The sequence below is a fragment of the Teichococcus aestuarii genome (assembly GCF_042651065.1).
In the GTDB taxonomy this organism is placed as follows: domain Bacteria; phylum Pseudomonadota; class Alphaproteobacteria; order Acetobacterales; family Acetobacteraceae; genus Pseudoroseomonas; species Pseudoroseomonas aestuarii.
Genome location: NZ_JBHSCH010000032.1, coordinates 1 through 47,542, shown reverse-complemented (window position 1 = coordinate 47,542; position 47,542 = coordinate 1). Strand labels below are relative to the sequence as shown.

Sequence of the window (47,542 nt, the reverse complement as noted above, 5' to 3'; positions counted from 1 at the left end):
CCGGTTTGTGCTGCTTCCTCGCCATCTCAACCTCCTCCCCTCCGCGTCCCGCTAATCTCACATCAGCGGCGGTACACTTTTAAGGGGGCAGGTCAACCAGACAAGGGGCTGGATGATCCGCTGGAGCCGCCTAGTTCGTGATTACGAAGGTCGCTGCGACGTCTCCGAAGCCATGACCCGCATCGGTATGGGCGTGCTCCTCCTCAGGCGCATCGCCCATCGACGACTATTCTCAAGCGGGCGTTTGGACGGCCAAAATCGAACTCATGCCTTGGCCGTATCCAGTGACGGTTGGAGAGCCACGCCGCGCTCGATGGCTTGGCCAAGTAGATCGATCCCTCGGCTGATGTTCAGCGCGTATGAAAAGTATAACGCACGAGAGGCAAGTTCGATTTCTTCCTGGAGCGACGAATTTTTGGTGTACTCGCACATCATCTCTGCACAGGCTTCTACGCTTTGTAGCTTATGGGCCTCGTGCTGCACGGGCAGACCGATGAAGGCATCGACCGTACCAATGACAGGCCGACCGTAAGACAGCGCCTCCACTGTCTTGATCTTCAGGCCTGTACCACCAAGCATTGGGTTGATGACGCATTGCACGTCGTTGTAAAAATCTTTTAGCTCTTTCACGAAGCCAAAGCGGTATGGCGAGGTCTTCAGCGTCAGAGGCTGCTTGAGGATACTGCCTGCCAGCATCCAGTCCATGGCTGGACCCGATGCAAGAGCATCGTCTAATGCCTGGATCGATCGGATGTTCCATGGATTGCCGCTCCCGAGATAGCCGAATGTAAAGCGGGGCGGCTTGTGGCTTGGCTCCATCAGAAAGCGCGGCGGCATCAGGTGCCCAATCACCATCGCCGGTACGTCAACACGCGACGCGATTTCTGCTGTCTCCCGGTCTTGGATGCCAAGCAGGAGATCGGCTCGGTTGAAGCCGCGGTCTTCCTCGGAAAGGCTGGTAAAGTACCAACGCGGCTCCATTCCTTCACGGATCGCAATCTTGTGGCGATCTCCGAACAGATCGTGCGTATCGATAATCTTGAGTGTGTTGTCCAGCCCGACCAGGACTTTCGACATCCACACATAGTTCACCAGCACGGCGTCGTAGTGCTTGCGCGCGTGCAATTCGGCCACCGCGGCGCAGAGGGCGTCCGGGCACCAATCATCCAGGCCCCAATGGCGAGCGAATTTGGGCTCCGGCAGCGGTAAGGAGGGAAGAAAATGAAACTCGTTCCAGAACCTCTCCATCTCCTCGCGAGACTGCGCGGTAAGACCTTCCATGCCATAATAAAAAAAGTCGAGCTTCAGGCCCCGCTCGCCCAACTGCGTGGCAAGAGAAAGGATGCGCGCTGCATTGCCTTGATCGGATGGGAAGCTAGGAACCGGCGAGACAACGAGGATATTCTTGCTCATGGTCTCCTCACGCGCTGAGTTCGATACGGTCGACACAGGCAAAAAGCCTTGTCACCTTATCATCGGCCATTTTACTTTCACGCACCCATATTCCTAGCACAAGCGGATCTGACAGGTCGGGCGGAAGGTCTATGGAAAGTGCACCAGATGTGTCCGACCAGATTTCAGCGCGGGGTTTCACGACCTCGCCGTTGAGGAGGAGTCTAGCCTGCTGCAAATTGGTCACCGATATCGTATTGGGCAGGATGACGCGCAGCCGGCGATAGCGGTGGCTGACCGGGCCGAGCAATATGCGCAACTGGTTGCGGCCTGTGCCCCAAAGCCAGGAATAGCTGGCATCTCCCTCTACCGTGCCTTCGCCATCATGCACCAAGCTGAGCGCCGAGACCGACGCGTTTGACCAGGCAGCGTAATCGTCTGCCAGATAGATTATGATGGTGTCGTTCTCAGCGCCATGCAGGCTTGCGGCACTTTTAAGATCCACCGACACGGATTTTCCAGCGATCTCGAAGGCTCTGGACAGTTGGCCCGTATCCATGATCGGGCTGACGAAACAGAAGCTCTCTTCGTAAGATCCTTGCACGAACTTGACCACGCAATGCCCCTTGTAGCCCACCGCATAGAGTGGTGGCTGGCTGTCGCAGAGCCGGTCGGCTGCCAACAGCAGCAGGGCAGGTTGTACAGAGCACTGGCCGAGTGCAGAGGCAGCTGATGCGCTGTTGTCCGCATGCATCGCCACGAGCAGCGGACGGCCATCACTCAAAGCCGCGCGCCGAGCTGCGGGAAGGGCTTCGGCAAATGGCAGGATACTGCGCCGCCCGCCATATTGGCGGAACCCTGCATAGAACTCAGCTCCTTTTTCGGGGATATTCTCCGGAAACAGGCCTAGCTCGCCCTTCCCACCCGAGAGGAGAAAGAGAGACAGCGGATAAAGCGTATCAAGCAGATAAGAATTGGGTGCTACCGTATCGACTAGCTCCAGGGTGAGTGCGGCGAAACGCGGCGCAACCGAAAGATCAGCAGAAAGGCCTGGAGCGAGGGGCAAACTGGCGGGGGTCATCATTCGAACATTCCCTGCAGAACAAGATCCACTCCGGTCTGTAGGCCCACCTCGTCGGGCAGCTGCTCAGCCTCTACGGCAACGTTGTGAAGTTGCCAGCCACTGGGCAAGATCTCCTGCAGCAGATTCGGGCGCTGCAGACTGATCGCGGCAATCTCTTTGGGCGAGGCCGCATTGAGCCTGATGATCATGCTGCCGCGCAATCCCCGCAGCCGCTCAGCGATATCGTCGCGCAGCGTTGGTGCGGTCAACGGAAAAGAAAAATTCCGCACGCCGGTCTGCGGTGGCGTGGTAGCCGCTGGCCGGTGTTCGGTGCTGGCGGCTATGATGTCGAGATAGCTTCGGGCAATGGTTTCTGGCGCCCATTCATTGCGTGCCCACCGCAACGCCTTTTCGCCCAGAGAAGCCCGCAGATCAGGATTCCTGATGAGGTTGGACAGGCCGTCCGCCAGTGCGGGCACGGCGTTGGAAATGGGAATGTGCATCACCGCGTCGGGTGGCAGCTCCGCATAAGCTGCTGTACGGTTCACCACGCAGCAGCGTCCTGCAGCAATGGCCCGGGCCAGCGTACCGGAACTCTCACCAACCGAGGGAAAACGCAAATTCACCAGAATATCGCAGGCAGAAACCCATGAATTGAGCTGCTGCTCAGTGAGATAGCCGCTGATCCAGGTCCGGGCTTTGACCTCAGGGTAGCGGTCGATCATACCTGAGAGGTCATATTCCTCAGGCCGTTCTTTGCCGGCATGCACCCAGAAAAAATCCACACCAGCGGCCACCATTAAGTCGAGTGCCTGTACAAGCCAGTCGAACCGCTTGGCTGCGGTGGCAAAGCCAGAGGTCAGGATGAGCGGCACGCCGGCAGGGATCTTCAAGGCAAGGCGCGGGTCTTCGTGCTCATCCTTCTCGGGCGTCAGCGCCAGGTGCGGCACCACATGCACGTGCTCGGCGAGTTCCGCGCCATAGAGCAGGCGTATGCGGTTCTTGGCAAAACGCGAATGCACGATGACGGCCGAGCTCAGTGTCAGCACTTCATGCAGCATGTCGAAGAGAGCGTAGTTGGCGAGGGTCTTGATGTTCTCCTTAAACCAGTGGCGGACGAACACCGACCCGAGCTTCTCGTTTCCAGCGAGCATGTTATTGGACAGGACTGACCTGGACGACTGAGCGCTCTCGTAGAGATAATGCAGGTTCTGGTCGTGCAGCGTCGTCACGCCACCCCATTTGCGCAATGCATCCAAGACGAAAATATGGCCTGGATTGTTGCCGATCTGGTGCAGGACGGGGTCGCCCGACCGGATGTGACGGAAAGCTTGGGCTGGATCGCGGATCACCGCGCCAGCAGGCAGAATGCCGTCGGGTTGATGCGCATAGACGGCGCAGGGCTTCAGCGGCTGCAGCGCCGAGATCAAATGGTAGCTGTAATCCGCAATGCCGTTCTGTTCAGGGGGTATCGGCGTAAAGATTGCCAGCGCGCGCTCGCTCATTGCGCGCCGGCTCCGTCCTGCCGGTAGTAAAATTTGGCCTTGGTCGCCGCTATCGCGAGAATGCGGGTGTCATTGGTCCCCTCCGAGGTTGCCGGGCTGCCGGCATGGAAGCTTTCGAGCCGGACAGACTGCCCGAAAACCGCACTCGAGTTCTGCGGAGGTACCCAGGACACGTTGAAGGCCTGATCTGTCCTGCTGGTGGTAATGGCGGTGAATTCGACATCATCCACCACCGCACGCACCAGCGGTTCCTCAGCGCCGTAGGCGCGTGTAATCACGAGATCGACTTTGGCCAGGGGCAGGTGCGGATAAGGGTTGTTCAGCAAGCCCGTCTGGCTCATCCAGCGGAAGGGACCCTTGTCGTTTTGCTCGACGTCATACCAGCCGAAGGCAAAGTTCTCCGAATCCACATCGATCTCGACTTCATCAATAGCCTTGACGGCGACTTTAGCCGCGGTCGGGCCGAGCGTGTTGGCCCGGGCCTCGCTCAAGGCCAACAGGAAGCTTGCTGGGTCGCTCTTCTGCTCGAAGGCATTGGCCACGTTGTCGAGGAGGATCGAGGTGGCGTACTCGATGAAGGCATCCACCCTCTCCTGTTGCAGAGCCAGGCGGCGCTGGAAACTGCCGCTCAGCATCTCGGTCTGAATTGAAATCTTCTTCTGCGCCTGCCTCAGCTCCTCCTCGAGCTTCAGCAGCCGAGAGGCCTCTGCCGAAGGATCGACACGCGCATAGGTGAAATTGGCCAGCGGATGATCGATACCGCTGACATGAAGATCGACAGAGAGGCCGCTCTCTACGAAATCCGACGGGCGGATGGGTACCGCGAAGCGGCAATAAGCGCCGCCCGTATCCTTGCCGACGGGCGGCTCCACCACGACAGAGCGGATAACCACACCGTTGGTGCGTATAAATGCATTGGGGACGGAAACAGCATTACCGTTCAGATGAAGCGTGCCGCGCAACAGGCCTGCCTCCAGAGACAGGTCTCGCGCCTCGATCTCACCCTGCCCGACCAGCGCCATTACATCCTCAGAAGACTTGATCAGTAGAGGTGCTGCGATTTCTTCCTCTCCCACACAAATGCACAAATTCACCGGAAGCTGTACATTGGGAAAGCTGTTCACCGGAAGATCGAGGAATTGTCCCGGCTCAAAACTCTGCTCCACCTTAAGCGAACTGATCGGGATTCCTCGGGCAAGCACCTCAATATCTCCTGCGATACTGCAGGCCTCACCAAAGGTGAGGCGCAGGAAGCGTGGCAAGGCAGTGACACGCTGCAGGCTGGGATGAGGAAGCGTGGGGCTGGAAGGTGCTGTCATTCTGGTGCGCCAAAACCATCCTTGGGGGCAAGATCGCCTCGAGAGGCAATATTGCCGGAGGGAGATAAAGTCGGAGTGGGGCAGGGCCTTGCCACAGCTTGGATGGCTGTTTGCCGGAGCTGATTCGCAGGGAGCATTCCCAACATCACGCCGCATTGTTCGGTGAAGCATAAGCTAGCGTCAGCATTGCGGCAATAACAATCTCAGGCTTGGTCTTCTTAAATAAACACTGAACGTATTTCAGAATTAAGGCTGCTTATAATAAACATTCGAAGACGATAAAAATTCGAAAGCATGCTTGACAGCTACAGTTCCGCCATAGTAAAATTCTTTACATTGCCCTGCACCGAGCCGGATGGATTGGATCAGCAGCTTGAGTCATATCGTCATCGTTGGTAATTGTCAGGCCCAGTTCCTCGAGGGAATTTTTGCCATCGCTGGCACGGTCCCTGTGGAGAAACTTGCTCCCAACTTCACGTTGACGGACGCAGACCGCGACCATGTGCTCGAGAAGTTGGATGCGGCTTCATTCATTTTCTTCCAGCGCACAGCCGATGAATTCAAGCAGGAATGGCTGCGCAGCCGGTGGATCACCGAGCGTTACGCCGGAAAATCTTTGATTTGGCCGAATGTGTATTTCGATGGTTACTTTCCCGGGACGCGTTATATTTATAACTCGAGCGGCAAGCTGCAAAGCCCGCTGGACGAGTATCATCTCGCTCCTGTTCTGCAGGCTTGGAAAGAAGGCCAGGACGAGGCCCAGGCGCTAAAGCGCCTGCACGAGGACACGTGTGGCACGCCCGATCCATTTGCGGCGTCCCTGCAGAACCTGCGTGACCGGGAACGAGATTGCTCGATTCCCATGTCTGATTTCATCGAACGTGAAATCTACAAGACAAAGTGCTTCTACACGCCGAACCATCCCCATACATATGTTCTGGTTGAGCTGGCGAAACGCCTCGCTGAAGCCGCCAATGTTCCCTTGAATGTCGAAAAGGCTCTTACTTGGCCTTATCATCTCGATAGAATAGATCTGCCCGTATTCCATTGGATTGAACAGAAATACAAGCTCAGCTTCTCAGGGCGCGGCCTCTACAAGGGTGTGAGCATAGACGCCATCGAGGGGGCGCGCGTTACAGTGGGTGCTCCCTGCATCTATGATCCACAAACGCTCGTGCAGAAGTTCTACAGTATCTATCGAGCGGCGCTTTAGCCCGAGCTTGACCGGCAGGCGGCGTGGCGGACAGCCGAGGTGAGGTAAGGGCGCGTCGGTGCGCATCGCTGCGGGCGGCCGAATGGCCATGGGTGGGGATGATCGCCGCCATCGGGTTCGGCCAGACCTCTCCGGGAGCTTGCCCGGCCAACGGCCGGCCTTCTGGCGTCGCCTCCGGGAGTACGGCCGGCCATCCTTTGGCTCCATCCGCCACAGCCTGGCAGTCTCCATGCCCTGGATGGTGTTCGGCGGCGGCTGGCGTGGCATAAGCGCGCCTGAACCGCTTTCAGCCCTGGGCCCCATGATCCGTCTAGACAACATCAGCAAGCAGAACGGCCAGCAGCTTCTCTTCATCGAGGCCTCCGCGGCCCTCCAGAAGGGTGAGAAGATCGGCCTCGTGGGCCCCAACGGCGCGGGCAAGACCACCCTTTTCCGCATGATCACGGGGCAGGAGCCGCCGGATGAGGGGCTGGTGCTGGTCGAGCGCGGCGTCAGCATTGGCTTCTTCAGCCAGGATGTGGGGGAGATGTCCGGCCGCAGCGCGGTGTCCGAGGTGATGGACGGCGCCGGCGACGTCAGCGCCGTGGCCGCCGAGCTGGCGGCGCTGGAAGCCGCCATGGCCGACCCCGCGCAGATGGACGCGCTGGACGCCATCATCGAGCGCTTCGGCGAGGTGCAGGCGCGCTTCGAGAGCCTGGGCGGCTATGCGCTGGAGGGCCAGGCGCGCGAGGTGCTGGCCGGCCTCAGCTTCAGCCAGGCCATGATGGATGGCGATGTGGGGGCGCTCTCCGGCGGCTGGAAGATGCGCGTGGCGCTGGCCCGAATCCTGCTCATGCGCCCCGACGTCATGCTGCTGGACGAGCCGAGCAACCACCTCGACCTGGAGAGCCTGATCTGGCTGGAGCAGTTCCTCGCCGGCTACGAGGGCGCGCTGCTGATGACCTCGCACGACCGCGCCTTCATGAACCGCATCGTCAACAAGGTCATCGAGATCGATGGCGGCGCCCTGACCTCCTATTCCGGCAGCTACGAGTTCTACGAGCAGCAGCGGGCGCTGAACGAGAAGCAGCAGCAGGCACAGTTCGAGCGCCAGCAGGCCATGCTGGCCAAGGAGATCAAGTTCATCGAGCGCTTCAAGGCGCGCGCCTCGCACGCCGCCCAGGTGCAGAGCCGCGTCAAGAAGCTGGAGAAGATCGACCGCGTCGAGCCGCCGAAGCGCCGGCAGACGGTGGCCTTCGACTTCATGCCCGCGCCCCGCAGCGGCGACGACGTGGTCAACCTGCGCGGCGTGCACAAGCGCTACGGCGACAGGGTGATCTATGAGGGGCTGGACTTCCTGGTGCGCCGCAAGGAACGCTGCTGCGTGCTCGGCACCAACGGCGCCGGCAAGTCCACGCTGCTGAAGCTGGTGGCCGGCACGACCGAGCCGGATGCGGGAACCGTGGCGCTCGGCGGCAGCGTGAAGATGGGCTATTTCGCGCAGCACGCCATGGAGCTGCTGGATGGCGACCGCTCCGTGTTCCAGGCGCTGGAGGATGCCTTCCCGCTGGCGGCGCAAAGCTCATTGCGCGCCCTGGCCGGCTGCTTCGGCTTCCCGGGGGACGAGGTGGAGAAGAAGTGCCGCGTTCTCTCAGGCGGCGAGAAGGCGCGGCTGGTGATGGCCCGGATGCTCTACGACCCGCCGAACTTCCTGGTGCTCGACGAGCCGACCAACCATCTCGACATGGCGACCAAGGAAATGCTCATCGCAGCCCTCGCGCAGTACGAGGGCACCATGCTGTTCGTCTCCCACGACCGGCACTTCCTCGCGGCGCTGTCCAACCGGGTGCTGGAGCTGACGCCGGAGGGCATCCACCAGTATGGCGGCGGCTACACGGAATACGTGGCCCGGACCGGCCAGGAGGCGCCGGGGCTGCGGCACTGAGCCGCGCCCGGCGTGGCGGGCAGCCCCGGCCCGGTCTCAATCCGCCGCCGACAGGGGCATCGCCGCGGGGGTCAGCGTTCTGACCGCTCCGGCCGGCGCTTCCGCCTTGCGGAACCATTCCAGCGTCGCGCGCAACCCGTCGGCCAGGGGTGTTTTGGGGCCCCAGCCCAGCACCTCCCGCGCCCGGCTGATGTCCGGCTTGCGGCGGCGCGGGTCGTCCTGCGGCAGCGGGTGGTAGGTGACGGCCGAGCGGTGCCCGGTCAGCGCCAGGACATCCTCCACCAGCTTGTGCACCGTCTGCTCGTTGGGGTTGCCGAGGTTGACCGGGCCGGGCTGCGGCCCGTCATGCGCCATCAGCCGCACCAGCCCGTCCACCAGGTCATCGACATAGCAGAAGGAGCGGGTCTGGCTGCCGTCGCCGTAGATGGTGATGTCGGCGCCGGCCAGCGCCTGGGTGATGACGTTGGAGACGATGCGGCCGTCATCGGGCAGCATGCGCGGGCCATAGGTGTTGAAGATGCGCACCAGCCGCACCTCCGCCCGGCGGGCGCGGTCGAAGTCGAAGCACAGCGCCTCGGCGGCGCGCTTGCCCTCGTCGTAGCAGGCGCGGGGGCCGGTGCAGTTGACGTTGCCGGAATAGGTCTCGACCTGCGGGTGCACCTCCGGGTCGCCATAGACCTCGCTGGTCGAGGCCTGCAGGAAGCGGGCGCCGTGCCGCTCGGCCAGGCGCAGCAGGTTCCGCGTGCCCAGCACGTTGGTCATCATGGTGTGCTCGGGGTCCGCCTGGTAGTGCGGCGGCGAGGCGGCGCAGGCCAGGTTGAACACGCGGTCCAGCCGGCGCGGCAGCGCCGAGGCCGGCAGCTCGTCGATGATGTCGGCCTCGATGAAGGTGAAGCGGGGCGAACGCCGGAGGTGACGCAGATTGCCCCCCGAGCTGGTGAGCAGGTTGTCCACGCAGAACACATGCGCGCCCTGGGCGATCAGCGCATCGCACAGATGCGAGCCGAGGAAGCCGGCCCCGCCGGCAACCAGGACATTCCGTGGCTTGGATGCACTCATGCGCTTTCTCTTTCATCGGCCTGGTGGCGGGTCGTCCTGTCTCGCCTCGCACCGCGCAGCAGGGCCTCGAGCTGCGCGGCGCGGTGCTCCGCCGTATGGGCGGCGAGAATCCTGCGGCGCGCGGCCTCGGCCTGGCGGTCGCGCGCCGTGTCGTCAGGGTCGAGCAGGACCGGCAGGACATCCTCCGCGCCATCGGCGAGCAGGATCTCGGTGCCGGGGGAGAGCACGTCCTCGATGCCGCTCCAGCGGTCGGAGATCACCGGGCTGCCGCAGGCGGCGGCCTCGAACAGCCGCACGCTGGGGCTGAAGCCGGCCCGCACCATGTCGGCGCGGGTGACGTTCAGCGTGTAGCGGCTGGCACTGTAGAAGGCGGGGTGCGCGCTGGGCGGCACGTGTTCCAGCCGCTCCACATTGGCCGGCCAGTCGATGCCGGCCGGGTATTGCGGCCCGGCCACGGCGAAGCGCAGATGCGGCGCGCGGCGGGCCGGCTCCAGCAGCAGCCGCTCCAGCACCGGCTGGCGGTCGGGGCTGTAGGTGCCGAGATAGCTGAGGTCCCAGCGCCGCGGCGTCTCCACCGGACGGTAGGCCGCCGCATCCACCGAGCAGTACAGCGCCCGCGCCATCGGCGAGTCGTAGCGCCGCATCAGCAGCTCCAGCGTCGGGCCGCCGGTGAAGGAGCAATACAGGTCGTAGCCGGGGATCAGCGCGGGCGAGAGGTATTCCTCGTCGCCCTTCTCCAGCTTGGCCAGGGTGACGGGCGTGTCGATGTCGTAGAAGGCGCAGACGCCGTCCTTCATCCCCTGGGCCATCTCCTGCGCCATGCGGCCGACCGCGACGCCGTCCGGCACGTAGGAGCCGACCATCACCGCGTCGGCGGCCGCGATCTCGCCCTGCCAGCGGCGCAGATCGTCCAGCTCCTGGTAGAGTTCGAGGCGGCAGAAATCCGGCGCCGGCATGTCGCGGTGCGCGGCGTACCAGGGCTTGTCGCGCTCCAGGAACAGCACCGCGTGGCCGCGCTGCGCGAAGGCGCGCAGCAGGGCGCGGAAGGTGGTCGCGTGCCCGTTGCCCCAGGAGGAGGACAGGGTCAGCCCCAGCACCACCAGCCTCATGCGGCGTCCTTCCGCGCGAGCGCCGCGCGCAACAGCGCATCGACCTCGGCGCCGCGGCGCGCATAGGTGTGGGATTCGAGGACACGGCGCCGCGCCGCCGCGCCGATGGCCTGGCTGCGCTCCGGCGTCAGGGCCGCGACATGGTCGGCGACATCCTGGCCGTCGCGCGCCACCAGCACCTCCTCGCCCTCCTTCAGGAACATGTCGAGCCCGACCCAGGCGTCGGTGATGAGGCAGGCGCCGGCGCCGGTGGCCTCGAAGACGCGGGTGGCGGGCGACCAGCCGGTCTGCGCCATGCTGTCGCGGGCGATGTTCAGCACCGCCAGGGGCGAGGTGTTGAAGGCGTTGTGCTCGCGCGTGTAGACATGGCCGAGATGGCGCACATTGCCGCTCATCGGCTTGCTCTCCCAGCCATTGCCGCCGATCAGGAAGGCGCGCTCCGGCAGCAGCGCGGCGGGGCGCAGGAAGAACTCCTCCACCCGCGTCTCGCGGTCCGGCAAACGGTTGCCGAGGAAGGAGAGGTCCGCCCTGAAGCGCGGCTCGGCCGGCACCGGGTGGTGCGTGGCGGGATCGACCGCGTTGTAGACCGGCACGCAGCGCCGCGCGCCGAGCCCCTCATAGGCCGCGACCACCGGCGGGCCGCCGCCATAGGTCAGCACGAAATCCAGCTTCGGCAGGGTGCGGCGCAGCGGGTGGTCCGGCTGCGGCGTGATCTCGGCCAGGGTCGCCGGCGCGTCCACGTCCCAGAAGATGCGGATGGCGCCGGGGCGGGCGGCTTCCATGACGCCCTCGATCAGCTCGTTGTCGAACACGCCGACGCCGCTGGCCTTGACCACCACATCGGCCTGCCGCGCCTCGGCCACCACGCCGCGCAGCGCATCCTCCGTCGCCGGATAGACCACGACGCGCGCCCAGTCCGGCGGCTCGATGTCGCGGTGCTGCTGCCGGTCGAAGGCGTCGGGCTCGTAGAAGGTGATGTCGTGGCCATAGTGGGACAGCTCGTGCAGCATGCCGCGGTAGTAGGTGGCCGCGCCGTTCCAGTAGGAGGACAGCAGGCTGGAGCCGTAGAAGGCGATCCTCATGCGGCGTTTCCCATCATCTTGGGCCCCCTCGTCTCGGGTGAGGTCATCAATGTGTCGGCGATGGCCAGCAGTTCGCGCATGCGGTGCTCGCAGCCATGCCGGGCGCGCACGGTCTCGAGCCCGTGCGCCACGAGGGATTCGCGCAGCGCCGCATCCTCCCGGATCGCCGCCATGTGGCGCCGCATCTCCGCGCCGTCGCGGGCGACGAGGTAGTCCGTGCCGGGGCGGAACAGCGTCTCGCTGTCCTCCCAGGGCGCGCTCAGCAGCGGGATGCCGCAGGCCAGCGCCTCGAAGACACGGATGGTGGGGATGCCGGGGAGCAGCCGCGTGTAGTAGCGCCGCGGCACATGCACGGTGGCGAGGTGGCGCGCGAACACCTCCGGCGCGCGGGCATTCGGCACCCAGCCACGGTAGCGGGCGCCATGTTCCGCGAGCCTCGCCCGCGCCGCCTCCGGGTAGCGCACGCCGTGGATGTCGAGAGGCAGGCGCGCCTCGCGCGCCGGGCGCAGCAGGAAGTCCTCGATCTCGGCGCTGCGCTCGCCATCGCCCCAGTTGCCGATCCACACCAGGCCCTCGCGCCGCTCCTCGGCGGCGGGTGGATGGAAGTGGCGCAAATCGGCCGCCTCGTGCCAGACCCAGACGCGGTCGCCCCAGCCCCAGCGGCGATAGACGGCCGCCAGCGTCTCGCCGAAGGCCAGCACGCCGTCATAGCCGGAGAGGTCGAAGGCGCGGATCGCCTCAGGGTCGCTGACCGCGCGGTGATGCGTGTCGTGGAACAGCAGGCGGAAGCGGCCGCCCCGCGCGCGCAGCCGGCCGATGCGCGCCACCACCGCCGGATCGTTCCATTCATGGACGATGATCAGACCGGCCTCGCCCAGCGCGTCCTCGATCTCCGCCGCGTCCCCGTAGCTCTGCGAGGCGAGCTCCGGATAGGCGGCGCGGAATGCGTCGAGCCCCGCCTCGCCGGCATCGCGGCGCAGGTTCTCCAGGCTCCAATTGCCCTTCGGCTCGAAGACGGAGACCTCGTGGCCATGCAGCACCAGCTCGCGCAGCACGCCGCGCAGGAAATGCGCGTTGCCATGGTTCCAGCAGGACAGCAGGGAATGGGTCAGATAGGCGATCTTCATGCCGGCGCCTCCATGGCCTGGGATGCGGGGACGAGCGCGCGGTAGAGGCCCAGCGTCGCCGCGACCATGGCCTCCGCGGTGTAGCGGGCGGCGCGCAGCCGGGCGGCCTCCGCCCGCGCGCGGCGCAGCCGGGGCGAGGCGGCGAGACGCCGCAACGCCGCCGCGAAGCCCGCCGCGTCGCCGGGCGGCACATAGTCGGCGGCGCCGCCCCAGATCTCGCGGAAGGTCGGGATGTCGGAGAGCACCAGCGGGCAGCCCGCCTGGGCCGCTTCCAGCACCGCCAGGCCGAAGGGCTCGTAGCGCGCCGCCGAGGCGAAGAGAGGGCGCTGCGCCAGGATGCCCTGCATCGCCGCGCGGTCGAGGCTGCCCCGGCCCTGCAGGTGGCGCAGCGCGACACGGGCACCGCCCGGCCCTGCCACCGGCCCGGCCGCGAGGAGGGGGAAGGGGAGCTCCGCCGCTGCCGCATCCAGCGTGGCGACGTCCTTGCCCTCGTCCCACAGCCGCCCTGCGGTGAAGGCGAAGGGCAGGGCGGCGGGGGCGTGCGGCACCGCCCAGGGGGGAATGCCGTTATGGACCAGCCGCGGCCGCTCCGGCAGGCCGTAGAGCGCCTGGGTCGCCGTGGCGAAGGCCGCGCTGGGGGCCGCCAGGAGGTCCGCCGCGTGGTAGCCCTGCGCCAGCAGGTCGCGGTGCCAGGCGTAGGCGGCCGGCAGCGGCCCGGGCTTCACCGCCGCCCACCAGCTCGCCAGGCAGGAATGGCAGAAGGCCAGCACCGGCACGGGGAAGCGGTTGCCGGCCGCGAGGGCTGGGCTGTTGAGGTGCAGCAGGTCCGCGCCGCTCTCCCGCACCAGCGCCGCGAGCCGCCGCCCGCTTTCCTGCACCGCCGCGGCGTCGGGCGCCATCCAGTCGAGCGGCAGCCCGGTCTCGAGCAGGCGCAGCCCGGGGAGGGCCGCCGCTTCCAGCCGCTGCGCGGCGCCGGGCGCGGGGCCCAGCACCGCCAGCGTCACCTGCATCCGGCGCGCCAGCAGGCCGCGGCACAGAGCCATGGCGTAGGACCAGACCCCGCCCACGGCATCCGCGGTCACCAGGATGTGGAGGGGCCGGGCAGCCAGCCTCACGGCGCGGCGCCCACCACGTCCAGCGCCGTGCTGCCCTGCCGGCTGTCCAGCCAGCGCGCCAGGGCGGCGATGCCGCGCTGCCAGGGCGTTGGCTCGCCCAGCGCCAGCTGCTCCCGCACCCGCCGCGTGTCGGACACGTAGTAGCGCTGGTCGCCGGCGCGCCAGTCGCCATAGACGGTCTCCACCGGATGGCCGATCTCCGCCTCGATGGCGGCGATCACCTGCCGCAGGCTGACCGCGTTGCCGGGGCCGCCGCCCAGGTTGAAGGCCTGGCCCTGCACCTGGCCGATCCGCCGCCAGGCAGCGATGTAGGCGTCCACCGCATCCTGCACCTGCAGCAGGTCGCGCACCTGGCAGCCATCGCCGAAGATGGTGATCGGCTCCCGCCGCAGGGCGCGGATCAGGAAATGCGCCACCCAGCCCTGGTCCTCCGTGCCCATCTGCCGCTCGCCATAGATGCAGCTCATGCGCAGCACGGCGGTGGGCAGGCCGAAGGAGCGAGCATAGTCCAGCACATACTGCTCCGCCGCGCCCTTGGAGCAGCCATAGGGCGTGTGGAAGTCGAGCGGGCGCTGCTCGCCAATGCCGGTGGCGCGGATCGCCGGATCGGCCGGCACATACGCGTCGCCGCTGCGCTCCAGCGCGATGTCGGGCAGGTTGCCGTATACCTTGTTGGTGCTGGCGAAGACCAGCGGCACCGCCTCGCCGCGCCGGCGCAGCGCCTCCAGCAGGGTGAAGGTGCCGCGCAGGTTGACGTCGAAATCCTCGCGCGGGTCGGCGAGGCTGGTGGTCACCGCCACCTGCGCGGCGAGGTGGAACACCGCCTGCGCGTCCTGCGCCGCCGCCTGCACGGCGGCGTCGTCGCGCAGGTCAGCGATCACCGGGATCATCCGCGCGCCATGCTGCTGTCGCAGCCATTCCAGGTTGGCCGCGACGCCGGGCCGGGCCAGCGCATCGAACACCAGCACCTCATGCCCGTCGCGCAGCAGGCGGTCGGCCAGGTTGGAGCCGATGAAGCCGGCGCCGCCGGTGACCAGCACCGGCTTCCTCCGCTCCCCTGGCCGCAGCGCCGGCGCGGCGAGCGGACCCGGCCCGCTCACGCCACCAGCCCCCGGGTCTCGAGCTCGCTGCGCGCCTGCTGCACCCGGTCCTCCGCCTGCTGCCGCGCCACCCACTCGGCGAGTTCCGCGAGGTCGGCCTGGAAGTCACGGTCCACGCCGAACCCCAGCTCCCTCTGGATCTTGCCGATGTCGGCGATGTTGTGGCGGATGTCGCCGCTGCGCGTCTTGCCGGTGATCTCGGGCGCCAGATGCGGCTTGCCCATCGCCGCCGCCAGCGCCTGCGCCACCTCCGTCACGGTGCGGTCATGCCCGCTCGCGACGTTGTAGACCTGGTTGGCGGCTTCCGGCCGCTCCAGCGCCAAGTGGAAGGCGCGCGCCACATCCTCGACATGCACGAAGTCGCGCCGCTGCAGGCCATCCTCGAAGATCACCGGCGGCTGGCCGTTGTGCAGGCGGGAGGCGAAGATCGCCAGAACGCCGGTATAGGGGTTGGAGAGCGCCTGGCCCGGGCCGTAGGCGTTCCACAGCCGCAGCGCCACGCCTTCCATGCCGTAGGCCGGCGCCAGCGTCAGGGTCAGGCATTCCTGCGTGTGCTTGGAGATGGCGTAGACCGAGGCCAGCGCCGGGCGCTTGCTTTCCGGCGTCGGCACCGGCCGCAGCGGGCGGCCCTGCGCGTCCAGCGGGTCCCAAGGGGCGTCGGGGCCGCGGCGCGGCGTGCGCCGCACATCCTCGTGCAGCACGCCGTCGGCGTCCTCATACAGCCCCTCGCCATAGATGCTCATGGAGGAGGCGACCACCACGCGCTTCACCGGCGCGTCGATCAGCTGCTGGAACAGCACCGCGGTGCCGAAATCGTTCACCGAGACGTAGCGGTCCACCGCATACATGCTCTGGCCGACGCCGACCTCGGCCGCGAGATGCACCACGCGGTCCGCGCCGCGCAGAGCCCGCCGCACCGCGTCCGGATCGCGCACGTCGCCGTGCTGGAACTCGGCGTCCGGCTCCAGCAGGTCGGGCCGGCTGCGCTCGCCGTGCACCTGCTCGATCAGGCTATCCAGCACCCGCACATGATAGCCTTGCCGCAGCAGCCGCCGCGCCAGATGGCAGCCGATGAAACCACCCCCGCCGGTGATCAGAACAGTCTCTTGCACTCTGGCAATCCCCCTGCGTCGAGGCCACGAAGCGTTCCGCGCATCCGCAGGAACAAAGAAGATGATGTAGAAGCTGAACCGCCCCGCTACGGCCAGGTTCCCGATTCCGCCGCCGCCATGATGAGGCTTGGAATGCCCTGACTGGAGGCCCAAACCCTTCTATCCACAAGGGTTGCAGCGCGCCTCCGTCCTGCGCCGCAGGATCACAAAGATGTCATGCAGACGAAGGAACAAAGAAGCTGGTGCGGAGTTGTGGCCACCATGCGCTGTGACGTTCTAGCCTGAGCGGCGTGGCCGGACGCCTGCCCGGAGCATCTCCGGAAGCGGGTGGCATCGTTGAAGCAAGGAGGATTCGTGTCGGCATCCAGGTCTCTTCGTGTCGGCATCGTCGGTGTCGGCAACTGCGCCTCCTCTTTCGTGCAGGGGCTCTCCTACTACCGCGACGCCGATGTGAACGAGCCGATCCCCGGGCTGATGCATGCCGATCTGGGCGGCTACCATGTGCGCGACGTGGAGGTGAGCTGCGCCTTCGACGTCAACGCCGCCAAGGTGGGCCGCGATGTCGCCGATGCGGTGCTGGCCGCCCCCAACAACACGCGCCTCTTTTCCAGGCCCGTCCCCACCGGGGTGAAGGTGGAGCGCGGCCCGACCCTGGACGGCCTCGGCCGCTACGTGCGCGGCTCCTTCGAGGAATCGCAGGCGCCGGCCGCCGATGTCACCGACATCATCCGCCGCAGCGGCACGCAAGTTCTCGTGTCCTACCTGCCGGTCGGCTCGCAGCAGGCGAGCGAATGGTACGCGGAGCGCGCGCTGGAGGCGGGCTGCGCCTTCGTCAACTGCATCCCCGTCTTCATCGCCTCGGATGCGCGCTGGCAGAAGCGCTTCGAGGAGCGCGGCCTGCCGATCATCGGCGACGACATCAAGAGCCAGGTCGGCGCCACCATCGTGCACCGCGTGCTCGCCAACCTGTTCCGCGAGCGCGGCGTGCGGCTCGACCGCACCTACCAGTTGAATTTCGGCGGCAATTCCGACTTCCAGAACATGCTCGAGCGGGAGCGGCTGGAATCGAAGAAGATCTCCAAGACCCAGGCCGTCACCAGCCAGTTCGACGTGCCGCTGCCGGCCAATGACGTGCATGTCGGCCCCAGCGACTACGTGCCATGGCTGGAGGACCGCAAATGGGCGCATATCCGGCTCGAGGGCACTGCCTTCGGCGGCGTGCCGCTGAGCCTGGAGTTGAAGTTGGAGGTGTGGGATTCGCCCAACTCCGCCGGCATCGTGATCGACGCGGTGCGTTGCGCGCGTATCGCGCTGGACCGCGGCCTGTCCGGCGCGCTGACGGCGCCTTCCAGCTATTTCATGAAGTCGCCGCCCAAGCAGTACACCGACCATGAGGCGCGCGAGCGCACGCTGCGCTTCATCCAGGGGCTGGACTGACCGCGCGGCATGGCGCTGACGCTGTTCCTGCTGCGCCACGCTGCGCATGACCGCGTGGCGGACACGCTGTGCGGGCGCATGCCGGGGGTCGCGCTGGGCGCCACCGGGCGGGCGCAGGCCGCGGCCCTGGCGGCGCGGTTGCGCGGCGAGGCGATCGTGGCGCTGCACACCAGCCCCGTCCAGCGCTGCCGCGAGACCGCCGCGCCGGTCGGCGCGGCGCTGGGCCTGTGCCCGCAGGCCGAGGAGGCACTGGCCGAGATCGATTTCGGCGACTGGACGGGCCGCCGCTTCGACGCGTTGCAGGACGACCCGCGCTGGCATCACTGGAACAGCGCGCGCGACGCGGCGGCGGCGCCGGGCGGCGAGTCCATGCAAGCGGTGCAGCGCCGCATGCTGGGCTGGATCGGCGCCGCGCGGCAGCGCCAGCCGGAGGGCCGCATCGCCCTCGTCAGCCATGGCGACGTCATCAAGGCGGCGCTGTGCCATTTCCTCGGGCTGCCGTTGCAGGGCTATGAGCGCTTCGACATCGCGCCCGCCTCGGTCAGCACGCTGGCTGTCTGGGAGGGTGGCGGCAAGGTGCTGGGCCTGAACGAGCAGCCCTTTCCCCGAACGGAGGCGGCATGACCCCTGACAGGATCCGCGAAGAGGCCGCGAAGCTCGGCCCCTGGTTCCACAACCTCACCCTGCACGGCGTGCAGACCGCGCCGGAGCATGCCCTCGGCGACTATCCTGCATCCGTCTGGCAGTATTTCGGCCACGCCCTGCCGCAGGATCTCAGCGGCAAGTCGGTGCTCGACATCGGCTGCAACGCCGGCTTCTTCTCCATCGAGATGAAGCGGCGCGGCGCCGCGCGCGTGCTCGGCGTCGATTCCGATCCGCGCTACCTGGACCAGGCGCGCTTCGCGGCACGCGTGCTCGGCCTCGACATCGAATACCGCGAGTTGTCGGTCTACGATGTCGGCGCGCTGGGCGAGCGTTTCGACGTGGTGCTGTTCATGGGCGTGCTCTACCACCTGCGGCACCCGCTGCTGGCGCTGGACCTGCTGCGCGAGCACGTGGTGGGCGACCTGCTGGTGTTCCAGAGCATGCAGCGCGGCCCGCGCGAGGTGGAGCCGGCGCAGGAGGACTATCCCTTCGCGGCGGAGGAGCAGTTCGCCCGCCCCGGCTGGCCCAGGCTGCACTTCATCGAGCACCGCTATGCCGGCGATGTCACCAACTGGTGGATCCCCAACCGCGCCGGCGCCGAGGCCATGCTGCGCAACGCCGGGTTCGAGATCCTGCAAAATCCGGACCGTGAGATCTATCTCTGTCGGCCCGCCGCGCTGCCCTACGGCTCGGCCGCCGTCTACCCCGCAAGAGGCGTGCGCTGATGCTTGAATCCGTGATGATCTGGAACGAGCCCAACAACAAGTCCCACTGGGACCCGGAGCTCGACCCGGATTGGGTGATGTTCGCCGAGACGGCGCGGCTCGCCGGCCAGGCCATCCGCGCCGAGCATTCCTCGCTGCCGCGCGTGCTGGGCGGCATGTCGCCGATCGACCCGGTGTTCATCATGAAGATGCAGCAGCGCGGCGTGCTGGACGAGGTGGAGGCGGTCGCGGTGCACGGCTTCCCGCTCGACTGGAACAACTGGCTGATCCATGAGTGGCCGGCGAAGCTGAAGGAGATCCAGGCGGTCACGCACCTGCCCGTGTGGGTGTCGGAGGTCGGCGTCTCCACCTTCGGGGCGGAGGAGGTGCAGCTCTGGGGCCTGCAGCGCACGGCGGACCTGCTGATCGGGCAGGCGCCGCGCATCCACTGGTACAGCCTGTACGATCTGCCGACGCACTGGGAAGCGACGACGCGCCACCGCGAGGCCGAGGGCTCCTCCTACTACCGGCATTTCCACATGGGCCTGCTGCGCGAGGACGGCACGCCGAAGCTGGCGATGGAGGAGTTCGAGAAGCACACGCCGCATCTCGGCATCTGCCAGTGGTTCCACTACCAGGATCACCGGCTGGACGATGCGGTCACCTGGCTGAAGCGCCTGGGCGTGACGCATCTGCGCACCGGACTGTCCTGGGCCGACAGCTTCCGCCCCGACGCGCTGGCCTGGTTCGACCAGCAGATGGAGGCGCTGCGCGACTTCCAGGTGACCGCCACCTTCTGCTTCACGCCGGAGCATCGCGGCATCGCGCCGCACCACACCAGCCCGCCGCAGGTGAAGGAGGAGTTCGCCGAGTTCTGCGCCAGCATGGTGCGGCGCTACGCCGGCTGAGCGCCGGCTCGGGGCCGGGGGCTGGCTGCCCCCGGCCTTCCTCCCCTACCGCTCGTAGATGCCGTCCAGCACCCGCGCAACGTCGGTGATCCGCTCCACCGCCGGATCGTAACGCTCCCCCGCGGCCAGGCGGCGCGCCCAGTCCGCCGCGGCGCGGCCGCCCCATGCGTCGGGCGGCGCGGCCAGCACCTCGCGCGCCGTGCCGCGGTAGCGCTCGGCGGTGAAGTCGTAGAAGGAGCCATTGACGTTGCGCAGCGCCGCGCCGCCCTCGGTGCCGTAGAAGGCCGCCGAGATCATCGCGTCGCAGCCGGCCTGCAGCCGCCAGGAGCAGGCCAGGCGCAGCGCCGTGCCGTCCCGCAGGTCGATCTGCGCCGTGGCGTAGTCCTCGACCCGGCCGGGCCGCGCGCCGAGCCGCTCGCCGCCCGCGAACAGCGTGCCCGACACCGCCCCGACCGCCGGGAAGTCCAGCGTCCACAGCGCCAGGTCCACCAGATGCACGCCCAGGTCCATGACGCAGCCGCCGCCCGACTGGGCGGGGTCGTAGAACCAGGGCTTGTCCGGGCCATAGGCGTTGTGGAACACCAGATCGACGGCGTGGATGCGGCCGAGCTCGCCGGATTGCACCAGTTCGCGGATGCGCCGCATCCCCTCGGTGAAGCGGTAGGACAGGTCCACCGCCAGCAGCCGGTCGGCGGCCCTGGCGGCGTCCACCACCGCCTGCACCTCGGGCGCGGTGCGGCCGAGCGGCTTCTGGCAGAACACCGCCACGCCGCGCCGCAGGGCCTGGGCCGATTGCTCGGCGTGCAGGGCGCTGGGGGTGGCGATCACCAGCCCGTCGAGCTCCTGCGCCAGGAGTTCCTCCAGCCCGCCGGCGCGGCGGGCGCCGGGGGCCAGCCGCGTGGCCTCCTCCAGCATGGCGGGGCTGGGGTCGGCGATGGCGGCGATCTCGGCCAAGCCGGTCTCCGCGATGGCCTGCATGCGGTGCCGGCCGATCCAGCCGATGCCGAGGAAGCCGATGCGCGGGCGGCTCATGGCGCCGTTCCCTCCGGCATGGTCACCACGGCCTTGAGGAAGCCGTCCGGCCTGTCCCGCGTGGCGTCCAGCGCCTCGGCCAGGCGGTCGAGCGGGAAGCGGTGGGTGTAGAGCGGCGCCGGGTCCAGCCGGCCCGATGCCACCGCCTCCAGCGCCTCCCGCATGCCCGCCATGTAGATCTCGGGGTCCCGCTCATGCGCGTTGATCACGTCGATGCCGCGCCAGTTCCACAGCCACATGTTGACCTGCCGCGGCCCGTCCTGGTGGTAGCCGGCGACGACCAGCCGGCCGCGCTCGGCCGTCAGCTCGCCGGCCAGGTCCAGCGGCCACTGCTTGCCGACGGCCTCGATCACCCGCTCGCAGAAGCGGCCCTCCGTCAGCGCCTTCACCTGCGCGATGATGCCGTGGTGGTCCTCCAGCGGGATGGTCTCGGCCGCGCCCATGCGCCGCGCCAGGTCCAGCGAGTAGGCGCGGCGCGAGATGGCGATGACCCGTGCCCCCGCCTGCGTCGCCAGCCGTGTCAGGATGGCGCCCAGGAAGCCGATGCCGATGATGGCGACGGTCTGCCCCGCCTCGATGCCGGCGCGGCGGAAGATGTTCATGGCGCAGCCCAGCGGCTCGCCGAGGAAGGGCTGGCCCGCCAGGGCCTCCGGCAGCGGCAGCACGTGGCGCGCCTCGGCCAGGTCGTACTCGGCGTAGCTGCGGAAGGACAGGGCGGCGACGCGCTGGCCGGGGGCGAGGCCGCCTACCCCCTCTCCCACCGCGTCGATCACGCCCCAGCCCTCATGGCCCAGCCCGCCCGGGTCGCCGGGGAACTGCATCCATTCGGGGCCGGACCAGGGCGTCAGGTTGGAGGCGCAGACGCCGCAGCCCTCCAGCCGCAGCCGCACCTGGCCGGGGCCCGGCTCGGGGCGGGGCACCGCGCGGATCTCCATCCGGCCGGGGCCGGTCTGCACGGCGGCCCGCATGGTCGGGGCGGCGGGCGCTTCCCTCATCACGGTGTCTCCTGCGGGCGCGGGGAGGGAAGGGACGGCCGGACGCGGCATTCGGTTCGCAAGAGGACACTCCGCTCGATGGGGAAAGGGCCGCGGCGGCACCGGCCGCGCCCTTCCTGCCGGGAAACCAAGCCGGGCGCCGAGGGGCAGCCCGGCCGCCGTGGCAGCGCCCGCCGCACCCGGCCATGACGGCACGGGGCAGGGGGGCTTTCCAGCGGCCAAGCTTCAACAACCGGGAAGAAGCCGGGGCGGCGGCATCACAATCCCGGGAATCCGGGGCGGCCCGTCCGGCGGGGACCATCCCCCGCCGCCGCGTCAGGACAGGCGGGGCGCGGGCGGCTGGTTGCGCCGGGCGAGGCGCTGCCCGGCGATGTAGCCCCAGGCCATGTTCGGGCCGATCGTCGTGCCGGTGCCGACATTGCGCGTGCCGATCGGGTTGGCCATCGCCACCCCCGCGGCGAAGAGGCCGGGGATGACGCTGCCATCCGGCCGCAGCACCTCGGCATGGGCATTGGTGCGGGCGCCGCCCTTGGTGCCGAGGATCGAGCGGCTGAAGGGCATGGCCAGGAAGGGCGCGCGCAGGATCGGCTTGATGCCCGCCCCCCGCCTCTTGTCACCGGCCGAGGCGGCGTCGGCCCGCGCCGGGCGGCCGAATTCCTGGTCCTCGCCCGCCTCGGCGGCGGCGTTGAAGCGGGCCACGCTGGCCTCCAGCGCCTCCGGCGGCACGCCGATCAGCCGGGCCAGGGCGCCGATGCTCTCGGCCTGCCGCAGCCAGGAGGGGTCCGCCTTCGCCGCCCAGCGCACCGGCGGCACCTCCTCCGGCATCCGCGCATCGGTGATCACCCAGGCGGGCAGGTGGACGGGCTCGCCGGTCGCCGGGTCGCGCCGGTCCAGCACCTCGCCGATGTTGAAGGTCAGCTCGTTGACGAAGCGCACGCCGTGGCGGTTGACCAGCATGGCGTAGGGCTCGGTGTGGAAGGGCACCGGCTGGGCCAGCAGCCGCCCCTCGTAGCGCACCGGCACGGAGGGGGTGATGGTCGCCTGGTCCATATGCGCCAGCGCCGCCCCGGCGGCCCCGGCCATGCGCTGCCCGTCTCCGTCATGCGCGCCGGGGCTGCCGCGATAGTCGAGCGGGCCGGGGAAGTGGCGCGCCATCAGCCCCGCATCCCACTCGAAGCCGCCGGTGGCGATCACCACGCCGGCCCGCGCCGTCCATGGCTCTTGCCGGCCGCCGCGTTCCACCACCGCGCCGGTCACGGCGCCCATCTCGTCCAGTGTCAGCTCCACCGCGCGGGCGTTTAGCGCCACCCGCACCCCGGCATCCAGGCAGCCGCGCAGCAGCCCTGTCACCAGCGCCGTGCCCTTGCCGCGCGTGTTGGTCAGCAGCCGCCACAGCAGCCGCGGCCACAGTTCCAGCGCGGTGCGGTAGGGCTTGTGGTAGAGGTCGGTCGTCACCGCCTCGTGGTAGGTGAAGATCTCCGGGATGGTGGAGCGGCGGATCCGGAAGGCGAAGCGCCCCGCCCGCCAGCGGCTGAGCGGCAGGGGCGACATCATCCGCCCCCGCGCCTTCGCGCCCGGCAGGGTGCGCAGCGGGTCCGGCTCCGGCGTCAGGGCGAAGCGCAGCGGCGTGTGCGCCTCGACGAAGCGCAGCATCTCCGGCGCGGCATCGACGAAGGCGCGCCACAGCGGCTCCTCCGTCTCCGCCCAGCCTTCCGGCGCGGCGGCGCGGATATAGGCCAGGGCCTCCTCGGCGCTGTCCTCGATGCCGGCGGCGGCGGCGTGGTGGCTGGCGGGAATCCAGGTGCCGGCGCCCGACATCGCCGTGGTTCCGCCCAGCCGGCCTGTCTTCTCCAGCACGGTGACGGAAAGCCCCCGCCGTGCCGCGGTGAGGGCCGCCGTCAGCCCCGCAGAGCCCGAGCCCAGCACCAGCACATCCGTCGAATAGCCCGCCATCGCCCCGCCGCCGCTCGTGATCCCCCGATGCTCTTGGCACCGGTGCCGGATTCGCGCCAGCCCGGCGCCCCGCGCCCGGCCTTGACGCTCCTGCGGCGCACGCGGAGACAGGATTGCCCGCCGCCGCGCGGCGGCGGGGGAAGGAGACGCACCCATGAGCGTGAAGGCCACGCCCGCCACCCGCGCCGCCGAGGCCGCCGGGCTGCGCGCCCGCCTGCTGGAATACGAATACGACCCCGCCGCCGAGGCGATCGGGCTGCATGCGGCGGCCGCGCTCGGCCTTTCGCCGGCGGCCGTGTTCAAGACACTGGTGGCGGTGCTGGACACGGGCGAGCTGGTCTGCGCCGCCATCCCCTCCGATGCGCGCCTCAGCCTGAAGGCGCTGGCCACGGCGCTCGGCGCCAAGCGCGCCGAGATGGCCGAGCCGGCCCGGGCCGAGCGCGCCACCGGCTATGTGGTGGGCGGCATCAGCCCGCTCGGCCAGAAGAAGCGTCTGCGCACGGTGTTCGACGCCAGCGCGCTGGAGCAGGCCGAGATCGTGGTGAATGGCGGCCGGCGCGGCCTGCAACTGGCCTGCGCGCCGGCGGCGCTGATCGCGGCGCTGGGGGCGAAGGCGGCGCCGCTGCGGGCCGGCTGAGGCTCAGCCCTCCTCCAGCCGGTAGCCCACCCCCGGCTCGGTGCGCAGCAGCCCCGCCGCCGCGCCGAGCTTCTGCCGCAGGTGCCCGACATAGACGCGCAGATACTGCGCGTCCTCGGCATGTGCCGGGCCCCAGACGGCGTCGAGCAGCTGGCGCTGCGTCATCACCCGCCCGCGCGCCCGCGCCAGGGCCACGAGCAGCTCCCATTCGCGCGGCGTCAGGTGCAGCGGCGGGTCCTCGCCCAGCCGGGCGAGGCGGCGCTCCAGATCGATGGCCAGCGGGCCGATCTCGATGCGCGCCGCCGCCGGGGCCGGCGCCGCGCCCGCCGCCTCGGCCCGGCGCAGCGCCACGCGGATGCGCGCCAGCAGCTCGGCCAGGGAGAAGGGCTTCTCCACATAGTCCTCGGCGCCGGCGTCGAGCGCCGCCACCTTCTCCGTCTCCTGCCCGCGCGCCGAGACCACCAGGATGGGGGCGGGGCAGAAGGCGCGCAGGCGCGGGATCAGCGCCTGCCCGTCCATGTCCGGCAGGCCGAGGTCGAGCAGCAGCAGGGCGGGGGCGGCGGTGGCGGCCAGGCGCAGCGCCTCCTGCGCCGTCTCCGCCCGCAGCGGCGCGTAGCCGGCGGCGCCCAGCGCGGGGCCGAGGAAGCGGTGGATCTGCTTCTCGTCATCCACCACCAGGATGCGCGGCGGCTGGCTCATAGCGGCAGGTGGACCGACATGCGGGTTCCCGGGTTCTCTCCTGGTGCCTCCCGCGCCGGGCTCTGCGCGGTGATGCGCCCGCCCATGGCATGCACCAGCCCGCGGCAGATGGCGAGGCCCAGCCCGGTGCCGGCCGGCGCCGAATCGCCACGGCGGATGCGGAAGAAGGGGTCGAAGACCTGCCCGAGCTGGTCGGCCGGAATGCCGCTTCCCGCATCCTCCACGCTGAGCACCAGCTCGGGCCCCGCGCGCCGCGCCGCCACCCGCACCGGGCTGCCGGGGGGCGAGAACTTCAGGGCGTTGTCCAGCAGGTTGGCCAGCACCTGGTCGAGCAGCACGGCATCCAGCCGCGGCTCGGGCAGGCCCGGCGGCACGCTGAGCGCGATCTCCCGCCCGCTGGCGCGGGCGGCGCGGGCGGTGGCGGTGCGCAGCGCGTCGTCGAGATCCACCGGCGCGCGCCGGGGCTGGAGCTGGCCGCTCTCCAGCCGCACCAGGTCGATGATGTTGGCGAGGTAGCGGTTGAGCCGCACCGTCTCCGCCTCCGCCGTCTCCAGCAGGTCCGCCCGCACCGCGGCGGAGAGGGCGGCGCCGGAGAGGCGCAGCGTCTCCAGCGCGCCGCGTATGGCGGTGAGCGGCGTGCGCAGGTCATGCCCGATCGAGGCCAGCAGGGCGGAGCGCAGCGCCTCCGTCTCGGCCTGCGCGGCGAGGCGCGCCTGGTCCTGTGTCAGCCGGTCGCGCTCCAGGGCGATGGCGGCCTGGTCGGCCAGCGAGTCCAGCGCGCGGTCGCGCTCGTCGTCGAGGGGCGGCAGGCCGGGCAGGTCCATCCGCAGCCCGATCAGCCCGAGCGCGCCCTCCCGCGTGCGCAGCGGGCGGAACTGCCAGGCGGCGGCGGGCAGCGCGTCGGTGCCGGCGCCGGCGCGGCGGTCATGCGCCAGCGCCCAGCGCGCGGCGGCCATCGAATCCGCGTCCGGCCCGGCGTCCAGCGGGCGGGCGGCGCGCGGCACCGGCTCGCCCTCCAGCCCCAGCAGCACGCAGGCGGGGCGGCGGGCCAGCCGCTCCGCCTCCTGCGCCACCACCTCCAGCAGATCGGCGGGCGAGGCGGCGGCGGCCAGCCGGCGGGAGAGCTCCACCAGCCGCCGCATGCCGAACAGCCGCGCCCGCGCCCGCGCCGCCGAGCGGCCCAGCCCGCCCGTGGTGCCGGCCAGCAGCAGCGCCACGCAGACGAAGATGGCCGCCCCCGTCACCTCCTGCACGCCGGAGAGGGAGAGGGTGAGGCGCGGCTCCAGGAACAGGAAATCCCAGGCCAGGAAGGCCAGCAGCGCGCCCGCCGCCGCCGGCAGCGGCCCGAAGCCCGCCGCCAGCGCCACCACGGCGGCGAGGTAGATCATGCCGGTGCCGCCCTCCGGCACGCTGGCATCGGCCCAGAGGCCGAGCAGCGTGGCGAGCCCCACCAGCCCCGGCACCGCCACCCTGGTGGCGCGCAGCGGCACGCCGGGCAGGGCGCGGGGCGGCGGGGCGGCGGCCGGGGCCAGGGCCAGGGCGGGGGCGGGAGCGGGCACCAGGTGCAGCGCGAAATCCCCGCCCGGGCGGCCCAGCGCCGCCGCCAGGCTGCGGCCGGTCAGCCGCCGCCAGAGGGCGGGGCGGCCGCGGCCCATCACCAGATGCGTCACGTTGCGGGCGCGGGCATGGGCCAGCACGGCGGCGGGCAGGTCGCGCGCCACCGTGCTCTCCACCCCGGCGCCGAGGCGTGCGGCGAGGCGCAGCGCCGGGTCGGGGTCCAGATCGGCGCCTGAGAGGCCGGCGCCGGAGGGCGTCTCCACATGCAGCGCCAGCAGCGGCGCGCGCAGCGCGTCGGCCAGGCGGCGGGCCTGCCGCACCACCGCCTCCGCCGCGCCGTCGCCCCCCACCAGCGCCAGCACCCTCTCGCCCGCCGGCCAGGGGCCGGCGATGGCGTTGGCGCGCATGTAGCCGGTCACGTCGGCATCGACGCGCTCGGCGGTGCGGCGCAGCGCCATCTGCCGCAGCGCCGCCAGATTGCCTTCGCGGAAGAAGCCGCGCAGCGCCCGCGCCGCCTGCTCGGGGGCATAGACCTTGCCCTGGCGCAGCCGCTCCAGCAGCTCGGCGGGGGGCAGGTCGATCAGCTCCACCGCGTCGGCGCCGGCCAGCACGTGGTCGGGCACCGTCTCCTGCACACGGATGCCGGTGATGCGCGCCACGTCGTCCGCGAGGCTCTCCAGGTGCTGGACGTTCATCGTCGTCCAGACCTCGATGCCGGCGTCGCGCAACTCCTCCACATCCTGCCAGCGCCGGGGGTGGCGGCTGCCGGGGGCGTTGCCGTGCGCCAGCTCGTCCAGCAGCAGCACGCCGGGCGGGCGGGCGGAGGGGTGGGCGAGGGCGGCGTCGAGGTCGAACTCCTCCAGCGCCTGGCCCCGGTAGGTGATGCGCCGGCGCGGCAGCAGCGCCAGCGGGCCGATCTGCGCCGCCGTCTCGGCCCGGCCATGCGTCTCGACCAGCCCCACCAGCACCGCGCCGCCCGCCGCGTGCAGCCGGCGCGCCGCGGCCAGCATCGCGTAGGTCTTGCCGACGCCGGGGGCGGCGCCGAGGAACACCTTCAGCCGGCCGCGCCCCGCACGCGCGGCGAGCGCCAGCAGCGCATCGGGGTCGGGGCGGGAGGAGGCTTCGGCCATGCCGGCCGAGACTAGCGCGCCCATCCTGCCCGCAGCGAGCGGGGATGTTGATTTTTATGGATTTTTTATGCGCGGACCGGGAATTCCACATCGCCTCTTTGCGGCGGCCGGGCCTATCGGGGGTGGTGCCGGCGGCGGCCTCCGCCCGCCGCCTTCCTTTCGCGGAACACCCCCATGACCGACCTCCTGCTGCTGGCGCTGGGCCTCGGCTTCTTCGGCCTGATGGCGGCCTACGCCGCCGCCTGCGACCGGATCTGACCGCCATGCCCGGCCTGCTGGACCTGATGCTGGGCGGCGCCGTCAGCCTCGGCCTGCTCGGCTACCTGCTGTGGGCGCTGCTGCGCCCCGAGGATCTGTGACGCCATGACCCTCCTCGGATGGGCGCAGATCGCCCTGACCCTGGCGCTGGCGGCGCTCGCCGCCGTGCCGCTCGGCCAATACGCCGCCGCCATCGCCGAGGGGCGGGTGCGCTGGCTGCGCCCGCTGGAGGCGCTGCTCTACCGCGCCGGCGGCATCGACCCCACGGCCGGGCAGGGCTGGCGCGGCTATGTGCTGGCCATGCTGGCGGTGAACCTCGCCGGTTTCCTGCTGCTCTACGCCCTCCTGCGGCTGCAGGGCGCGCTGCCGCTCAACCCGCGCGGCCTGCCCGGCCTCTCGCCCTGGCTGGCCTTCAACACCGCCGTCAGCTTCGTCACCAACACCAACTGGCAGGCCTATTCCGGCGAGGCGGCGATGTCCTACCTCGCGCAGATGGCCGGGCTCACGGTGCAGAACTTCCTCTCCGCCGCCACCGGCATCGCGCTGGCCCTCGCCTTCTGCCGCGCGCTGGCGGCGGGCGGCGTCGCGCGGCTCGGCAATTTCTGGGCCGACCTCACCCGCGTCACCCTCTACCTGCTGCTGCCGCTCGCGCTGCTGCTCGGCCTGGCGCTGGTGGCCTGCGGCGTGCCGCAGACCCTGGCCGACTATGCCGAGGCGCGCACGCTGGAGGGCGGCACGCAGCTCATCGCGCTCGGGCCGGCGGCGTTCCAGGTGGCCATCAAGCAACTCGGCACCAATGGCGGCGGCTTCTTCGGCGTCAACTCCGCGCACCCGCTGGAGAACCCGAACGCGCTCTCCAACCTGCTGCAATGCTGGGCCATCCTGGTCATCCCCTTCGCGCTCTGCATCACCTTCGGCCGGCTGGTGGGCGATGCGCGGCAGGGGCGCGCCCTGCTGGCGGTGATGCTGGGCTTCGTGCTGGCCGGAACCGCCGCCATCTACGCCGCCGAGGCCGCGGGCAACCCGCTGCACTTGGCCGCCGGGCTGGACCCGGCGCCGGGCAACATGGAGGGCAAGGAGGTGCGCTTCGGCACCGCGCTCTCCGCGCTCTGGGCGGCGGCCACCACCGGCGCCTCGAGCGGCAGCGTCAACGCCATGCATGACAGCTTCACGCCGCTCGGCGGCATGGTGCCGCTGTTCCTGATCCAGCTCGGCGAGGTGCTGCCGGGCGGCGTCGGCTCCGGCCTCTACGGCATGCTGGTCTTCGCGCTGCTCGCCGTGTTCATCGCCGGGCTGATGGTGGGGCGCACGCCGGAATATCTCGGCAAGAAGGTGCAGGCGCGCGAGATCAAGCTGGCCATGCTGGCGGTGCTGGTGCTGCCGGCCGCCATCCTGGGCCTCACCGCCGTCTCGCTGGTGCTGCCCTCGGCCACCGCATCCCTCGCCAATGCCGGGCCGCACGGCCTGTCGGAGATGCTCTACGCCTACAGCTCGGCCGCCGGCAACAACGGCTCGGCCTTCGGCGGGCTGGCGGCGGACACGCCCTGGTTCAACACCACGCTGGGCCTGGCCATGCTGCTCGGCCGCTACGCCTACCTCGTGCCGGTGATGGCGATCGCCGGCAGCCTGGCGGCCAAGCCGCGCGCCCCCGAGGGCGCCGGAACCCTGCCGACGCACGGGCCCCTTTTCGCCGGGCTGCTGGCGGGGGTGATCCTGATCCTGGGCGGGCTGCAATTCCTGCCCTCCCTCGCCCTCGGCCCGCTCGCCGAGCATTTCTCCCTGCTGGCCGGCAAGACCTTCTGAGGCACACGCATCATGGACACGCACATGCCCGCGCCGATGCCCGCGCCGGCCACCGCCGCGCGCCGGGACCCATCCGCCCCCGCGCTGCTCGACGGCCCCCTGCTGCGCCGCGCCGCGCTGGACGCGCTCCGCAAGCTCAACCCGGCGCAGCTGCTGCGCAACCCGGTGATCTTCGCCACCGAGGTGGTCTCCATCCTGGTGACGCTGCTGGCGCTGCGCGCGGCGCTCTCGGGCGGCGCCTGGGGCTTCTCCGCCGGCATCGCGCTGTGGCTCTGGGCCACGGTGCTGTTCGCCACCTTCGCCGAGGCGGTGGCGGAGGGGCGCGGCCGGGCGCGCGCCGAGAGCCTGCGCCGCGGCCGCGGCGAGACGCGCGCCAGGCTGCTGCTGCGCGCCGGCGACCGCAGCCTGTGGCAGCCCCGCGCCGCCACCGAGCTGCGCGTGGGCGACCTGGTGCTGGTCGAGGCCGGCGAGCTGATCCCCTCCGATGGCGAGGTGGTGGAGGGCATCGCCTCGGTGAACGAGGCGGCCATCACCGGCGAGAGCGCCCCCGTCATCCGGGAATCGGGCGGCGACCGCAGCGCCGTGACGGGCGGCACCACCGTCGTCTCCGACTGGCTGGTGGTGCGCATCACCGCCGCGCAGGGCGGCACCTTCCTCGACCGGATGATTGGACTGGTGGAGGGCGCCTCCCGCCAGAAGACGCCGAATGAGATCGCGCTCGACATCCTGCTGGCGGGGATGACCATCGTCTTCCTCATCGCCGTCGTCACGCTGGTCGGGCTGGCTTCGTGGAACGGCGCGCCGCCCGCCGTGCCGGTGCTGGCGGCGCTGCTCATCACCCTGATCCCGACGACGATCGGCGGCCTGCTCTCGGCCATCGGCATCGCGGGGATGGACCGGCTGCTGCGCTTCAACGTGCTGGCCACCTCCGGCCGCGCGGTGGAGGCGGCGGGCGACGTGGACGTGCTGCTGCTGGACAAGACCGGCACCATCACCCTCGGCAACCGCCAGGCGGCGGCCTTCATCCCGGCGCCGGGCGTGGCCGGGAAGGATCTGGCGCGCGCCGCCCTGCTCGCCTCGCTGGCCGACGAGACGCCGGAGGGCCGCTCCATCCTGGCCTTCGCGCGGGAGCGGCACGGGCTCGCCGTGCCGGCCCTGCCGCCGGGTGCCGTGGCGGTGCCCTTCACCGCGCAGACCCGCCTCTCGGGGCTGGACACGCCGGAGGCGCGCTTTCGCAAGGGCGCGGTGGAGGCGCTGCTGAAGGCCACCGGCACCACCGCGCCGCCGGAGGTGGCGCAGGCGGTGGAGCGCATCGGCCGCCAGGGCGGCACGCCGCTGGCGGTGGCGCAAGACGGCCGGCTGCTCGGCCTCGTCGCGCTGCAGGACATCGTCAAGCCCGGCATGCGCGACCGCTTCGCCGCGCTGCGCCGCATGGGCATCCGCACCGTGATGGTGACGGGCGACAACCGCCTCACCGCCGCCGCCATCGCCACCGAGGCGGGGGTGGACGATTTCATCGCCGAGGCCACGCCCGAGGACAAGCTGCGCTACATCCGCGCGGCGCAGGGGGAGGGCCGGCTCGTCGCCATGGCGGGCGACGGCACCAACGACGCGCCCGCGCTGGCCCAGGCCGATGTCGGCATGGCGATGCAGACCGGCACCCAGGCGGCGCGCGAGGCCGGCAACATGGTCGACCTCGACAGCGACCCGACCAAGCTGATCGAGGTGGTGGAGATCGGCAAGCAGCTGCTCATCACGCGCGGCGCGCTCACCACCTTCTCCATCGCCAACGACGTGGCGAAGTACTTCGCCATCCTGCCGGCCATCTTCGTGGCGCAGTATCCGGAATTGCAGGCGCTGAACCTGATGCGGCTGGAAAGCCCGGAGAGCGCCATCCTCTCGGCGGTGATCTTCAACGCGCTGATCATCGTGGCGCTGGTGCCGCTGGCGCTGCGCGGCGTGCGCTACCGCCCCGCCGGCGCCGCCGCGCTGCTGCGCCGCAACCTGCTGGTCTACGGGCTGGGCGGCCTCGTGGCGCCCTTCCTGGGCATCAAGGCCATCGACCTGATCCTCTCGCTGCTGGGGCTTGCCTGAACCATGCGAAGCATCCTCCGCCCCGCCGCCACCACGGTCGGGCTGTTCACCCTGCTGCTGGGCCTCGCCGCGCCGCTGGCGATGACCGGCCTGGCCAACGCCCTGTTCCCCGCCCAGGCGGGCGGCAGCCTGATCGCGCGGGAAGGCCGGGTCATCGGCTCCGCCCTGGTCGGGCAGGGTTTCACCGAAGCACGCTACTTCCACCCGCGCCCCTCGGCCGCGGGCTACGACGCCAGCGCCGGCGCCGCCTCCCAGCTCGGGCCGAGCAGCGCCACGCTGCTGGAGGCGGTGCGCGGGCGGGTGGCCGGGGCCGGGCCTGCGCCGGTGCCGGCGGATGCCGCTACCGCCTCCGGCTCGGGGCTCGACCCGCACATCTCGCCGCAGAACGCGCTGCGGCAGGTGGCGCGCGTGGCGGCGGCGCGCGGCATGGAGGAGGCGCGGCTGCGGGAGATCCTGGCGCGGCATGTCGAGGGGCCGCAACTCGGGTTGCTGGGCGAGCGGCGCGTCAACGTGCTGGCGCTCAACCTGGCGCTGGATGCCGGGGAATGAGCGGCGGGAGGGGGCGCCGCCCCTCCCGGAACGCCGTCAGTAGACGATGAAGCCCTTGATGGCGTCCATCATTGCCTGCGGCTCGTCCACCCGGATGGAGTGGCTGCTGCGCTCGAAGACGCGCAGGTCCGAGCCGGGGATCAGGCGATGGATCTCCTCGGAGAATTCCGGGGCGCAGATCCAGTCGTGCCGCCCGGCCAGGATCAGCGTCTTCGCGGTGATGCGCGAAAGCTCGGGGCGCAGGTCGAAGCCCTCGCGCAGGAAGCCGCCGGGGCGGAAGGCGCGGTTCAGCGCCGCCGGCTCGTGCAGGGTGCGGGCGCGGCCGGGGGCGGCGGCGGCCTCGTCATGGCGCACGGCGTAGAGCGGGCCCATCACCGCGTAGTACTGCTTCAGGTCCTCCACCGTGGTCAGCGTGCCGTCCCACAGGCGCTGGCACATGGCCTGCTGCTCCGGCGTGCCACGCTCGGCCACGATCTCCTGCGCGCGCTGCACGAAACCCGAATGCGCGGCGGTGACGACCAGCACCAGGTGCGAGACCGCCTCCGGGTAGCGCGCCGCATGCGCCATCGACACCATGCCGCCATAGGAGGTGCCGATGGAGACGATGGGGCCCAGGCCGAGATGCTGCCGCAGCGCCTCCAGGTCCTCCACATTCTCGTCCAGCGTGTAGGTCTCGGGGTCGCCCTTGGCGGAGCGGCCCTGGCCGCGATGGTCGACATAGACGAGCTGCATCCGCTCGGCGAGGGGCGAGAAACCGGGCTTGAAGCCGCTGTGGTCGCCGCCCGGGCCACCGTGCAGGATGAAGGCCGCCGGCCGCTCGCGCATCTCCGCGCCGTCGGGCACCAGGCCCATCCCCTCCACGTCGAAATAGATCTCGGTGCCCCGAATCCGTGCGCGCATGGCTCTGCTCCCTGGTGATCCGGGGGCGGATGCTGGCACGTGGGGCGGGCGGGGTGAACCCGCCCCCCGTCCTTCAGAGCCGCGCCACCCCCTGCCGCTCCAGCACCCGCGCCGCGCGCAGCGCCAGATCCTCCCGCCAGGGCGCGGCGATGATCTGCACGCCGACCGGTAATCCGTCATCGGGCCAGAGCGGCACCGCGGCCACCGGCAGGCCAATGAAGGAGACAGGCTGGGTGTAGAGGCCGAGATTGGGCCGCAGCGGCAGGCTCTGCCCCTCCCATTCCAGCGTCTTCTGCCCGAGGCGCGGGGCGCGGACGGGGGTGGCGGGGGCGAGGATCAGGTCCACCTCGGCGAACAGCTCCAGCACCCGCGCCTGGTACCAGCGGCGGAAGCGCTGCGCCCGCGCCACCCAGGCGGCGGGGATGGCGAGGCCGCCGATCAGCCGGTCCCGCACCTCGGGGTCGAAATCGGCGGCGCGGGCGCACAGGCGCTCCGCGTGCAGGGCGGCGCCCTCGGCGGCGGTGATGACATAGGCGGCGGCGCGGGCGCGGGTGGCCTCGGGGAACTCCACCACGCGGCTGGCGCCGAGCGCCTTGGCCGCCAGCGCCACGGCGTCATGCGCCGCCCGGTGGCCACCCTGCGCGAAATGCCCGCCGGCGATGGCGATGCGGAGACCACCGATCCCATCCTCCAGCGAGGGCAGTACCGGCTCCACGGGGCGCTGCGCCTGCATCGGGTCCTCCGGGTCTGTGCCCTGCATGGCGTCGTGGGCGAGGGCGAGGTCGGTGACACCGGCGGCGAGAGGGCCGAGATGGTCGAAGGAGGAGACGAAGGGGAAGGTGCCGGCGCGGCTGAGGCGCCCATAGGTGGGCTTGAGGCCGAACACGCCGCAGAGCGAAGCGGGCACGCGGATGGAGCCGTTGGTGTCGGACCCCAGCGCCACCGGCACCATGCCGGCGGCCACCGCCGCGCCGGAGCCGCCGGAGGAGCCGCCTGTCATGCGCGCGAGGTCGCGCGGATTGCGGGAGGGGCCGTCATGCGCGTTCTCGCCGGTGAAGTCGTAGGCGTATTCGCCCATGTTGAGGCCGCCAAGCAGGATGGCGCCGGCCTCTTCCATCTTGCGGGCGAGGAAGGCGTCGCGCGGGGCGGGGGCGCGGTCGCGGTTGATCCGGGAGCCGGCGCGGGTGGGCAGCCCGGCGATGTCGAACAGGTTCTTCACCGCGAAGGGCACGCCGGCGAGCGGGCCAGGGTCGCGCCCTTCGGCAAGCTGCGCGTCGATGGCGTCCGCGCGGGCGAGGGCGCGTTCGGCGGTGATATCGGTGAAGGCGTTGACCGTGGGGTTTTCCAGGGCGATGCGCGCCAGGGCCGCTTCCGTGACGGCGCGGGCGGTGGCGCGCCGGCCGCGGATGGCGGCGGCGATGTCGCTGGCGGTGTTGCTCATGCGTGGAACACCGGCGCGTATTCGGCGTCGTCCTCCAGAGGAAACTCCTCCACCAGCCGCGCCGCCGCCGCCACGGTGCGCAGGGCGGTGGTGGCGGCTTCGAGCCATTCGGCTTGCAGTGTGAGTCCGTGCAGCTCCGCTGCTGTCTCCACCGCCTGTTCGATCGGGTCTTTGGCCATGGTGTCTCTCCCGGAGGGCGCCAGCGGCGCCCGAGAACTTGCAGAAACTGAAGGGGCCTGGGGAAGCTGTGCTTCCCCAGCGCTTTCTTCGCGCGTGCGATTCACGTCTCCGGCCTGCGGCCTCCGACGATCGCGCGCTAAACCGGCGGGTGCGGGATCGCCGCGATGAGTTCGCGCGTGTAGTCGGCGCGCGGGTTCTCCAGCACCTGCTGGGAGGAGCCTTCCTCCACCACCTTGCCCTGCCGCATGACGATGACGCGGTCGCAGAGCAGGCGGACCACGTGCAAATCGTGGCTGACGAAGAGGTAGCTCATGCCGAGCCTGAGCTTGAGGTCCTGCAACAGGTTCAGCACCACCGCCTGGACGGAGACGTCGAGCGCCGCGGTGGGTTCATCGAGGATGACGAGGTCGGGGTTGAGCGCGATGGCGCGGGCGATGCCGATCCGCGCCTTCTGCCCGCCGGAGAGCTGGTGCGGGAAGCGGTGCAGCAGGATGCGCGGCAGGCCGACGAGATCGGCCAGTTCCTCGATGCGCGCCTGGAGTGCCGCGCCGCGCTCGGCCCCCATGCGCAGGATGGGGTCGGCGATGGCGCGGGATGCGGTGAGGCGGGGGTTGAGGCTGTCGGTCGGGTCCTGGAACACCATCTGGATGCGCGGCCGCAGCGGCGAGGCGGCGAAGCCCCGGGCCGGCATGGCGCCGATCTCCTGCCCGGCGAAACGGATGCGCCCGGCGGTGGGGTCGAGCAGGCGCATCAGCATCATCGAGGTGGTGGACTTGCCGCAGCCGGATTCGCCCACCAGCCCGACGCTCTCGCCCCGGTTCACGCGGAAGGAGATGCCGTCCACTGCGCGGAAGGGCGCTTCCGGCGCGCGGCCGGCGAGCCTGGCCAGCCAGCCGTCGAGGCCGGCGCGGGGATATTCCTTCACCAGCCCCTCCACCTCCAGCAGCGGCTCGCCGGCGCGCGGGTCGGGCGCCGGGAGGGGGGCGGGGGCGGCGCCCTCGGGCAGCAGGTCGCGCAGCCCGGCGCCGGGGCGGGGCGTGGCACGCATCAGCCGGCGGGTGTAGGCGTGGGCGGGCGCGCGGAAGATGGCTATGGCATCCGCGTTCTCCACCACCTCGCCCTGCTGCATCACCGCCACGCGGTCGCAATAGGCGCTGGCGAGGCCAAGATCGTGGGTGATGAGGAGGGTGGACATGCCGCGCTCGCGCGTCAGCTCGGTGACGAGGTCCATCACCGCCTTCTGGGTGGTGACGTCGAGGCCGGTGGTGGGTTCGTCGGCGATCAGCAGGCGCGGGCGGCAGGCGAGGGCGAGCGCGATGACCACGCGCTGGCACATGCCGCCCGACAGCTCGAAGGGATAGGCGTCGTGCCGCTCGGCGGCGCGGGCGATGCGCACCTGCTCCAGCGCGGCGATGGCCTTGGCCCGCGCATTGGCGCGCGTCGCCTGGCCGTGGCGGCGCAGCACATCGGCGATCTGCTGGCCCACGGGGCGGATCGGGTTCAGCGCGGCGCGCGGGTTCTGGAAGATCATCGAGATCTCGCGCCCGCGCAGGTCGCGCATCTCGCGCTCCGGCAGTTCGCGCAGGGGCACGCCGGAGAAGGCGATGCTGCCCTCGGCGATGCGCCCCGTGCGCTCCAGGATGCGCATCACCGCGTAGGAGGTGACGGACTTGCCCGAGCCGCTCTCCCCCACCACGCCCAGCGTCTCGCCACGGCCGATGGAGAGGTTGACGCGCTTCACCGCGCGCACCGTGCCGCGCCTTGTCGCGAACTCCACCGTCAGGTCGCGGACATCGAGCAGCGGGACCGTGTTGCTGTCCATCGGCTCAGCTCCGGCGCTGCGGGTCGACGATGTCGCGCAGACCGTCGCCGAGCAGGTTGAAGGTGAAGACGGCGAGCATCAGCGCGAGGCCGGGGAACAGCGCCACCCACCACTCGCCGGAGACGATGTAGGCGGCGCCCTCCGCCACCATGATGCCCCATTCCGGCATGGGCGGCCGGATGCCGAGGCCGATGAAGGAGAGCCCCGCCGCGTTGAGGATGGCGTAGCCCATGGTCAGCGACATCTGCACCGCCATGATCGGCAGGATGTTGGGCAGGATGGTGCCGAGCAGCACGCGCCACTCGCCATTGCCGGTGAGGCGCGCGGCCTGCACGTAGCCGGCCTCCCGCCGCACCGCCGCCTCGGCGCGGGCGATGCGCGCATAGAGCGGGAAGTTCACGATGGCGGTGGCGATGACGATGTTCGTCACCGTGTTGCCGAGCGCGGCGACGATGCCCATGGCCAGCACGAAGAGCGGGAAGGCCATGATGGTGTCGGCGATGCGGCCGACGATGCGGTCCGTCCAGCCACCGAAGAAGCCGGCGGCGACACCCGCGAGGCCGCCGAGGACAAACACCAGCGCCACCGAACAGATGGCGATACCGAGATCGAGCCGGGTCGCCACGATGACGCGGGAGAGGATGTCCCGCCCCAGATGGTCCGTGCCGAAGGGGTTGCTCAGGGAGGGCGGCGCCAGGGCGCGGGCCGTGTCGCTCGCCAGCGGGTCGTGCGGCGCGATCCAGGGGCCGAGGAGGGCGCAGAGCAGCAGCAGGAAGAACAGCCCGAAGGCCATGGCGGTGACCGGGTTCTCCCCCACCACGTGCCGCGCGTGGCGCAGCAGGGCGGCGAGCGGGGAGGGCGCCCTGGCGGCCGGAAGAGCCGGGTTCTCGGCCATCACGCCACCTTCCGCATGCGGGGGTCGATCAGCCCGTAGAGCAGGTCGATCGCCAGGTTGAGCAGGATGTAGAGGATCGCCATGGTCAGCACGAAACCCTGCACCGGCGCGAAGTCCGAGGCGATCAGCGCCTCCACCGCGTAGGAGCCGATGCCGGGCCAGGCGAAGACCTTCTCCACCAGCACATTCGCGCCGAGCAGGAAGGAGAACACCATGCCCAGCGTGGTGAGCACCGGCAGCATGGCGTTGCGGAAGGCATAGGCGAAGACGATGGTGCGCCCGCCGAGGCCGCTCGCCCGCGCGGTGCGGATGAACTCGGCGGAGAGGGCGGCGAGCATCGCGGCCCGCGTCATGCGCGCCAGCGGGGCGAGGGCGAAGATGCCGAGCGTCAGCGCCGGCAGCAGGATTTGTCCGAGTGCCGCGCGAAAGACTTCCGCATCGCCCGCCAGCAGGCTGTCGATCAGCAGGAAGCCGGTGCGCGCGGGCGGCTCGCTCAGGAAGCTGTCGAGCCGGCCAAGGGGCGCGGGAGACCAGCCGAGCAGGTAGTAGAACACATAGACCGCCAGCAGCCCGGTGAAGAACACCGGCAGCGAGACGCCCGCCGTGGTGACGAGCCGGCAGAGATGGTCGATCCACGAGCCCTGCCGCAGCGCGGCGAGGATGCCGAGCGGCACGGCGATGCCCACCGCGATGAACAGGCCGAGCAGGGTGAGTTCCGCCGAGGCCGGAAGCCGTGCCGCGATATCCTCTACCACCGGGCGGCCGGTGGTGAGGGAGACGCCGAGATCGCCCCGGAACAGCGCCGCCACATAGCCGGCGAACTGCGTCCAGAGCGGCTGGTCGAGGCCGAGCTGCGCGCGGATGGCGGCGATCGCCTCCGGCGAGGCCACCGGCCCCGCGAAGTAGAGCGCCGGGTCGCCGGGCAGCACGCGGGTGAGCAGGAAGGTGATGACCACCACCCCCGCCAGGCTGGGCAACGCCGTCCCCAGCCGCGACAGCACGGTGCGCAACATCGGCCCCGCTCCTCCTCAGCCCTTGGTGAAGGCGCGGAAATCCGGCTCGCGGCAGGGCCAGAACTGGTAGCCGCCGATGTTCTTCTGCATCGCCATGTCGTGCAGCGGCTGCGCCAGCGGCACCACCGGCGCCTCGCGCTGCGCCATGCCCACGAAACCCTTCACCGCCGCCTCATAGGCCGCCGCGTCCGAGGTGAAGCGGGCGGCGTCGATCAGCCTGTCCATCTCCGGGTTCTGGTATGAGGCGACGTTGAAGATCGAGTTGCTGCCGTGGAAGTTCCAGAAGAAGTAGTAGTCCGGCCAGTCCAGCCAGCCTGCGAAGCGGTTGATGACCATGGGCGAGTTTTTCTTCGCCAGCTCGCCGCGGAAGTTGCTGCCCGGCACCTTGTTCAGCTCGACGGTGATGCCGAGCGGCGCCAGCGCCTCCTTCACCAGCAGCGCGATCGGCTCGGCCACCGTGGCCTGGCCGGCGTCGAACAGCACGGAGGTGGTGATGCCGCCCGGCGCCGCCTGCTGCACCAGGGCGCGCGCCTTCTCGATGTTGGTGTTGTAGGGGAAGGGCTGCGGCCAGGCGGTGGTCGGCCCGCCCTCGGCGCCGGACATGACGACACCGCGCCCGTAGAGCGCCGCCTGCATGATCTTCTCGTAGGGCATCGCCCAGGCCACGGCCTGGCGCAGCCGCACATCGGTGAAGGGGCCGGTGGCGCTGTTCATGGCGCAGTACCAGATGCCGTTCGGCACCGGCACGCCCACCACCTTCACCTTCCCCGCCGCGGCGAGGTCGGCGAAGTCCTTCGGCGGCAGCAGGGCGGAGACATCGGCATCGCCCCGCTCCAGCAGCGCGCGGCGGGTGGAGGGGGAGGGGATGTCGCGGGTGATGATGCGGCGCAGCTTCGGCTTGCTGGCATTCCACCAGTCGTCGTTGCGGGCATAGATGGTCTCGACGCCGGGCTTCCAGCTCTCCACGCGGAAGGCGCCGGAGCCGGCGACGTTGTTCTTCAGCCACTCCTTCGCCCAGGGGTCGCCGCCCGAATTGGCCTTGGCCGTCTCGCTGTCGATGACATAGGGGATGGTGACGCCGAGATTGGGCATCAGCAGCTTGTCCTTCCGGATGAAGTCGATCCGGAAGGTGCGGTCGTCGAGCGCCACGAACTGCTCGGGCTTCTCCATGCTGCCCGCCGCCATCTGCGTGGTGGCGAAGCCGCCGATGGAGACGGCGCGGTCGAGCGACCACTTCACGTCCTGCGCGCGCACCGGGCGGCCGGAATGGAACTTCGCCTCGCGCAGCTTGAAGGTGACGCTCATGCCGTCGCTGGCCTCCTGCCAACTCTCGGCCAGCTCCGGCTCCAGCGCGTGCAGGGTGAAGGTGTGGCCCTGGCCATCGGGCAGCGGCACCTTCTTGTAGCTCAGCAGCCGGTCGTAGCAGTTCAGCGCCACGCCGTTCACCGGCTGCGAGGCGCCGATGCCCTGCATGTCCATGCTGTTGGGGCCGTATTCCTGCACCAGCAGCAGGGTCTCGGCGCGGCTGGCCGATTGCGCCTCGGCGGGCGCGGGGCGCAGCGCGGGGGCGGCGAGGGCGCCGGCGGTGGCGGCCAGGAAGGCGCGGCGTTGCATGGGCAATCTTCCTTCGGGTTGGGTAGGGCGATGCATCAGGCGGGCGCCGTGGCGCGGCTGGCGAGCCAGGCCCGCCAGCCGCCACTGTCAGAGATATCCTCGGCCTGCCGCGCGCCTTCGGCCTCCACCAGGAAGCCCTTGGGCGCGGTGCCATCCGCCAGCAGCAGCGTGCCGAGGCCGAGCGGCGCCGGGATCGCCGCCAGCAGCGCGCCGATGCTCGCGCGCGGCAGCGCCCACACCTCCAGCGCGATGGCATGGCCCTCGCCTTCCGCCACGCGCAGCAGGCCGGGGCGGAAGGGCGGGCCGCCGGGCAGGCGGAACAGCCGGTAGCAGGGCCGGGTGCGGGTGGCGCGCAGCAGGCGGCCCTCCAGCGCCAGCAACTCGCCATTCAGCGGCAGGCCGGACATGTGCGCGCCGACGACGCCAATCTCCATCTCGCTCATGCCGCGGCCTCGAAGCGCAGGCCGAGCGCCGCGAGGCGGGCATCGCTGCCGCCAGGCCCGATGAAGGTGGCGCCCGCCGGCAGCCCGTCCGGCCGGTCCGGCCCCGGCACGGCCAGCGCCGCGAGGCCCAGCAGGTTGACGAAGTTGGTGAAGGTGCCGAGGCGGGCATTCGGCCCGACCGGGTCGGCGGCCAGATCCTCCAGGGTGGGGAAGAGGGGCGCGGTCGGCACGGCCAGCGCGTCGATCTCGCCCCAGAGCGGGGCGGTGGCGTGGCGCAGCTCGGCCAGCCGGTGGAAGGCGCGGAAGGCGTCGGCCGCGCTGTGGCGGCGGCCATTCGCCTCGATGATGCCGCGTGTCACCGGCAGCACCGCACCGGGCGGGGCGGACCGGAAGAAACCTTCCAGCGAGGCCAGCCGCTCGGCCACCCAGGCGCCTTCGTAGAGCAGCGCGGCGGCCTCGCGGAAGGCGGCCATCGGCACCGGGCGCAGTTCCAGGCCGAGGGCGCGGCAGCGCTCCAGCGCGGCGTCCCAGGCGGCCTCGGCTTCCGGCTCGAAGCGCGGCCGGTCCGCCTCGGCGGGGATGCCGAGCACGCGCACCGGCGGGGCGGCGGCGGGCAGGCCCAGGGGGATGTCGCGCGAGAAAGGGTCCTCCGCATCCGCGCCGGCCATCGCCGCATAGGCCGTCCAGGCCTCCGCCACGCTGTGGGCAAAGATGGAAACGCAGTCGAGCGAGCGGCAGGCCGGCACCACGCCGCGCGTGGAGGCAGCGCCGGGGGTGGGCTTCAGCCCCACCAGCCCACACAGCCCGGCGGGGATGCGGCCGGAGCCCGCCGTGTCCGTCCCCAGCGCGAAGGGCACCAGCCCTCGCGCCACGGCGACGGCCGAGCCGGAGGAGGAGCCGCCCGGCACCCGCCCCGGCGCGCGCGGGTTGCGGGGCACCGGGTGCGGCGTCCGCACGCCCACGAGGCCGGTGGCGAACTGGTCCAGATTGGTCTTGCCGATGGGGATGGCGCCCGCCGCCACCAGCCGTTCCACCACGCCCGCATGGCGCGCGGGTGTGTAGGCGAAGGCCGGGCAGGCGGCGGTGGTGGGCATGCCCGCCACGTCGATATTGTCCTTCACCGCGAAGGGGATGCCCCAGAGCGGCAGGCGCTCCCGGTCGGCCGGGTCCAGCGCGGCGGCGGCGGCCTCGATGGCCCCGGCGCTGGCGAGATGGAGGAAGATGCCCGGGTCGTCGCAGGCGGCGATGCGGCCGCGCAGGGCGGGCAGCAGATCGGCCGGGCTTTCGCCCGCGGCATAGCGGCGGCGGAAGCCGTCGATGTCCGCCATGCCGGCGGAAAGGGTGAGGTCCATGCGCCTGCCCTGCTCGGCCCCGCCGCGCCGGAAGTGGCGGGCGGGTTCACCGGGGAAGGGTCAGCAAACGGCGTGCCAGTCCTGCGCGGGCGCACCGCATAGGTGGAAGGCGCTGGGCTGGCCCGGACATGATCGCGCTGCCGGAAGGAGACGGCCGGAGGAAACGGACGGCCAGATTCCTCCTGCCGCAGAAATTGTATGCAATGTCGGCGTAAGAGCCTATTTAATGATCAAATGCGGCGCTTACTGTGCTCCGGCCGTCCGGAAATGCTTTCCCAGGAGGCGCCGCTGGAGAAGATATGCCGCCGCATGGCTTCGGCCGCGCCTTCGGCGTCCGCGCGCATCAGGCAGGCCACCACCTGGCCATGCTCGGCGTGGGAGCGTGCCAGCCGCTCCGGCGCCTCGAACTGGGCGCCGCGGAACGGCGCCAGGCGCTGATGGGTGGATTGCGCCACCTCGGCCAAGGGCGGGTTGTGCGCCCCGGCATAGATCAGCCCGTGCAGCCGGCGGTTGGCCGCGCGGTAGCCCGTGCGGTCGCCGGCACGGACCAGGGCGGCCATGGCGTGGTGCAGCTCCTCCAGCGCCGCGCGCTCCTGCGGCGCCATGCGCAGCGCCGACCAGCGGGCGCAGAGCGCCTCCATCTCGGCCAGCAGCTCGAAGGCGGCGCGCAACCCGTCCGGTGCCGGAGAGGCGACCACGGCGCCCCGGTGCGGCCGCAACTCCACCAGCCCCGTGGCCGTCAGGCGCCGCAGGGCCTCCCGCACCGGGGTGCGGGACATGCCAGCCTCGGCGGCCAGGGCCTGCTCGTCCAGCCGCTGGCCCGGCTTCAGCGCACCGGAGACGATCCGCTCCGCCAGCGTCTCGGCCAGGGCTTCGGCGCGGGTGGCGGGGGCGGCAGGGCTCGGCACGGCGGTGGAATTCCTTGCGGATGGCAGGCCCTGGGTTCCGGGCCTTGCCGCACCGGCATAGCGGCCCGGGCCGGCCGGCGGAATACGGCACGCCGCCTGGAAGGGCATGGAGCCCTGCCCGCCCGCCACCCTGGACGCGCTGCCGGAGGCCGCTACCATGCGCGCGGAATCAAAGGAGAGTGTCTGTGCGCGCCATTTTCGTGGATGCCGGCGAGGCTCTGGGCCAGGTGATGCGGCGCCTGCGCCGCGACAGCGACATGCCGGTGACGATCAACGTCCAGCCCGACGTGACGCCGGAGGAGCTGCCCGCCCTGGTGGCCGGGCATGACATCGTCATCATCGACCACACCGCCCTGCCGACGGCGATCGCCAAGCAGATCCCCTCGCTGAAGCATGTGGTGTTCCTCGGCACCGGCGCGCGCAGCTACATGAACCCGGAGGAGCTCCAGGCCGAGTGCGGCATCGAGGTCCACATCATCAAGGGCTATGGCGACACGGCGGTGGCCGAGATGGCCTTCACCCTGATGTGGATCGCCGCCAAGGGCATCGCCCGCATGGACCGCGAGATGCGCGCCGGCAACTGGGTGCGCACCGATGGCGTGGAGCTGACCGGCAAGACGGTGGGGCTGCTGGGCTATGGCGGCATCGCCGCCGAGATGGCGCGGCTCTGCCGCGGCGCCGGCATGAAGGTGCTGGCCTGGAACCGCAGCCCGAAGGCCGCCGAGGGCATCGAATTCGTCAGCCTCGACCGGCTGCTGGCGGAGAGCGACGTGCTCTCGGTGCACCTGCTGCTGAACGACGAGACGCGCGGCTTTCTCTCCGCCGAGAAGCTGGCGCAGCTGAAGCCCACCGCCATGCTGGTGAACACGGCGCGCGGCGCGGTGGTGGATGAGGACGCCATGATCGCGGCGCTGCGCGAGGGGCGGCTGGCGCATGCGGCGCTGGACGTGTTCAACATCGAGCCGCTGCCGGCGGGCCACCCGCTGACGGCGCTGCCGAACGTGACGCTTTCCGCCCACTCGGCCTTCCGCACGCCGGAAGCGAGCGACAACCTCATCGAGGCCTCGCTGAACCACTGCCGCCGCATCGCGGCGGGCTGAGGGGGGAGGTCTTTCGCCGCCTGCGCCGCTGTGGCAGGAAGCCCCGGCGGTGCGGGCGTGGCGGAATGGTAGACGCATGGGCCTTAAAAGCCCCCGTCCTCAGGGATGTACGGGTTCGAGTCCCGTCGCCCGCATCCGCCTCTTCCGCAGCCTGGGCGGCGCGATCTCGGCACGATCTCCGGGCCGCGATCCCTGGAAAGTGCGGGAGGCGCGGCTCGTCGCCGCGCCGTCCGGACCAGCGCCCGCCGCAGAAGGCAGGCGCCGCGTGTGTCGGCCGGTTACTCCGCCGAGCTGATGCGCGGCAGGCCCGCGGGCCAGTTCAGGTCCATCAGGGACCGGGCATACAGTCCACCCCCGACCAGGGCGGCAACGACAGTGACAAAGAGGAATTCGGACATGGGTAGACCCCTGTTCCTTTGAAACGGCCGCGATGCTGCGGCTGCGAAAAGGAATATAGGGACACCCCCCAGGCTTCAGCACTGCGTATTTCGCGGGTGCAGCATCGGACCATGCATGGCTTTTCTGTCATGTGAGACACGCGGGGCTCTTGCCTTGCACCGGGCCGCGCGGAAGCAGGGAAGAGGGCGGCGGGCTGGAGCGCCCCGCCGCCTCAGCGGAGCAACTGCCGCGCCAGCTTCCGCACCCGCGCGCTGCGCGGCGGGTCGAACATCCGCGCCAGGGCGAAGGGGCCGTGCCGCACCCGCCCGCGCAGGTCGCTGAAGCTCTCGAACCCCGCCCGCCCATGGTAGCGCCCGAAGCCCGAGGCGCCGACGCCGCCGAAGGGCAGGGCGGTGAAGGCGGCGTGCTCCACGCAGCGCTCCTCCACCAGCGCGCCGGCGCGGGTGCCGGCGGCCACGGCGGCGGCCTCCGCCCGGCTGGCGCCGAACAGGTAGAGCGCCAGCGGCGCCGGCCGCGCCCGGACCCAGCCAATCGCCGCCGCGAGATCCGGCACCGCGCGCAGCGCCAGCGCCGGGCCGAACAGCTCCTCGGCGCTGTCGTCGGCCACCAGCACGATCCCGCCGGGCAGCGCCTCGCCGCCCGCCACCAGCGCCGCCTGCTCGTCCCGCTGCGCGGGGGCCACGGCGGTCTCCACCGGCACGGCGGCGGCGCGGCAGGCGGCGGCGAAGGCCTCGGCCGTGTGGCCCACCAGCAGCACCGTGTCGGGCGCCACGCAGGTCTGCCCGGCATTCACCGCCTTGCCAGCCAGGATGGCCCGCGCCGCGCGGGCGAGGTCGGCGCCCGGCAGCACCAGCACGGGGCACTTGCCGCCGAGTTCCAGCGTCAGCGGCGTCAGGTGCTCCGCCGCCGCGCGCATCACTGCGCGGCCGATGCCGGTGCCGCCGGTGAACACCAGGTGGTCCCAGGGCTGCGCGGCGAAGTCGGCGGCGACCGCCGCATCGCCCTGCACCACGCGGGCCATGCGCGGGCCGAGGGCGGCGTCCACCACCTCGGCCAGCAGCGCGGCGGTGCGGGGGGTGTGCTCGCTCGGCTTCAGCACCACGCGGTTGCCGGCGGCGATCGCCTCCGCCAGCGGCCACAGCCCGAGCTGGATGGGGTAGTTCCAGGGCGCCATCACCCCCACCACGCCCTTCGGCACAGGCTCCACCCAGGCCAGCGCCGGCTGGAACGGGAAGGGCGCCAGCACCGGGCGCGGCATCGCCCACCACCACAGCCAGCGCCGCGCCCGCCGCGCCGCCTGCGCTACCAGCAGCACGTCGGCGATCAGCGTCTCCACCGTGGAGCGGCCACCGTAATCGGCATCGGCGGCGGCGGCGAAATTCTCGGCGCGGCGCAGCACCTCCCGCGCCAGGGCGGCCAGCAGGGCGCGGCGCTCGCGAAGGGTGGGGTGCTGCGTCTCGGCGCGCAGGGCGGCGAGGGCGGCGGCGGGGCTTTCGGTCATCGGGCGGCGGCTTTCGGGAGGGCGCGCGCCAGGGCGGCTGCGGCGCGCAGGCCGGAACGGGTGGCGGCCTCGATGGTGGCGGGCAGGAGCGGCTCCATCCAGTCCCCGGCCAGGGCCAGGTTGGGCAAGGGTAGCACCGGCGGCGGCGCGGGCTGGTCGACACTGTGCAGGGGAGTGGCGCGCTGCTCCTTCACGGCGCGCCAGGCGGGGAGGGCTTCCGGCCAGCCGCCGGGCAGGCGGGCGGCCAGGGCGGCGCGGCGCACCTCCCGCCAGACGCGCTCCGCCAGCACCTCCAGCGGTGTCTCCAGCACGGCGGCGGCGGCGCTCACCGTCACCGCCACGGCGCCGGGGCGCACCAGCACCCATTGCCCGACGCCGCCCAGCAGCCCCAGGAAACGCAGCGGGCCGCCGCTGGCATGGGCGTAGTGCAGGTTCAGGATCGGCGCGTGGCGTTCCGGCACGCGCAGGCCGGGCAGCAGCCGCGCGCTCTCCCAGGGCGGCGTGGCCAGGATCACCCCGCCCTCCACCGGCAGCGTGCCGCCCGCGAAGTGCAGGGCGGTGGCGCGGCCATCCTCCACCGTCAGCGCGCGCAGGCGGTCGCCCGGGCGGATCTCGACGCCGCGCGCCGCCAGCGCCGCCAGCGCGGGCTGCACCAGATCCGGCCCCAGCCCCTCGCGCGCCACATAGAGGCGGCAGGCGCCGGGGCGGCCCATGCGGCGCAGCACGGCGCCGAGGCGGCGCAGGCCGGCCTGTTCCGGCGGGGTGTTCAGCGCCGCCAGCGTCAGCGGCTCGACGAAGCCGCGCAGCAGCACCGGATGGCGGGCGAAGGCCTCCGACACCGTGACGCGGCGGCCCGGCCGGGCGGCGCCCAGCAGCGCCAGCAGCCCGGCGGCGTCCAGCCCCGGCGGGCGGGCCTCCTTTCGCCACCAGCCAAGCGGCGAGAGCGCCACGCGGAGAAAGGTGCCGCTCTCCAGGTCCAGCACCGGCAGCCGGTCCGGCTCCGGCTCCACCCAGCCGGCGCGGGCGCCGATCTCCGCCAGGAAGCGCAGCGCCGCCGGGTTGGCGCCGAGCAGGGCGTGGGTGCCGTTGTCGGTGCCATCGGGCAGGGCGCGGGCGCGGCCGCCGGCGGCGGGGGTGGCCTCGTGCAGCACCACGCGGCGGCCCTGATGGGAGAGCGCCCAGGCCGCCGCCAGACCCGCCATGCCCGCGCCCACCACATGGGTGGCGGGGGCCTCGCTCAAGGCCGCAGCGTCCGCAGCGCCATGGCCAGCTTCTCTGCCCGGCCGAGCCGTGGGCGGCGGCGCGGCGGTTCGAAGCCCTGCGCCCGCATCCGCCGCAGCAGCGCGTGATAGCCCAGCAGCATCAGCCGCGCCGGCTTCAGCGCGCGGGCGCGGCCGGGGGCCAGCAGCGCGTCGGCGGCGGCGAAGGCGGCATCGGCGCCCTCGGCCACGAT

The 47,542-nt window shown here is 71.0% G+C and carries 40 protein-coding genes, 1 tRNA gene and 2 pseudogenes; 14 read left to right on the top strand and 29 right to left on the bottom strand.

Annotation, left to right across the window (positions count from 1 at the left end; all coding sequences use genetic code 11):
- Positions 1-97: 97 nt before the first annotated feature.
- Positions 98-220: pseudogene (locus tag ACFOY6_RS13570) on the top strand (IS5-like element ISRso1 family transposase); the annotation flags it as partial.
- A 44-nt stretch (positions 221-264) separates the two neighbouring features.
- Here the strand turns inward: ACFOY6_RS13570 and ACFOY6_RS13565 are convergent.
- From ACFOY6_RS13565 to ACFOY6_RS13550, 4 genes are read right to left on the bottom strand one after another with little or no spacing between them, the layout of a single operon-like run.
- Complete coding sequence (locus ACFOY6_RS13565) at positions 265-1,413, bottom strand: glycosyltransferase (RefSeq protein ID WP_379651216.1); 1,149 nt, start codon at positions 1,411-1,413, stop codon at positions 265-267.
- 7 nt (positions 1,414-1,420) lie between these two features.
- Positions 1,421-2,476: a hypothetical protein gene (locus ACFOY6_RS13560; protein ID WP_379651214.1), complete on the bottom strand. Its 1,056-nt coding sequence runs from the start codon at positions 2,474-2,476 to the stop codon at positions 1,421-1,423.
- Positions 2,473-3,960 (bottom strand): glycosyltransferase, encoded by a 1,488-nt coding sequence (locus tag ACFOY6_RS13555; RefSeq protein ID WP_379651212.1) that lies wholly within the window; start codon positions 3,958-3,960, stop codon positions 2,473-2,475. Before ACFOY6_RS13555 ends, ACFOY6_RS13560 begins: the two co-directional genes overlap by 4 nt.
- Complete coding sequence (locus ACFOY6_RS13550) at positions 3,957-5,279, bottom strand: hypothetical protein (protein ID WP_379651210.1); 1,323 nt, start codon at positions 5,277-5,279, stop codon at positions 3,957-3,959. The genes ACFOY6_RS13555 and ACFOY6_RS13550 overlap by 4 nt, the downstream gene beginning before the upstream one ends.
- Positions 5,280-5,652: 373 nt before the next feature.
- On the opposite strand from ACFOY6_RS13550, the gene ACFOY6_RS13545 reads away from it, so the two are divergent.
- Both ACFOY6_RS13545 and ACFOY6_RS13540 read left to right on the top strand, forming a co-directional pair.
- Positions 5,653-6,492, top strand: coding sequence for a WcbI family polysaccharide biosynthesis putative acetyltransferase (locus ACFOY6_RS13545; protein WP_379651208.1), 840 nt, complete (start codon positions 5,653-5,655; stop codon positions 6,490-6,492).
- Positions 6,493-6,793: 301 nt separating this feature from the next.
- Entirely contained in the window at positions 6,794-8,416 is a 1,623-nt protein-coding gene (locus tag ACFOY6_RS13540) for an ABC-F family ATP-binding cassette domain-containing protein (protein ID WP_379651206.1), read from the top strand.
- Positions 8,417-8,452: 36 nt separating this feature from the next.
- Here the strand turns inward: ACFOY6_RS13540 and ACFOY6_RS13535 are convergent, their stop codons facing one another.
- The 7 genes from ACFOY6_RS13535 to ACFOY6_RS13505 are packed head-to-tail and all read right to left on the bottom strand — an operon-like array spanning position 8,453 to position 16,120.
- Positions 8,453-9,475 (bottom strand): UDP-glucuronic acid decarboxylase family protein, encoded by a 1,023-nt coding sequence (locus ACFOY6_RS13535; protein WP_379632514.1) that lies wholly within the window; start codon positions 9,473-9,475, stop codon positions 8,453-8,455.
- Positions 9,472-10,584 (bottom strand): CgeB family protein, encoded by a 1,113-nt coding sequence (locus ACFOY6_RS13530; protein WP_379651204.1) that lies wholly within the window; start codon positions 10,582-10,584, stop codon positions 9,472-9,474. The genes ACFOY6_RS13535 and ACFOY6_RS13530 overlap by 4 nt, the downstream gene beginning before the upstream one ends.
- On the bottom strand, positions 10,581-11,666 hold the full coding sequence (locus tag ACFOY6_RS13525) for a CgeB family protein (protein WP_379651202.1): 1,086 nt from the start codon (positions 11,664-11,666) through the stop codon (positions 10,581-10,583). The genes ACFOY6_RS13530 and ACFOY6_RS13525 overlap by 4 nt, the downstream gene beginning before the upstream one ends.
- On the bottom strand, positions 11,663-12,793 hold the full coding sequence (locus tag ACFOY6_RS13520; RefSeq protein ID WP_379651200.1) for a CgeB family protein: 1,131 nt from the start codon (positions 12,791-12,793) through the stop codon (positions 11,663-11,665). Before ACFOY6_RS13520 ends, ACFOY6_RS13525 begins: the two co-directional genes overlap by 4 nt.
- Positions 12,790-13,908 (bottom strand): glycosyltransferase family 4 protein, encoded by a 1,119-nt coding sequence (locus tag ACFOY6_RS13515; RefSeq protein ID WP_379651198.1) that lies wholly within the window; start codon positions 13,906-13,908, stop codon positions 12,790-12,792. The genes ACFOY6_RS13520 and ACFOY6_RS13515 overlap by 4 nt, the downstream gene beginning before the upstream one ends.
- Positions 13,905-15,008, bottom strand: coding sequence for an SDR family NAD(P)-dependent oxidoreductase (locus ACFOY6_RS13510; protein WP_379651196.1), 1,104 nt, complete (start codon positions 15,006-15,008; stop codon positions 13,905-13,907). The genes ACFOY6_RS13515 and ACFOY6_RS13510 overlap by 4 nt, the downstream gene beginning before the upstream one ends.
- A complete protein-coding gene (locus tag ACFOY6_RS13505) occupies positions 15,005-16,120 on the bottom strand; it encodes an NAD-dependent epimerase/dehydratase family protein (protein WP_379651194.1) in 1,116 nt (371 codons plus the stop codon). The genes ACFOY6_RS13510 and ACFOY6_RS13505 overlap by 4 nt, the downstream gene beginning before the upstream one ends.
- Before the next feature lie 354 nt (positions 16,121-16,474).
- On the opposite strand from ACFOY6_RS13505, the gene ACFOY6_RS13500 reads away from it, so the two are divergent.
- Genes ACFOY6_RS13500 through ACFOY6_RS13485 form a run of 4 tightly spaced genes read left to right on the top strand, consistent with a single transcriptional unit; the run spans position 16,475 to position 19,814 of the window.
- Positions 16,475-17,557 carry an inositol-3-phosphate synthase gene (locus ACFOY6_RS13500; RefSeq protein ID WP_379651192.1) on the top strand — a complete coding sequence of 361 codons (1,083 nt, stop codon included), beginning with the start codon at positions 16,475-16,477 and terminating at the stop codon, positions 17,555-17,557.
- Positions 17,558-17,566: 9 nt separating this feature from the next.
- On the top strand, positions 17,567-18,181 hold the full coding sequence (locus ACFOY6_RS13495; RefSeq protein ID WP_379632524.1) for a histidine phosphatase family protein: 615 nt from the start codon (positions 17,567-17,569) through the stop codon (positions 18,179-18,181).
- Entirely contained in the window at positions 18,178-18,927 is a 750-nt protein-coding gene (locus ACFOY6_RS13490) for a TIGR04290 family methyltransferase (RefSeq protein ID WP_379632526.1), read from the top strand. Before ACFOY6_RS13495 ends, ACFOY6_RS13490 begins: the two co-directional genes overlap by 4 nt.
- Positions 18,927-19,814, top strand: a complete 888-nt coding sequence (locus tag ACFOY6_RS13485) for a beta-xylosidase (RefSeq protein ID WP_379651190.1) — start codon at positions 18,927-18,929, stop codon at positions 19,812-19,814. Before ACFOY6_RS13490 ends, ACFOY6_RS13485 begins: the two co-directional genes overlap by 1 nt.
- 45 nt (positions 19,815-19,859) lie before the next feature.
- On the opposite strand, the gene ACFOY6_RS13480 is transcribed toward ACFOY6_RS13485, so the two are convergent.
- The 3 genes from ACFOY6_RS13480 to ACFOY6_RS13470 all read right to left on the bottom strand — a co-directional run bounded on the left by ACFOY6_RS13480 (position 19,860) and on the right by ACFOY6_RS13470 (position 23,794).
- Positions 19,860-20,846: a Gfo/Idh/MocA family protein gene (locus ACFOY6_RS13480; RefSeq protein ID WP_379651188.1), complete on the bottom strand. Its 987-nt coding sequence runs from the start codon at positions 20,844-20,846 to the stop codon at positions 19,860-19,862.
- Positions 20,843-21,841 (bottom strand): MDR/zinc-dependent alcohol dehydrogenase-like family protein, encoded by a 999-nt coding sequence (locus ACFOY6_RS13475; RefSeq protein ID WP_379651186.1) that lies wholly within the window; start codon positions 21,839-21,841, stop codon positions 20,843-20,845. The genes ACFOY6_RS13480 and ACFOY6_RS13475 overlap by 4 nt, the downstream gene beginning before the upstream one ends.
- A gap of 315 nt (positions 21,842-22,156) precedes the next feature.
- Positions 22,157-23,794 carry an FAD-dependent oxidoreductase gene (locus tag ACFOY6_RS13470; RefSeq protein ID WP_379651184.1) on the bottom strand — a complete coding sequence of 546 codons (1,638 nt, stop codon included), beginning with the start codon at positions 23,792-23,794 and terminating at the stop codon, positions 22,157-22,159.
- 154 nt (positions 23,795-23,948) lie between these two features.
- Here ACFOY6_RS13470 and ybaK point away from each other — a divergent pair, with 154 nt between their 5' ends.
- On the top strand, positions 23,949-24,431 hold the full coding sequence (gene ybaK / locus ACFOY6_RS13465) for a Cys-tRNA(Pro) deacylase (RefSeq protein ID WP_379632543.1): 483 nt from the start codon (positions 23,949-23,951) through the stop codon (positions 24,429-24,431).
- 3 nt (positions 24,432-24,434) lie between these two features.
- Here ybaK and ACFOY6_RS13460 read toward each other — a convergent pair whose 3' ends face one another.
- Together ACFOY6_RS13460 and ACFOY6_RS13455 are read right to left on the bottom strand one after the other, a co-directional pair.
- A complete protein-coding gene (locus ACFOY6_RS13460) occupies positions 24,435-25,130 on the bottom strand; it encodes a response regulator (RefSeq protein WP_379651181.1) in 696 nt (231 codons plus the stop codon).
- Complete coding sequence (locus ACFOY6_RS13455; RefSeq protein ID WP_379651179.1) at positions 25,127-27,841, bottom strand: ATP-binding protein; 2,715 nt, start codon at positions 27,839-27,841, stop codon at positions 25,127-25,129. The genes ACFOY6_RS13460 and ACFOY6_RS13455 overlap by 4 nt, the downstream gene beginning before the upstream one ends.
- 239 nt (positions 27,842-28,080) lie before the next feature.
- Between ACFOY6_RS13455 and kdpF the strand changes: the two genes are divergently transcribed.
- The 4 genes from kdpF to kdpC are packed head-to-tail and all read left to right on the top strand — an operon-like array spanning position 28,081 to position 32,521.
- Positions 28,081-28,176 (top strand): K(+)-transporting ATPase subunit F, encoded by a 96-nt coding sequence (gene kdpF / locus ACFOY6_RS13450; protein WP_219929795.1) that lies wholly within the window; start codon positions 28,081-28,083, stop codon positions 28,174-28,176.
- 4 nt (positions 28,177-28,180) lie between these two features.
- Positions 28,181-29,878 (top strand): potassium-transporting ATPase subunit KdpA, encoded by a 1,698-nt coding sequence (gene kdpA, locus ACFOY6_RS13445; RefSeq protein ID WP_379651176.1) that lies wholly within the window; start codon positions 28,181-28,183, stop codon positions 29,876-29,878.
- A 36-nt stretch (positions 29,879-29,914) separates the two neighbouring features.
- Positions 29,915-31,972, top strand: coding sequence for a potassium-transporting ATPase subunit KdpB (gene kdpB / locus ACFOY6_RS13440; protein ID WP_456316935.1), 2,058 nt, complete (start codon positions 29,915-29,917; stop codon positions 31,970-31,972).
- A gap of 3 nt (positions 31,973-31,975) precedes the next feature.
- Entirely contained in the window at positions 31,976-32,521 is a 546-nt protein-coding gene (kdpC, locus tag ACFOY6_RS13435; protein WP_379651172.1) for a potassium-transporting ATPase subunit KdpC, read from the top strand.
- Between the two features lie 36 nt (positions 32,522-32,557).
- Here kdpC and ACFOY6_RS13430 read toward each other — a convergent pair whose 3' ends face one another.
- The 10 genes from ACFOY6_RS13430 to ACFOY6_RS13385 form a co-directional block, all read right to left on the bottom strand.
- The gene (locus ACFOY6_RS13430; RefSeq protein WP_379651170.1) at positions 32,558-33,421 is read right to left on the bottom strand and encodes an alpha/beta fold hydrolase; all 864 of its coding nucleotides are present in this window, start codon (positions 33,419-33,421) and stop codon (positions 32,558-32,560) included.
- Between the two features lie 73 nt (positions 33,422-33,494).
- The gene (locus ACFOY6_RS13425; RefSeq protein WP_379651168.1) at positions 33,495-34,862 is read right to left on the bottom strand and encodes an AtzE family amidohydrolase; all 1,368 of its coding nucleotides are present in this window, start codon (positions 34,860-34,862) and stop codon (positions 33,495-33,497) included.
- Positions 34,859-35,041, bottom strand: a complete 183-nt coding sequence (locus ACFOY6_RS13420; protein ID WP_379632560.1) for a DUF4089 domain-containing protein — start codon at positions 35,039-35,041, stop codon at positions 34,859-34,861. The genes ACFOY6_RS13425 and ACFOY6_RS13420 overlap by 4 nt, the downstream gene beginning before the upstream one ends.
- A gap of 137 nt (positions 35,042-35,178) precedes the next feature.
- Complete coding sequence (locus ACFOY6_RS13415) at positions 35,179-36,864, bottom strand: dipeptide ABC transporter ATP-binding protein (RefSeq protein WP_379651166.1); 1,686 nt, start codon at positions 36,862-36,864, stop codon at positions 35,179-35,181.
- Positions 36,865-36,868: 4 nt separating this feature from the next.
- Positions 36,869-37,759, bottom strand: coding sequence for an ABC transporter permease (locus ACFOY6_RS13410; protein WP_109518686.1), 891 nt, complete (start codon positions 37,757-37,759; stop codon positions 36,869-36,871).
- Positions 37,759-38,772 (bottom strand): ABC transporter permease, encoded by a 1,014-nt coding sequence (locus ACFOY6_RS13405; RefSeq protein WP_379632568.1) that lies wholly within the window; start codon positions 38,770-38,772, stop codon positions 37,759-37,761. The genes ACFOY6_RS13410 and ACFOY6_RS13405 overlap by 1 nt, the downstream gene beginning before the upstream one ends.
- 15 nt (positions 38,773-38,787) lie before the next feature.
- Positions 38,788-40,386: an ABC transporter substrate-binding protein gene (locus ACFOY6_RS13400; RefSeq protein WP_379651164.1), complete on the bottom strand. Its 1,599-nt coding sequence runs from the start codon at positions 40,384-40,386 to the stop codon at positions 38,788-38,790.
- 35 nt (positions 40,387-40,421) lie between these two features.
- Positions 40,422-40,829 (bottom strand): allophanate hydrolase-related protein, encoded by a 408-nt coding sequence (locus ACFOY6_RS13395; RefSeq protein ID WP_379632570.1) that lies wholly within the window; start codon positions 40,827-40,829, stop codon positions 40,422-40,424.
- Entirely contained in the window at positions 40,826-42,181 is a 1,356-nt protein-coding gene (gene atzF / locus ACFOY6_RS13390) for an allophanate hydrolase (protein WP_379651162.1), read from the bottom strand. The genes ACFOY6_RS13395 and atzF overlap by 4 nt, the downstream gene beginning before the upstream one ends.
- A gap of 230 nt (positions 42,182-42,411) precedes the next feature.
- Complete coding sequence (locus tag ACFOY6_RS13385) at positions 42,412-43,089, bottom strand: GntR family transcriptional regulator (protein WP_379632574.1); 678 nt, start codon at positions 43,087-43,089, stop codon at positions 42,412-42,414.
- A gap of 185 nt (positions 43,090-43,274) precedes the next feature.
- On the opposite strand from ACFOY6_RS13385, the gene ACFOY6_RS13380 reads away from it, so the two are divergent.
- Both ACFOY6_RS13380 and ACFOY6_RS13375 read left to right on the top strand, forming a co-directional pair.
- Entirely contained in the window at positions 43,275-44,189 is a 915-nt protein-coding gene (locus ACFOY6_RS13380) for an NAD(P)-dependent oxidoreductase (protein ID WP_379651160.1), read from the top strand.
- Between the two features lie 51 nt (positions 44,190-44,240).
- Positions 44,241-44,323 (top strand) — tRNA-Leu (locus tag ACFOY6_RS13375).
- 476 nt (positions 44,324-44,799) lie between these two features.
- Here ACFOY6_RS13375 and ACFOY6_RS13370 read toward each other — a convergent pair.
- From ACFOY6_RS13370 to ACFOY6_RS13360, 3 genes and pseudogenes are all read right to left on the bottom strand, one after another.
- The gene (locus ACFOY6_RS13370) at positions 44,800-46,089 is read right to left on the bottom strand and encodes an aldehyde dehydrogenase family protein (RefSeq protein WP_379651157.1); all 1,290 of its coding nucleotides are present in this window, start codon (positions 46,087-46,089) and stop codon (positions 44,800-44,802) included.
- On the bottom strand, positions 46,086-47,330 hold the full coding sequence (locus ACFOY6_RS13365; RefSeq protein WP_379651155.1) for a hydroxysqualene dehydroxylase: 1,245 nt from the start codon (positions 47,328-47,330) through the stop codon (positions 46,086-46,088). The genes ACFOY6_RS13370 and ACFOY6_RS13365 overlap by 4 nt, the downstream gene beginning before the upstream one ends.
- Positions 47,327-47,542: pseudogene (locus ACFOY6_RS13360) on the bottom strand (presqualene diphosphate synthase HpnD); the annotation flags it as partial. The gene ACFOY6_RS13365 and the pseudogene ACFOY6_RS13360, both read right to left, overlap by 4 nt.

Coding starts and splice junctions, on each gene's coding strand:
- atzF (WP_379651162.1), bottom strand. CDS start 42,181: ATGGACCTCACCCTTTCCGCCGGCATGGCGGACATCGACGGCTTCCGC.
- ACFOY6_RS13560 (WP_379651214.1), bottom strand. CDS start 2,476: ATGATGACCCCCGCCAGTTTGCCCCTCGCTCCAGGCCTTTCTGCTGAT.
- ACFOY6_RS13395 (WP_379632570.1), bottom strand. CDS start 40,829: ATGAGCGAGATGGAGATTGGCGTCGTCGGCGCGCACATGTCCGGCCTG.
- ACFOY6_RS13405 (WP_379632568.1), bottom strand. CDS start 38,772: ATGTTGCGCACCGTGCTGTCGCGGCTGGGGACGGCGTTGCCCAGCCTG.
- ACFOY6_RS13455 (WP_379651179.1), bottom strand. CDS start 27,841: ATGGGCGCGCTAGTCTCGGCCGGCATGGCCGAAGCCTCCTCCCGCCCC.
- ACFOY6_RS13470 (WP_379651184.1), bottom strand. CDS start 23,794: ATGGCGGGCTATTCGACGGATGTGCTGGTGCTGGGCTCGGGCTCTGCG.
- ACFOY6_RS13420 (WP_379632560.1), bottom strand. CDS start 35,041: ATGGCCAAAGACCCGATCGAACAGGCGGTGGAGACAGCAGCGGAGCTG.
- ACFOY6_RS13530 (WP_379651204.1), bottom strand. CDS start 10,584: ATGAGGCTGGTGGTGCTGGGGCTGACCCTGTCCTCCTCCTGGGGCAAC.
- ACFOY6_RS13565 (WP_379651216.1), bottom strand. CDS start 1,413: ATGAGCAAGAATATCCTCGTTGTCTCGCCGGTTCCTAGCTTCCCATCC.
- ACFOY6_RS13540 (WP_379651206.1), top strand. CDS start 6,794: ATGATCCGTCTAGACAACATCAGCAAGCAGAACGGCCAGCAGCTTCTC.
- ACFOY6_RS13400 (WP_379651164.1), bottom strand. CDS start 40,386: ATGCAACGCCGCGCCTTCCTGGCCGCCACCGCCGGCGCCCTCGCCGCC.
- ACFOY6_RS13520 (WP_379651200.1), bottom strand. CDS start 12,793: ATGAAGATCGCCTATCTGACCCATTCCCTGCTGTCCTGCTGGAACCAT.
- ACFOY6_RS13485 (WP_379651190.1), top strand. CDS start 18,927: ATGCTTGAATCCGTGATGATCTGGAACGAGCCCAACAACAAGTCCCAC.
- kdpB (WP_456316935.1), top strand. CDS start 29,915: ATGCCCGCGCCGGCCACCGCCGCGCGCCGGGACCCATCCGCCCCCGCG.
- ACFOY6_RS13415 (WP_379651166.1), bottom strand. CDS start 36,864: ATGGACAGCAACACGGTCCCGCTGCTCGATGTCCGCGACCTGACGGTG.
- ACFOY6_RS13490 (WP_379632526.1), top strand. CDS start 18,178: ATGACCCCTGACAGGATCCGCGAAGAGGCCGCGAAGCTCGGCCCCTGG.
- ACFOY6_RS13370 (WP_379651157.1), bottom strand. CDS start 46,089: ATGACCGAAAGCCCCGCCGCCGCCCTCGCCGCCCTGCGCGCCGAGACG.
- ACFOY6_RS13525 (WP_379651202.1), bottom strand. CDS start 11,666: ATGAGGATCGCCTTCTACGGCTCCAGCCTGCTGTCCTCCTACTGGAAC.
- ACFOY6_RS13555 (WP_379651212.1), bottom strand. CDS start 3,960: ATGAGCGAGCGCGCGCTGGCAATCTTTACGCCGATACCCCCTGAACAG.
- ACFOY6_RS13410 (WP_109518686.1), bottom strand. CDS start 37,759: ATGGCCGAGAACCCGGCTCTTCCGGCCGCCAGGGCGCCCTCCCCGCTC.
- ACFOY6_RS13430 (WP_379651170.1), bottom strand. CDS start 33,421: ATGCGCGCACGGATTCGGGGCACCGAGATCTATTTCGACGTGGAGGGG.
- ACFOY6_RS13535 (WP_379632514.1), bottom strand. CDS start 9,475: ATGAGTGCATCCAAGCCACGGAATGTCCTGGTTGCCGGCGGGGCCGGC.
- ACFOY6_RS13495 (WP_379632524.1), top strand. CDS start 17,567: ATGGCGCTGACGCTGTTCCTGCTGCGCCACGCTGCGCATGACCGCGTG.
- kdpC (WP_379651172.1), top strand. CDS start 31,976: ATGCGAAGCATCCTCCGCCCCGCCGCCACCACGGTCGGGCTGTTCACC.
- ACFOY6_RS13475 (WP_379651186.1), bottom strand. CDS start 21,841: ATGAGGGAAGCGCCCGCCGCCCCGACCATGCGGGCCGCCGTGCAGACC.
- kdpF (WP_219929795.1), top strand. CDS start 28,081: ATGCCCGGCCTGCTGGACCTGATGCTGGGCGGCGCCGTCAGCCTCGGC.
- ACFOY6_RS13425 (WP_379651168.1), bottom strand. CDS start 34,862: ATGAGCAACACCGCCAGCGACATCGCCGCCGCCATCCGCGGCCGGCGC.
- ybaK (WP_379632543.1), top strand. CDS start 23,949: ATGAGCGTGAAGGCCACGCCCGCCACCCGCGCCGCCGAGGCCGCCGGG.
- ACFOY6_RS13480 (WP_379651188.1), bottom strand. CDS start 20,846: ATGAGCCGCCCGCGCATCGGCTTCCTCGGCATCGGCTGGATCGGCCGG.
- ACFOY6_RS13550 (WP_379651210.1), bottom strand. CDS start 5,279: ATGACAGCACCTTCCAGCCCCACGCTTCCTCATCCCAGCCTGCAGCGT.
- ACFOY6_RS13460 (WP_379651181.1), bottom strand. CDS start 25,130: ATGAGCCAGCCGCCGCGCATCCTGGTGGTGGATGACGAGAAGCAGATC.
- kdpA (WP_379651176.1), top strand. CDS start 28,181: ATGACCCTCCTCGGATGGGCGCAGATCGCCCTGACCCTGGCGCTGGCG.